The sequence below is a fragment of the Mesorhizobium sp. CA15 genome, assembly GCF_020165215.1.
Classification (GTDB): domain Bacteria; phylum Pseudomonadota; class Alphaproteobacteria; order Rhizobiales; family Rhizobiaceae; genus Mesorhizobium.
Genome location: NZ_JAIUHQ010000014.1, coordinates 111,043 through 155,874, shown reverse-complemented (window position 1 = coordinate 155,874; position 44,832 = coordinate 111,043). Strand labels below are relative to the sequence as shown.

50 protein-coding genes are annotated in these 44,832 nt (G+C 64.5%); 28 read left to right on the top strand and 22 right to left on the bottom strand.

What is annotated here, in order from left to right; genetic code table 11:
- Positions 1–517: 517 nt before the first annotated feature.
- The 3 genes from LB515_RS21445 to LB515_RS21435 are packed head-to-tail and all read left to right on the top strand — an operon-like array spanning position 518 to position 3,997.
- Positions 518–1,216 carry a response regulator transcription factor gene (locus tag LB515_RS21445; protein WP_224708886.1) on the top strand — a complete coding sequence of 233 codons (699 nt, stop codon included), beginning with the start codon at positions 518–520 and terminating at the stop codon, positions 1,214–1,216.
- Positions 1,217–1,275: 59 nt separating this feature from the next.
- A complete protein-coding gene (locus LB515_RS21440) occupies positions 1,276–2,778 on the top strand; it encodes an ATP-binding protein (protein ID WP_411969163.1) in 1,503 nt (500 codons plus the stop codon).
- 52 nt (positions 2,779–2,830) lie between these two features.
- Positions 2,831–3,997 (top strand): NAD(P)/FAD-dependent oxidoreductase, encoded by a 1,167-nt coding sequence (locus LB515_RS21435; RefSeq protein ID WP_224708884.1) that lies wholly within the window; start codon positions 2,831–2,833, stop codon positions 3,995–3,997.
- A 212-nt stretch (positions 3,998–4,209) separates the two neighbouring features.
- Here the strand turns inward: LB515_RS21435 and LB515_RS21430 are convergent, their stop codons facing one another.
- From LB515_RS21430 to LB515_RS21415, 4 genes are all read right to left on the bottom strand, one after another.
- Complete coding sequence (locus LB515_RS21430) at positions 4,210–4,710, bottom strand: SRPBCC domain-containing protein (RefSeq protein WP_224708883.1); 501 nt, start codon at positions 4,708–4,710, stop codon at positions 4,210–4,212.
- A 44-nt stretch (positions 4,711–4,754) separates the two neighbouring features.
- The gene (locus tag LB515_RS21425) at positions 4,755–5,204 is read right to left on the bottom strand and encodes an SRPBCC family protein (protein WP_224708882.1); all 450 of its coding nucleotides are present in this window, start codon (positions 5,202–5,204) and stop codon (positions 4,755–4,757) included.
- On the bottom strand, positions 5,201–5,521 hold the full coding sequence (locus tag LB515_RS21420; RefSeq protein WP_224517921.1) for an ArsR/SmtB family transcription factor: 321 nt from the start codon (positions 5,519–5,521) through the stop codon (positions 5,201–5,203). The genes LB515_RS21425 and LB515_RS21420 overlap by 4 nt, the downstream gene beginning before the upstream one ends.
- A 337-nt stretch (positions 5,522–5,858) precedes the next feature.
- On the bottom strand, positions 5,859–6,284 hold the full coding sequence (locus tag LB515_RS21415; protein ID WP_224708881.1) for a GNAT family N-acetyltransferase: 426 nt from the start codon (positions 6,282–6,284) through the stop codon (positions 5,859–5,861).
- A gap of 189 nt (positions 6,285–6,473) precedes the next feature.
- On the opposite strand from LB515_RS21415, the gene leuD reads away from it, so the two are divergent.
- From leuD to LB515_RS21380, 7 genes are all read left to right on the top strand, one after another.
- The gene (gene leuD, locus LB515_RS21410) at positions 6,474–7,079 is read left to right on the top strand and encodes a 3-isopropylmalate dehydratase small subunit (protein WP_041000473.1); all 606 of its coding nucleotides are present in this window, start codon (positions 6,474–6,476) and stop codon (positions 7,077–7,079) included.
- Between the two features lie 66 nt (positions 7,080–7,145).
- Positions 7,146–8,075, top strand: a complete 930-nt coding sequence (locus LB515_RS21405; protein WP_224708880.1) for a hypothetical protein — start codon at positions 7,146–7,148, stop codon at positions 8,073–8,075.
- 242 nt (positions 8,076–8,317) lie between these two features.
- The gene (locus LB515_RS21400; RefSeq protein ID WP_224545238.1) at positions 8,318–9,244 is read left to right on the top strand and encodes an IS110 family transposase; all 927 of its coding nucleotides are present in this window, start codon (positions 8,318–8,320) and stop codon (positions 9,242–9,244) included.
- Between the two features lie 266 nt (positions 9,245–9,510).
- A complete protein-coding gene (locus LB515_RS21395) occupies positions 9,511–9,894 on the top strand; it encodes a RidA family protein (protein ID WP_095770033.1) in 384 nt (127 codons plus the stop codon).
- A 43-nt stretch (positions 9,895–9,937) separates the two neighbouring features.
- Positions 9,938–10,288: a VOC family protein gene (locus LB515_RS21390; protein WP_224708893.1), complete on the top strand. Its 351-nt coding sequence runs from the start codon at positions 9,938–9,940 to the stop codon at positions 10,286–10,288.
- Positions 10,289–10,523: 235 nt separating this feature from the next.
- On the top strand, positions 10,524–11,627 hold the full coding sequence (gene leuB / locus LB515_RS21385; RefSeq protein ID WP_224708879.1) for a 3-isopropylmalate dehydrogenase: 1,104 nt from the start codon (positions 10,524–10,526) through the stop codon (positions 11,625–11,627).
- A gap of 4 nt (positions 11,628–11,631) precedes the next feature.
- A complete protein-coding gene (locus LB515_RS21380) occupies positions 11,632–12,117 on the top strand; it encodes a GNAT family N-acetyltransferase (RefSeq protein WP_224708878.1) in 486 nt (161 codons plus the stop codon).
- Between the two features lie 377 nt (positions 12,118–12,494).
- On the opposite strand, the gene LB515_RS21375 is transcribed toward LB515_RS21380, so the two are convergent.
- Positions 12,495–14,387, bottom strand: a complete 1,893-nt coding sequence (locus LB515_RS21375) for a DEAD/DEAH box helicase (RefSeq protein WP_224708877.1) — start codon at positions 14,385–14,387, stop codon at positions 12,495–12,497.
- Positions 14,388–14,969: 582 nt separating this feature from the next.
- Here LB515_RS21375 and LB515_RS21370 point away from each other — a divergent pair.
- From LB515_RS21370 to LB515_RS21360, 3 genes are all read left to right on the top strand, one after another.
- Complete coding sequence (locus tag LB515_RS21370; RefSeq protein ID WP_095770019.1) at positions 14,970–16,004, top strand: aspartate-semialdehyde dehydrogenase; 1,035 nt, start codon at positions 14,970–14,972, stop codon at positions 16,002–16,004.
- 396 nt (positions 16,005–16,400) lie between these two features.
- Positions 16,401–16,577, top strand: coding sequence for a hypothetical protein (locus LB515_RS21365; protein ID WP_224708876.1), 177 nt, complete (start codon positions 16,401–16,403; stop codon positions 16,575–16,577).
- Entirely contained in the window at positions 16,574–16,858 is a 285-nt protein-coding gene (locus LB515_RS21360; protein WP_224708875.1) for a GNAT family N-acetyltransferase, read from the top strand. Before LB515_RS21365 ends, LB515_RS21360 begins: the two co-directional genes overlap by 4 nt.
- Here the strand turns inward: LB515_RS21360 and LB515_RS21355 are convergent.
- Positions 16,840–17,268, bottom strand: coding sequence for an ACT domain-containing protein (locus LB515_RS21355; RefSeq protein WP_224708874.1), 429 nt, complete (start codon positions 17,266–17,268; stop codon positions 16,840–16,842). The two genes, LB515_RS21360 and LB515_RS21355, sit on opposite strands and share 19 nt — an antisense overlap.
- A 163-nt stretch (positions 17,269–17,431) precedes the next feature.
- Positions 17,432–17,881, bottom strand: a complete 450-nt coding sequence (locus tag LB515_RS21350; protein WP_224708873.1) for a cupin domain-containing protein — start codon at positions 17,879–17,881, stop codon at positions 17,432–17,434.
- Between the two features lie 168 nt (positions 17,882–18,049).
- On the opposite strand from LB515_RS21350, the gene LB515_RS21345 reads away from it, so the two are divergent.
- From LB515_RS21345 to LB515_RS21330, 4 genes are all read left to right on the top strand, one after another.
- Positions 18,050–19,192, top strand: a complete 1,143-nt coding sequence (locus tag LB515_RS21345) for a helix-turn-helix transcriptional regulator (protein ID WP_224708872.1) — start codon at positions 18,050–18,052, stop codon at positions 19,190–19,192.
- A 69-nt stretch (positions 19,193–19,261) separates the two neighbouring features.
- Complete coding sequence (locus LB515_RS21340) at positions 19,262–19,672, top strand: DoxX family protein (RefSeq protein WP_224708871.1); 411 nt, start codon at positions 19,262–19,264, stop codon at positions 19,670–19,672.
- A gap of 13 nt (positions 19,673–19,685) precedes the next feature.
- Positions 19,686–20,213 (top strand): SRPBCC family protein, encoded by a 528-nt coding sequence (locus tag LB515_RS21335; protein ID WP_095770015.1) that lies wholly within the window; start codon positions 19,686–19,688, stop codon positions 20,211–20,213.
- A 147-nt stretch (positions 20,214–20,360) separates the two neighbouring features.
- Positions 20,361–20,624, top strand: coding sequence for a YMGG-like glycine zipper-containing protein (locus LB515_RS21330; protein WP_095770014.1), 264 nt, complete (start codon positions 20,361–20,363; stop codon positions 20,622–20,624).
- A 77-nt stretch (positions 20,625–20,701) separates the two neighbouring features.
- Here the strand turns inward: LB515_RS21330 and rpsP are convergent, their stop codons facing one another.
- From rpsP to LB515_RS21305, 5 genes are all read right to left on the bottom strand, one after another.
- Positions 20,702–21,103: a 30S ribosomal protein S16 gene (rpsP, locus tag LB515_RS21325; RefSeq protein WP_095770013.1), complete on the bottom strand. Its 402-nt coding sequence runs from the start codon at positions 21,101–21,103 to the stop codon at positions 20,702–20,704.
- A 50-nt stretch (positions 21,104–21,153) separates the two neighbouring features.
- Positions 21,154–21,480 carry a chorismate mutase gene (locus LB515_RS21320; protein WP_095770012.1) on the bottom strand — a complete coding sequence of 109 codons (327 nt, stop codon included), beginning with the start codon at positions 21,478–21,480 and terminating at the stop codon, positions 21,154–21,156.
- Between the two features lie 7 nt (positions 21,481–21,487).
- On the bottom strand, positions 21,488–23,068 hold the full coding sequence (ffh, locus tag LB515_RS21315) for a signal recognition particle protein (RefSeq protein WP_140634947.1): 1,581 nt from the start codon (positions 23,066–23,068) through the stop codon (positions 21,488–21,490).
- Between the two features lie 340 nt (positions 23,069–23,408).
- Complete coding sequence (locus LB515_RS21310) at positions 23,409–24,359, bottom strand: CPBP family intramembrane glutamic endopeptidase (protein ID WP_224708870.1); 951 nt, start codon at positions 24,357–24,359, stop codon at positions 23,409–23,411.
- Positions 24,360–24,844: 485 nt separating this feature from the next.
- Complete coding sequence (locus LB515_RS21305) at positions 24,845–25,450, bottom strand: DUF1236 domain-containing protein (RefSeq protein WP_095770009.1); 606 nt, start codon at positions 25,448–25,450, stop codon at positions 24,845–24,847.
- A gap of 350 nt (positions 25,451–25,800) precedes the next feature.
- Between LB515_RS21305 and LB515_RS21300 the strand changes: the two genes are divergently transcribed.
- The gene (locus LB515_RS21300; protein ID WP_224708869.1) at positions 25,801–26,604 is read left to right on the top strand and encodes a lytic transglycosylase domain-containing protein; all 804 of its coding nucleotides are present in this window, start codon (positions 25,801–25,803) and stop codon (positions 26,602–26,604) included.
- 259 nt (positions 26,605–26,863) lie between these two features.
- A complete protein-coding gene (locus tag LB515_RS21295) occupies positions 26,864–27,151 on the top strand; it encodes a GIY-YIG nuclease family protein (protein ID WP_224708868.1) in 288 nt (95 codons plus the stop codon).
- A 163-nt stretch (positions 27,152–27,314) separates the two neighbouring features.
- Here LB515_RS21295 and LB515_RS21290 read toward each other — a convergent pair whose 3' ends face one another.
- The gene (locus LB515_RS21290) at positions 27,315–28,535 is read right to left on the bottom strand and encodes an argininosuccinate synthase (protein ID WP_224708867.1); all 1,221 of its coding nucleotides are present in this window, start codon (positions 28,533–28,535) and stop codon (positions 27,315–27,317) included.
- Between the two features lie 160 nt (positions 28,536–28,695).
- On the opposite strand from LB515_RS21290, the gene LB515_RS21285 reads away from it, so the two are divergent.
- Both LB515_RS21285 and LB515_RS21280 read left to right on the top strand, forming a co-directional pair.
- Positions 28,696–29,337 (top strand): LysE family translocator, encoded by a 642-nt coding sequence (locus LB515_RS21285; protein WP_224708892.1) that lies wholly within the window; start codon positions 28,696–28,698, stop codon positions 29,335–29,337.
- A 118-nt stretch (positions 29,338–29,455) separates the two neighbouring features.
- Positions 29,456–30,109, top strand: coding sequence for an outer membrane protein (locus LB515_RS21280; protein ID WP_224708866.1), 654 nt, complete (start codon positions 29,456–29,458; stop codon positions 30,107–30,109).
- Here the strand turns inward: LB515_RS21280 and LB515_RS21275 are convergent.
- The 3 genes from LB515_RS21275 to rlmN form a co-directional block, all read right to left on the bottom strand.
- The gene (locus LB515_RS21275) at positions 30,106–30,729 is read right to left on the bottom strand and encodes a GNAT family N-acetyltransferase (RefSeq protein ID WP_224708865.1); all 624 of its coding nucleotides are present in this window, start codon (positions 30,727–30,729) and stop codon (positions 30,106–30,108) included. The two genes, LB515_RS21280 and LB515_RS21275, sit on opposite strands and share 4 nt — an antisense overlap.
- Before the next feature lie 128 nt (positions 30,730–30,857).
- Positions 30,858–31,325: a hypothetical protein gene (locus tag LB515_RS21270; RefSeq protein ID WP_224708864.1), complete on the bottom strand. Its 468-nt coding sequence runs from the start codon at positions 31,323–31,325 to the stop codon at positions 30,858–30,860.
- Positions 31,322–32,554 carry a 23S rRNA (adenine(2503)-C(2))-methyltransferase RlmN gene (gene rlmN / locus LB515_RS21265; RefSeq protein WP_224532681.1) on the bottom strand — a complete coding sequence of 411 codons (1,233 nt, stop codon included), beginning with the start codon at positions 32,552–32,554 and terminating at the stop codon, positions 31,322–31,324. Before rlmN ends, LB515_RS21270 begins: the two co-directional genes overlap by 4 nt.
- A 366-nt stretch (positions 32,555–32,920) precedes the next feature.
- Between rlmN and LB515_RS21260 the strand changes: the two genes are divergently transcribed.
- On the top strand, positions 32,921–33,220 hold the full coding sequence (locus tag LB515_RS21260; RefSeq protein ID WP_140546497.1) for a hypothetical protein: 300 nt from the start codon (positions 32,921–32,923) through the stop codon (positions 33,218–33,220).
- Between the two features lie 179 nt (positions 33,221–33,399).
- Positions 33,400–34,749 carry a chloride channel protein gene (locus LB515_RS21255; protein WP_224708863.1) on the top strand — a complete coding sequence of 450 codons (1,350 nt, stop codon included), beginning with the start codon at positions 33,400–33,402 and terminating at the stop codon, positions 34,747–34,749.
- Positions 34,750–34,816: 67 nt separating this feature from the next.
- Here the strand turns inward: LB515_RS21255 and LB515_RS21250 are convergent, their stop codons facing one another.
- From LB515_RS21250 to LB515_RS21240, 3 genes are all read right to left on the bottom strand, one after another.
- Positions 34,817–35,320, bottom strand: coding sequence for an invasion associated locus B family protein (locus LB515_RS21250; protein ID WP_224638171.1), 504 nt, complete (start codon positions 35,318–35,320; stop codon positions 34,817–34,819).
- Positions 35,321–35,577: 257 nt separating this feature from the next.
- Positions 35,578–35,940, bottom strand: coding sequence for a YkvA family protein (locus LB515_RS21245; protein WP_224638170.1), 363 nt, complete (start codon positions 35,938–35,940; stop codon positions 35,578–35,580).
- A 612-nt stretch (positions 35,941–36,552) separates the two neighbouring features.
- Complete coding sequence (locus tag LB515_RS21240) at positions 36,553–36,846, bottom strand: 4a-hydroxytetrahydrobiopterin dehydratase (protein WP_224638169.1); 294 nt, start codon at positions 36,844–36,846, stop codon at positions 36,553–36,555.
- Between the two features lie 49 nt (positions 36,847–36,895).
- Here LB515_RS21240 and LB515_RS21235 point away from each other — a divergent pair, with 49 nt between their 5' ends.
- Positions 36,896–37,411 carry a low molecular weight protein-tyrosine-phosphatase gene (locus LB515_RS21235; RefSeq protein WP_224549610.1) on the top strand — a complete coding sequence of 172 codons (516 nt, stop codon included), beginning with the start codon at positions 36,896–36,898 and terminating at the stop codon, positions 37,409–37,411.
- On the opposite strand, the gene thpR is transcribed toward LB515_RS21235, so the two are convergent.
- Positions 37,318–37,911 (bottom strand): RNA 2',3'-cyclic phosphodiesterase, encoded by a 594-nt coding sequence (gene thpR, locus LB515_RS21230; protein WP_095769997.1) that lies wholly within the window; start codon positions 37,909–37,911, stop codon positions 37,318–37,320. The genes LB515_RS21235 and thpR overlap by 94 nt on opposite strands.
- Before the next feature lie 118 nt (positions 37,912–38,029).
- Complete coding sequence (locus tag LB515_RS21225; RefSeq protein WP_224638168.1) at positions 38,030–38,674, bottom strand: arylesterase; 645 nt, start codon at positions 38,672–38,674, stop codon at positions 38,030–38,032.
- A gap of 82 nt (positions 38,675–38,756) precedes the next feature.
- Here LB515_RS21225 and LB515_RS21220 point away from each other — a divergent pair, with 82 nt between their 5' ends.
- From LB515_RS21220 to LB515_RS21205, 4 genes are all read left to right on the top strand, one after another.
- Entirely contained in the window at positions 38,757–39,452 is a 696-nt protein-coding gene (locus LB515_RS21220) for an ABC transporter ATP-binding protein (protein WP_224708862.1), read from the top strand.
- Between the two features lie 4 nt (positions 39,453–39,456).
- Positions 39,457–42,012 carry an ABC transporter permease gene (locus LB515_RS21215; RefSeq protein ID WP_224708861.1) on the top strand — a complete coding sequence of 852 codons (2,556 nt, stop codon included), beginning with the start codon at positions 39,457–39,459 and terminating at the stop codon, positions 42,010–42,012.
- A gap of 247 nt (positions 42,013–42,259) precedes the next feature.
- Entirely contained in the window at positions 42,260–43,000 is a 741-nt protein-coding gene (locus tag LB515_RS21210; RefSeq protein WP_095769993.1) for a Bax inhibitor-1/YccA family protein, read from the top strand.
- Positions 43,001–43,118: 118 nt separating this feature from the next.
- On the top strand, positions 43,119–43,700 hold the full coding sequence (locus tag LB515_RS21205; RefSeq protein ID WP_224708860.1) for a GNAT family N-acetyltransferase: 582 nt from the start codon (positions 43,119–43,121) through the stop codon (positions 43,698–43,700).
- Between the two features lie 98 nt (positions 43,701–43,798).
- On the opposite strand, the gene LB515_RS21200 is transcribed toward LB515_RS21205, so the two are convergent.
- Positions 43,799–44,182 (bottom strand): DUF2794 domain-containing protein, encoded by a 384-nt coding sequence (locus tag LB515_RS21200; protein ID WP_224708859.1) that lies wholly within the window; start codon positions 44,180–44,182, stop codon positions 43,799–43,801.
- Positions 44,183–44,832: the final 650 nt, after the last annotated feature.

Here is a 44,832-nt window from a genome sequence, read left to right as displayed (position 1 = left end):
CGCATATGGCGGCGCCAGCCCCCGCTCCGTCTCGGCGCTGCGCGCCGAGCCACCTCTCCCCCACTTTGTGGGGACGAGGAAACGCTAATCGCCGAGGGCGCGCGACCTTCGCAGGCCTGGGTTCCTCGCCCCCGCCAGAGGCGGGGAGAGGTGGCTCGGCGAAGCCGAGACGGAGAGGGGGAGCGCCCTACGCGATTATCCCGCCGAAAAGGCGACCTGCCTGCACTAAATCTGCAAATCCTTACTGAAAAGCTCCGGGATTCCGCCGCGCACTTACCGCACCGGCCGGCGAAACCGGCGTCATGCGAACACGTCACACATCCCGCTGGTCGCTACCGCGCCGGCTCCGCAATGACGGCTGGTGGCTCGTCGAGCCGCAAAGACCATGCCATGGGGCGGGTATCCTGCTTTTCGCCCCGAGGCCGCTCCACTCCCGACCGAAAACAATTTCGCACTTTTCCCTGGAATTGCTCTAATCCTGCCGTCATCCAACCTTACGCGCCGGGCCGCTGATTTCATGCCGCACAACATTCTCGTCGCTGACGACGACCCGCATATCCGCGAGATCATCTGCTTCGCGCTGGAAAAGGCCGGCATGAAGACGGCCGCCGTCGCCGACGGCGCAGCGGCGCTGCAAGCGGTCGAGCGCCGCGCGCCCGATCTCATCGTGCTCGATATCGGCATGCCGGAGATGGACGGGCTGGAGGTCTGCCGCAGGTTGCGGCAAAAGTACGACGTGCCGGTGCTGTTTTTGTCCGCGCGCGACGAGGAGATCGACCGGGTGCTCGGGCTGGAGATGGGCGGCGATGATTATGTGACCAAACCGTTCAGCCCGCGCGAGCTGGTCGCCCGCGTCAACGTCATCCTGCGGCGCGCGCGTCCGGCGCCGGTCGAAGAAGAAGCCGACGACCGTCAATTCGTGCATGGCAAGCTCATGCTCGTCCCGGCAAGCCATGAAGCCAGCTTCGACGGCAAGCCGCTCACCTTGACGGCGATCGAGTTCGCTATTTTGAAGGGCTTCCTCGCCCGCCCGCTTCATGTGCTTGGCCGCGAGGCGGTGATGGCCAATGCCTATGCCTCCAACATCCATGTCTCGGAACGCACGGTCGACAGCCATATCCGCAACGTGAGGGCCAAGCTGGCGGCGGTCGGCTGTCTCGACGCGATCGCGACGGTGCATGGCGTCGGCTTCCGGCTCGGCCGATGCGGTGGTTGAGCAAGGAGAAGTGGCGGCCCAGGCTTGCCACCGTCGTCGTCGTCATCCTCATCCTGGTGATGGCGCTGCCGCTGGTCGGACTGTTCTTCTTCCGGCTCTACGAGAACCAGCTCATCCGCCAGACCGAAGGCGAGCTCATCGCGCAAGGCGCGGTCGCCGCCGCCGTCTATGCCCAGGAGGTGCGCGCTGCCGGCATTCCCCAGGAAAAACTCGGGTCGCCGATCTCGGCCGATCCGGCAAGGGACAACAACTATCCCTATGATCCGATCGAGCCGCGCCTCGACCTTGCCTCGGACGATGTCATGCCGACGCGCCCGGCGGCGCTTCCCGCCACCGCCGATCCGGCCTTCGCGGCAATAGGCGCGCGGCTCGACGGCATCCTCGACGAGACGCAGAAAACGACGCTTGCCGGCTTCCGGCTGCTCGATCCGCGCGGCGTGGTGATCGCCGGCGGCGACGAGGTCGGCCGGTCGCTCGGCGAAATCGAAGAGGTGCGGACCGCGCTTTCAGGCGCCTATGCCAGCGCGCTCAGGTTGCGCATTCCCGACCAGCCACCGCCGCCGCTCTACTCGGTGAGCCGCGGCACCAGGGTGCGCGTCTTCGTCGCCCTGCCGGTCGAGCTCGACGGCCGGGTCGCGGGCGTGGTCTATCTGTCGCGGACGCCGAACAACATCGTCAAGCACCTCTATGGCGAGCGCGGCAAGGTGACGTTGGCGGCGATCGCCATCCTGGGCGGCACGCTGCTGATCGCGTTGGTGTTCATCCGCACCGTCAGCCGGCCGATCTACGCGCTGATCGACCGTACAAAACGCATCGCCGCCGGCGACCGCGAAGCAATCAGGCCGCTCGCCCATCACGGCACGCGCGAGATGGCCGCGCTGTCGGCGGCGTTCCTCGACATGGCGCAAAAACTGCAGGCGCGCTCCGACAGCATCCAGACCTTCGCCACCCATGTCTCGCATGAGCTGAAATCGCCGCTGACGGCGATCCAGGGCGCGGCGGAGCTGCTTCGCGATTCCGGCGGCGCGATGGACGAGGCCGAGCGCAAGCGTTTCTCCAACAACATCGTCACCGACGCCGGGCGGCTCAATCTCCTGGTGCGCCGACTGCTCGACCTGGCGCGCGCTGAAAATCTGGAACCGAGCGGCGAAAGCACGACGCTTCATGCGGCGTTGGCATCCTTGCCGGTCGACACAAGGCTGGAAACACGGCTTGAAGGCGGCGGCGATATCAGGCTCGGCATCTCGGCCGAGAATCTCGGCATCGTGCTCGCCAATCTCATCGACAATTCGGCACGGCATGGCGCCCGAGAGGTGGCGATCCATGCTTCAGCCGATGGCGAGCGCGCGTCGGTCCGGATTGGCGACGACGGCGACGGCATCTCGGCCGCCAACCGTGCCAGGATCTTCGAGCCGTTCTTCACCACGCGGCGCGAGACCGGCGGCACCGGCATGGGGCTCGGCATCGTGCTGGCCCTCCTGAAAGCGCATGATGGCACGATCAGGCTGGTTGACTCCGAGCGCGGCACGCGCTTCGAGATCGATCTTCCTGCATTGATTTGAGCGTGCGAACCCGAGCGTCGGGATCATGCTCTGAAGTCGGAGAACCAAAAGCGTGCGCTACGACATCGTCATCATCGGCGGGGCCATCGTCGGGTCCTCGGTCGCCTATTATTTGCGCGAGGAGGGCTTTACCGGTTCGATCGCGCTGATCGACCGCGATCCACAGTTCTCGCATGCGGCGACGACCTTGTCCTGCGCCTCGATCCGCCAGCAATTCTCGATCCCTGAAAACATCCGCCTGTCGCAGTTCACGCTGAAACTGTTCCGGCGGCTGAAGGAAACCTTCGGCGCCGATGCCGATATCGGCTTTCGCGAGGGCGGCTATCTCATCCTCGCCGGCGAGGCCGGGCTGCCGATCCTCAAGGCCAATCACGAGACGCAAGTCGCCGAGGGCGCCGACATCGTGCTGGAGGATGCCGGCCAGCTGACGCAGCGTTTCTCCTGGCTATCGGCCGAAGGCATTTCCGCCGGCGCCTATGGCCGCACCGGCGAAGGCTGGTTCGACGCGCATGCCATGCTGATGCTGTTCCGCAAGGCGCTGCGCGACAAGAAGATCGATCTCATCACCGCCTCCGTCACCGGCATCGCGCGGGACGGCAAGCGCATCACCAGCGTAAGCCTCGACAATGGCGAGACGCTCAAAGCCGGCATTGTCGTCAACGCGGCCGGGCCGAATGCCGGCAAGGTCGCTGCCTTGGCTGGGCTGGCGCTGCCGGTCGAGCCGCGCAAGCGCAACGTCTTCGTCTTCGAAGCGCGCGACAAATTCGCCGACATGCCGCTGCTGGTGGATCCGTCCGGCATCTATGTGCGGCCCGAGGGCTCGGTCTACATCACCGGCGGCGCCGAGCCGGAGGAAGGCGATCATGCGCCCGATCCGACGGATTTCGAAGTCGAGTGGCCGCTGTTCGAAGAGGTGATCTGGCCAGTTCTAGCCACCCGCATCCCGGCCTTCGAGGCGATCAAGCCGACGCGCGCCTGGGTCGGGCATTACGACTACAACACGCTCGACCAGAACGCGGTGATCGGCCCGCATCCGGAGGTGGAGAATTTCCTGTTCGCCAACGGCTTCTCCGGCCATGGCCTGCAGCAGGCGCCGGCGGTGGGGAAGTCGATCGCCGAGCTCATCGTGCATGGCGGCTACCGCACAATCGACTGTACGGCATTTGGATATGAGCGTGTGGCGGAAGGACGGGCGTTCCGGGAGCTGAATGTGATTTGAGGGCTCCCCCTTCCCCCCTTGTGGGGGAAGGTGTCGCCGAAGGCGACGGATGAGGGGTGTTCCTGGGAAAGCCAACGTCTCACTCCGCTGGAACACCCCTCATCCGTCTCGGCGCTGCGCGCCGATCCACCACCCGGCCCTTCGCAGGCTCAGGGCGTTCGAAGCTCGACAAGCCAAGCAATTGGCTTTTCGTCCGCTGCGCGGACCGCTTCTCACCCCACAAGGGGAGAAGGGAAGGCCGCGCCGCCGAAATATCCCTGCAGCCATCCAAGCACCCGCGCCCAGCCTTCGGCATGTTCCGCCGCGGCGTCCCGGAAACCTGCGAAGCCGCCATGGCAGATGGTGAGCCGCGTGCCGCCGGCGATCGGCTCCAGCAGATAGGCGAGGGTCGTTTCGCGCCGGCCGAGCGCCGGATGGTCCCAGTCGTAGCGCTGCGTCTGCACGATCCGGCGCGGCATTTCGATTTCGAGAAACTCTCCGCCGGCGGGCAGGCGCCTGCCGTCGGCGGTTCGCACCGTGACACGCCAGCTTCCGCCGACGCGCAGATCGGCGTTCCAGCCGGTCATGCGGTAAGTTTCGGGCGAACCCCACCAACGCTCGACCTCGCTGGTTATCAGCGCCGCGCCAACTTCGTCCGGCGAGGCGGGAAGCTCGGCCGAGGCCATGACCGTATCCGCATTCGCCATGGCTTGCGGCAAGGATAATTGAAGCATCGAATCCACCTCTGCCGGCAATTGTCTCGTGTCCGAAACGAACTTTACTCTTTTGACGGCGGGCGCTCGAAACCCTTGCCGGTTTCGAGCAGGCTCTTGAGGCTGGCGAGCACCAGCGGCCAGCCTTTGGAGACGTTCGGGATCAGCCTGTGGGGGCCGTCGGCCTCATGGGTGACGGCGAGCTTCATCAATTCGCCGTCGGGCTCGATGGTGAAGGTGCAGCGGGTGTAGCCGTCCTCCTTCACCTCGGGCATCCATTCGTTGCGCCATTTGATCACCAGACGCCGCGGCGGGTCGATCTCGAGGATCTCGCCGGAATCGGCGATGCGGCCGTCGGGGAAGACCAGCTTCCAGCTCGAGCCGACCTTCCAGTCGCTCTCCTGATGGGAGCAGAGGAAGAACTGCCGGTTGAATTCCGGATCCGTCAGCGCTTGCCAAAGTTTTTCAGGCGTCGTGCGGATATAGGTGACATAGACAAAGCTGTTCTCGCTCACGGCTCTTCCCTTTCAAGACGTTGCTTCAGGTCACTGAGGGCAGCAAGCCGCCCCCGCTCGAACTTGCCGATCCAGCGCTCGGCGATCTCGTTGATCGGAACGGGGTTGAGGTAGTGCTCCTTCTCGCGACCCCGGCGCATGGTGGTGACGAGGTTCGCCTCCTCGAGGATCGCCAGGTGCTTGGTCACCGCCTGGCGCGTCATCTCCATGTTCTCGCAGAGCGCGTTCAGCGTCTGCCCGTTCCGGGCATGGAGGCTGTCCAGCAATTGCCGGCGGGTCGGGTCGGCCAAGGCGCGAAAGACGGCATCCATGCTCATGGCTTCAATATGCAACCATTTGGTTGCATGTCAAGTGCTGGCAAAGAAATTCTGCCGCCTGATGACTGTTTATCTAAGTTTTCTTGCTTGCCGGATTGTGCCTGTCGTGAGGTGGCTTCGCTTTTGAGCAGCGCCTTCCCCCACTCCGTCGCTGCTTCGCAGCGCCACCTCTCCCCCCTCCGGAGGGAGAGGAAGGGAGCCAGGGTCGGCGAACTCGCACGATTCCTCTCCCCCGTCGATCGGGGGAGAGGTGTCGAGCGAAGCTCGACGGAGTGGGGGTCGATCTGACTTGCCGGTTCCAGGCAGGAGTCAGCTCCGATATCGGTGGCGGTTCAGATCAGCGCTTGCGGGAGAACCAGAAGGCGTCGGTCATGCGCGTCATGCCGATGCGCTCGTAGAAGCCGACGGCATTGGGCATCGAGATCAGGCTGATGGCGACCGAAGGGCCAAGGTGGCGCTGTGCTTCGTCCATCAGGCCCTTGCCGACGCCGAGCCCTTGCGCCGTCTTGGAGACGGCGAGCTCGGAGATGTAGCAGACCCAGGAGAAATCGGTGATGCCGCGCGCGACGCCGATCAGCGGCTTGCCCTCGATGTCGAGCCGCGCTGTCAGCACCAGATTGGCATTGCCGAGCATTGTCTTCAGGCGCGCTTCATCGTCGACGGGCCGTGTTTCACCGAGGCCGGATTCGACCAGCACACGGCGGAATTCGTCGACGTCGAGAGCGGGCTCGCTGGCGTAAAGGACTTTTGAAGGATCGGCCATGGCCGCAGATTGCACCAGCCGGCCAGGATTTCGAAGCCGTTTTTTGAGGTGTTCCAGCTCCGGCACGCATGCCATGCTCGACATTGGCCCAAGGCCCGCGCACGAACAGTTGCCTTTCATTTGCCGCCAGCTTTGTGTAAACCGTCCGGCAAAATTCCCCGCAAGCCACGAAGAAGACGGGCAAGGACCATGGATAAATTCACCAAGCTCACCGGCGTCGCCGCGCCCATGCCGATCGTCAATGTCGACACCGACATGATCATCCCCAAGGATTATCTCAAGACGATCAAGCGCACCGGGCTCGGCACCGGGCTTTTCGCCGAGATGCGCTACAATGAGGACGGCTCGGAGAATCCGGATTTCGTGCTCAACAAGCCGGCCTACCGCAAGGCGCAGATCCTGGTCGCCGGCGACAATTTCGGCTGCGGCTCGAGCCGCGAGCACGCGCCCTGGGCGCTGCTCGATTTCGGCATCCGTTGCGTGATCTCGACCTCGTTCGCCGACATCTTCTACAACAACTGCTTCAAGAACGGCATCCTGCCGATCACGGTCAGCCCGGAAGACCTCGACAAGCTGATGGACGACGCTTCGCGCGGCTCCAACGCGACGCTGTCGATCGACCTCGAGGCGAAGGAAATCCGCGGGCCGGATGGCGGCGTGGTCAAATTCGACCTCGACGACTTCAAGCGCCACTGCCTTTTGAACGGCCTCGACGACATCGGGCTGACCATGGAGAAGGCCGGCGCCATCGCGTCCTTCGAGAAGAAGAATGCCGAGTTGCGCCCCTGGGCCTGACATTCTGAACGTAGTGGCCCGGCCGTTCTCAGCCGGGTTCGTGACGACTGAATGGAGGGGACAGTCATGACACGCTCGCTTCTGGCTGCTTTGGCGGCAATCCTTCTCGCCATGATCGGCGCCAATGCGCAAACCACCGCGCCGGCCACGCAGCCGGCGCCCGCCGCGTCCGACCAGCCGGCTGCCGATCAAGGCGCGGCCGACCAGGGCAACGACCAGGCCGCGTCGGATGACGACAAGCAGGCGCCGATCCCGTTCGAGGGCGGGCAGCTCACCATCACGCAGCCGGAGCAGGACAGCGAAAGGGTGCTTGCCTATGACGGCAAGCAGTTGGCCAGCAATTACGACGTCTTCTTCGACAGGATCGTCAAGATCGGCGACGTCAACGTGGCGCTGGTCGATGTCGGCGACGGCGGCAACCAATGCGGGCCGGCCAAGGTCATCGTCTGGAAGCCGAAGGACGGCGAGATCCAGACCACCACGGTCGAGCAGGACGAATGCGGCGCGCCGGCAGCAGCAGTCTCCGACAGCGCCATCTATTTCGTGCCCTATCTGCTGCCGGGCGAGTCCAAGCCGGCGCTGCAATGGTCGCCCAGGGAAGGGCTGACGACCTCCGGCAACCTGACCTACACGCCCGAACCCGGAACCGGCTGGAAGGATGTCGACCCGTCGAAATTGGACAACATCATTGACGCCTTCCACAACGAGGCTGTCTACAAGGCCGGACAGGCGCTGCTGGGCAACGACATGCCCGACATGGCGACCAGCCTTCTGGTCGGCGGCGGCACCGAAAAGACGGCGTCCGGCGCCTTCTACGCCACCGGCTGCGTGCCGCATGACTGCGGCGGCAATGACGGCTTCATGGCGGTCGACCCGGCCAAACAGAAAGTCTATTTCGCCCGCCGCGGCGACAATGGCGAGCGGCAGGCCTGGCCGCCGATGAAGGACTGGCCGGACGACATCAAGAAGGCCTATGACGACGCGCAAGGGAACTAGGGCGACCATCCGTGCCTTCGTCATTCTAGGGCGGAGCGACGCGTAGCGGAGCGCAGACCCCTAGAATCCTGTGTGTTGGTTCTGGTGTATGGTTGAAGTGGGAAGGAGACCGAATGAATCCTGGTCGTCCTTTCGGACAGGCCGTGGCATGGCTCGGTCCCTTCCCACCGGTGAACCATCAACCTGAACAGTTGCACGGGGCTGTTCCAAGCAGACCCCGCACCACAGGAAGAGGCGTGGACATGATAATGCAGAACTATGTCGGCTGCGACATCTCAAAACAGTGGCTCGACTTTTTCGATGAGACAAGCGGCCGTCTTCGGCGCATCGACAACCAGGCCGACGCGATCGCGGCCTGTGTGGCGGACCTTGATCCCAGCCGCGACTTCGTTGTCATGGAGGCGACAGGCGTCCATGACCGGCTGTTGCGCCACGCGCTGGCCAAGGCCGGCGTGCCGTTCTCGCGGCATAACCCGGCGCACACCCACCACTATGCCAAGTCGACCAGACGGCGCGCCAAGACCGATCCTCTCGATGCCAGGATGCTGAGCGACTACGGCCGTCGCTATCAGCCTGAAGCCGAGCCGGCGCCGCGCGAAGAAGTCGAGCAGCTTCAATCGCTTGCCCGCTACCGCGATCAACTGGTCGAGATGCGGGCAACGGCGAAGAAGCACCTCGCCGAGGCCTTCAATGAGATCGTCATTGCCGATCTGGAAGAAACGATCGCCTACCTCGACACGCGCATCAAGGCGCTCGAAAGCCAGATCGCCGACGTCATTCGTCAAAACCAGGACGCCGCTCGCGACCAGGCGCTGATGGTCTCTGTGCCCGGTGTCTCCAAGGTCGGCGCATTCTCGCTGCTGGCGCTCCTGCCCGAGCTCGGCAAGCGCTCACCCAAGGCAATCGCTGCACTGGTCGGCCTTGCCCCGTTCGACAACAAGAGCGGCAAGCTCAACCGCAGGAGCCAGATTCAGGGCGGGCGATCACGTGTGCGCCGCGCCCTCTACATGGCAGCCCTCACTGCCATCCGAACCTGTGAGCGCTTCAAGACCTTCTACACCGCACTTGCTGCCCGCTCGGGCTCCAAGAAGCTCGCTATCATCGCCGTCGCAAGGAAGCTCCTGGTCGTCCTCAACGCTATCATTCGCGACAAAACCGCATTCGCGTGAACACAGTTGCCATGCCGTGACGGTTGCCGTAGGGTGCAAACGGTGCAGAATTCTGAAACGCTGCGGCGCTTCGACGTCACGGCATGGATTCCAGGGTCTGCGCGCGTCGCTTCGCTCCTTGCTCCGCCCAGGAATGACGACCGGAGGGAGGCTTCGGCCAATCACCCATGTCGCGCTTACCTTTCCTGACAACGGTCCGCCCGGCTTGGCCCACGACCAGCCCCGTCTTCCCCTGCTAGAGGGGGCGCAACCAACGCGAGGCTCCCATGCGCAAGCTCATCTCCACCGGTTCGCCCTTCGAGAAAACCGCCGGCTATTCGCGCGCGGTGGTGCAGGGCGACTGGTGCTTCGTGTCGGGAACCACCGGCTATGATTATGCCACCATGACCATGCCCGACACGGTCGAGGCGCAGACGCGCAATTGCCTTGCCACCATCGCCAAGGCGCTCGCCGAGGGCGGCTTCGACATGGCCGACGTGGTGCGTGCGCATTACTACATCACCGACCAGACCTATGTTGACGTGGTCTTCCCGATCCTCGGCGAGGCGTTCGGCGACATCCGCCCGGCGGCGACGATGATCGTGTGCCAGCTCAACAAGCCGGAGATGAAGATCGAGATCGAGGTGACGGCGCTGAGGCGCACGGCATAGGCTGCCGGCACTGGGAAGCGCGCAAAGCAGGGGTCAGCCTATGGTGAAAGTCGAGCGCATCGTCGCCAACATCGCCACATCCGACATTGCCGCGGCCGAGCGCTTTTACCAGGACGTGCTCGGGCTTGATCTGCTCATGGATATGGGTTGGATCGCCACCTACGGGTCCGAGGAACGGATGCAGGTGCAGGTGAGCTTCATGGCGCAAGGCGGATCCGGAACGCCCGTGCCGGACCTGTCGATCCAGGTCGATGACGTGGACGCGGCGCTTGCCGGGATGCAGGAGGCCGGCTTCGCCGTCGAATACGGCCCGGCCGACGAGCCCTGGGGCGTGCGGCGCTTCTATGTGCGCGATCCGTTCGGGCGGCTGGTGAATATCCTGTCGCATCGGTAGGGCTCTTCCAGCTTGGGTTCCTCGCCCCCACGAAGTGGGGGAGAGGTGGCTCGGCGAAGCCGAGACGGAGAGGGGGAGTGCCCTACGAAGGCCCCCTCTCCGTCTGCTTCGTGGACACCTCTCCCCCACCTCCGGCGGGGGCGAGGAACCGAGCTTCGAGACATCCTCTTGCGCCCGGCCCGCTTGGCGTTTAGCAAGGCCGCGGTTTCTCCAGATACTATTGGGACGGTTCTCCATGGCTTCGAAAAATCTCTTCCTGCTCGCCGGCGACGGCATCGGCCCAGAGGCCATGGCCGAGGTGAAGAAGCTGATCAAAGCGATGAACGACAGGCTGGGCAGCGGCTTTGCCACTGACGAGGGGCTGGTCGGCGGCTGCGCTTACGACGCGCATGGCGCGGCGATCTCCGACGCCGACATGGCCAAGGCGATGGCGGCGGATGCCGTGCTGTTCGGCGCCGTCGGCGGGCCGAAATGGGATGCCGTGCCTTACGAGGTGCGCCCCGAGGCCGGGCTCTTGCGCCTGCGCAAGGACATGGAGCTGTTCGCCAACCTCCGGCCGGCGATCTGCTACCCGGCTCTCGCCGCTTCCTCCTCGCTCAAGCAGGAGGTGGTCGAGGGCCTCGACATATTGATCGTGCGCGAGCTCACCGGCGGCGTCTATTTCGGCGAGCCAAAGCAGATCATCGATCTCGGCAACGGCCAGAAGCGCGGCATCGACACCCAGGTCTACGACACGTTCGAGATCGAGCGCATCTCGGGCGTCGCCTTCGAGCTCGCGCGGACGCGTCGGAACCACGTCACCTCGATGGAAAAGCGCAACGTCATGAAGTCGGGCGTTTTGTGGAACGAGGTCGTCTCGCAGACCCACAAGGCGCGCTATTCCGACGTCAAGCTCGACCATATGCTGGCCGATGCCGGCGGCATGCAGCTGGTGCGCTGGCCAAAACAGTTCGACGTCATCGTCACCGACAATCTGTTCGGCGACATGCTCTCCGACATCGCCGCCATGCTCACCGGCTCGATCGGCATGCTGCCTTCGGCCTCGCTCGGCGCGCCGGATGCCAAGACCAAGAAGCGCAAGGCGCTCTACGAGCCGGTGCACGGCTCGGCGCCCGACATCGCCGGCAAGGGCATCGCAAACCCGATCGCCATGATCGCCTCCTTCGCCATGTGCCTGCGCTATTCCTTCGGCATGGTGGCCGAGGCCGACAGGCTGGAAGCGTCGATCGCCGCCGTGCTCGACGACGGCCTGCGTACCAAGGACATTCTTTCCCCGGGCATGAAGGAAGTTGGCACCACCGAGATGGGCGACGCCATCATCGCCAAGTTCCTGGGATGATCGTATGACCGTCGACATTCGCTGGGCGAGGGTCGACGACGCCGAAGCGCTCGCCACCGTGCTTTGCGCGATGGCGGCGCATTACCGGCAGGCGCCGCTCGATCACGGGCGCGCCGCGGCCACGGTGCGGCAATGGCTCGAGGACGAAAGTCCGGCCTATCCGCATTTTGCTTTGGCCTTTGCGGATGGCGAGGTGGCCGGCCTCGCCTCGGTGGCCATTGCGCACCCAGGCATTGATCTCGAACGGCTGATGTTTTTGAAGGATCTGTTCGTGCGCGACAGCGCCCGTGACAAGGGCGTCGGCCGTGCGCTGGTCGGCTTTCTCGCCGGCCATTGCGTCGGCAAAGGCATCGGCCGCATCGATCTGACCACGGAAGGCTGGAACGAAGGCGCGCTGCGTTTCTACGACCGGCTCGGCGCAGAACGCCACGGCCAGAAGGTTTTTCTCAGGGTGTCGGGCGACGCGCTGAACAGAGTCGCTAGAACCTGACGCCGGCCTGTGTCGGCGCCAAAGCGGGGGGTGGCAAAAGCAAGGCAAGACAGCCGGTCGGCTGACGTCGCGGGTACGGCAGCCATCACGCCCTCGTCATTCTATGGCGGAGCAAGGAGCGAAGCGACGCAGCGCAGACCATAGAATCCATTCCGTGACCTGTGAGCGTCGCAGCGGTTCAGAACGGCTCCCTGTTCTGCGTCGTCCCTATTCTTCGCGCGAGGTCACGGCATGGATCCTCGGGTCTGCGCGTCCGCTTCGCTCCCGCTCCGCCCGTGGATGACGAAGTTCGGACGCTTCGGCCAATCTCGAAGGTTGCGATTTGCCACCGAAAGAGAACGCCGGCGCTCGCCGCGGGTCGACCTTCCGTCGCGACCCTATGCTGGCCGCTTCTTCGGCTTCTTGCGCTTTGCCGGCTGGTCGGATTTCGGCCCGTCGAACTTTGGCTTGTCGAATTTCGCCTTGCCGGGTTTCTTCGCCCAGGGCTTTGTGTTCAGCGCCCCGGCGGGCGGACGCTCGCCTAGCGCCCCCTTCTCGAATCCGGGCGCGCCCTGGTCGAAAGACCGCTTGCCGCGATGCGGCTTTTTCTCCGGCCTCGGCGGCTGGTAGCCGGCGCGCGACAGGTCCGGCGTGCCGTCGATCCGCCTGACCGCGATGTTGCCCTGCAGCTTGCGGTCGGGACCGATCGCGGCGACGAACCGGTCGGCCCAGTCGGCGGCGATCTGCACGAAGGTCTCTTCCGGCTGCATCTTAATGGCGCCGATCTCGCGCTTGGACATGCCGGCGGTGCGGCACAGCATCGGGATCAGCCAGCGCGGCTCGGCATTCTGCCGGCGGCCGACCGAGAGCGAGAACCAGACGCTGTCGCCGAAATCGTCGCGGCGGCCCGATGTTTCTGCCCCGCGGCCCGATGTTCCTTCGCGGCGCGCGAACTTCTCCTTCGAGGGCGCGAAGGGCGCGACATCGATCAGGTCCTCAGGCGCCGAGCGGCTAGCACGGCAAAGCCGCACGAAAGCGGCGGCCACCAGCTCGGCGCCGTGCCGTTCGAGAAGCGCCGCGGCGAAGTCGCGCTCCTCGTCCTTCACCGGCTCGCCGAAGGAAGGATCGGCCAGGATGCGCTCGTCGTCGCGCCGCAGCACCTCGTCGGCTGAGGGAGGGCTCGCCCAGGCCGCGGTCAGGCCGGCATTGGCGAGCAGCCGCTCGGTGCGCCGGCGCGCATTGCCCGGCACGATCAGCGCGCTGACGCCCTTGCGGCCGGCGCGTCCGGTGCGGCCGCTGCGATGCAGCAGCGTCTCCGGATTGCTCGGCAGGTCGGCGTGGATGACGAGATCGAGATTGGGCAGGTCGATGCCGCGCGCGGCGACGTCCGTGGCGATGCAGACCTTGGCGCGGCCGTCGCGCATTGCCTGCAGGGCGTGGCTGCGCTCGTTCTGGCTGAGCTCGCCGGAGAGCGCCACCACCGCAAAATTGCGGTTGTTGAAACGCGCTGTGAGATGGTTGACGGCGGCGCGGGTATTGCAGAACACCATCGCATTGCCCGCCTCGTAATAGCGCAGCACGTTGATGATGGCGTTCTCGCGATCGGCGGGCGCGACCGAAAGCGCCCGGTACTCGATATCGAGATGCTGCTTTTCCCCGCCGCCGGCCGAGATGCGCACGGCGTCGCGCTGGTAGCTCTTCGCCAGCGTGGCGATGGAGCGCGGCACGGTGGCGGAAAACATCAGCGTGCGGCGCCCGGCGGGCGCCGCATCGAGGATGAATTCGAGATCCTCGCGGAAGCCGAGGTCGAGCATCTCGTCGGCCTCGTCGAGCACCACCGCTTTCAGCGCCGACATGCCGAGCGCGCCGCGCGTGATGTGGTCGCGCAGCCGGCCCGGCGTGCCGACGACAATATGAGCGCCGCGTTCCAGCGCGCGGCGCTCGGTGCGCATATCCATGCCGCCGACGCAGGAGGCGATCTCAGCGCCGGTCAGCTCGTAAAGCCATTCCAGCTCGCGCCGCACCTGCAGCGCCAGCTCGCGCGTCGGCGCCACGACCAGGCCGAGCGGCGCGCCGGCGTCGCCGAAGCGCTCGGCGCCACTGAGCAGGGTCGGCGCCACGGCAAGACCGAAGGCGACGGTCTTGCCGGAGCCGGTCTGCGCCGACACCAGCGCGTCGGCCTCGCCGAGCTCAGGCCCAAGCACCGCCTTCTGCACCGGCGTCAGCGCGACATAGCCGCGTTTTTCCAGCGCTTGCGCCAGCGCAGGAACAATCGTTTCGAAACTGGACATTTTCTTCTTTCGGAATTCGGGGTTCTGCGCTCGTCATGGAGCACAAGGCCGGCACTGCGCCAGCCAAACGAAATTTGAGCCGTTCGTACTTCCTGCAGCCGCCATTGTACAGAGCAGGCGGCACCGCCTTTCCCTTCTCCCCTTGTGGGAGAAGGTGGCCGCGAAGCGGCCGGATGAGGGTGTTCCAGGGAAAGCCAACGCCTCACTCCGCTGGAACACCCCTCATCCATCTCGGCGCTGCGCGCCGATCCACCTTCTCACAAAGGAGAAGGAGAGGCGCTACGCCAATTGACTCTTCTGCCAAACTGCGTAAAAGCCCGCGTCGAACGGGATGGTTTTCCGATGCGCGGCCTTTCGATGGCTCTTCTTGCATTCGACTCCCCCAGCCACAATGTAACGCATTGGGCTGGGCGCTTAGACGCGTCCATCCGTTCCAGCAAAACTACGGCCAAAACCACCACCAAAACGGTGTGATTCCCTTGGCCTAACCACCCTCTCCCGGGTACGGCCCGGGGGGCGAAACCCGCATGAGGCCGGCGGGTTTTCTCCAACAACCAAGCGGAGAGGGACAGGAGATACCAGATGAGTTTCAAGGTTGCGGTAGTCGGCGCCACGGGCAATGTGGGCCGCGAAATGCTCAACATTCTGGACGAGCGCGGCTTCCCGGTGAGCGAGGTGGTGGCGCTGGCGTCGCGGCGCAGCCAGGGCACCGAAGTGTCCTTCGGCGACCGCACGCTGAAGGTCAAGGCGCTCGACCAGTACGATTTTTCCGACACCGACATCTGCGTGATGTCGGCGGGCGGCAATGTATCGAAGGAATGGTCGCCGAAGATCGGCAAGCAGGGCTGCGTCGTCATCGATAATTCGTCGGCCTTCCGCTACGATCAGGACGTGCCGCTGATCGTGCCGGAAGTGAACCCGGACGCGATTTCGCTGTTCACGCGCAAGAACATCATTGCCAACCCGAACTGCTCGACCGCGCAGCTGGTCGTGGCGCTGAAGCCGCTGCATGACGTCGCCACCATCAAGCGGGTCGTCGTCGCCACCTACCAGTCGGTGTCCGGCGCCGGCAAGGAAGGCATGGACGAGCTGTTCACGCAGACCCGCGCGGTGTTCGTCGCCGACCAGGTCGACGTCAAGAAGTTCACCAAGCGCATCGCCTTCAACGTCATCCCGCATATCGATGTCTTCCTCGACGATGGTTTCACCAAGGAAGAGTGGAAGATGGTGGCCGAGACCAAGAAGATGCTCGACCCCAAGATCAAGCTGACGGCGACCTGCGTGCGCGTGCCGGTGTTCATCGGCCATTCGGAAGCGGTCAACATCGAGTTCGAGAAGCCGATCACGGCGGATGAGGCGCGCGAGATCCTGCGCGAGGCGCCCGGATGCCAGGTGCTCGATAAGCGCGAGAACGGCGGCTATATCACGCCGCTCGAATCGGCCGGCGAGGACGCCACCTTCATCTCGCGCATCCGCGAGGATTCGACCGTCGACAACGGCCTGTCGATGTGGGTGGTCTCCGACAATCTGCGCAAGGGCGCGGCGCTCAATGCCGTGCAGATCGCCGAGCTCCTGGTCGAGCGCGGCCTGATCCAGCCGAAGAAGAAGGCGGCCTGACGGCAGTTTGTTTTCGCTCACGGGCCGCACCGCCGCTGCCGCGGCTGGCCCTGCGCGGGCGCGCCGGACGACCGGCGGCCTGTGGTCGCAGGCTCGGCCTTCGGGCGTTTGTTTTCGCTCACGGGCCGCACCGCCGCTGTCGCGGCTGGCCCTGCGCGGGCGCGCCGGAAAGCCGGCGGCCCGCAGTCGCGGGCTCGGCCTTCGGCCGTGGCGCCTCTTCCTTCTCCCCTTGTGGGAGAAGGTGTCGCCGAAGGCGACGGATGAGGAGTGTTCCAGGGAACGCTGACGTCTCACTCCGCTGGAACACCCCTCATCCGTCTCGGCGCTGTCGCGCCGATCCACCTTCTCCCACAAGGGGAGAAGGGAACGCTCGCACTTTTCGGGTCAGCTGAGCTCATGATCGGTCCAGAGCCCTCAGATATCCTCCTGCGTCCGGCCTTCGCTTCCGACGCCCCCGCCATCGCGCAGATGATGCGCGCGTCGCTCGACGCCTTCGACTGGATGCCGGTGTTGCACACGCCGGAGGAGGACCTGTTCTTCATCTGCGATATCCTGCTGCCGAGCAGCAAGTGACGGCCGCCGAGACCGCCGAATGCATCGTCGGCTTCATCGCCGCCCAGGACGAATGGGTCGAGCAGCTCTATCTCGATCCGGCCTGGACTGGACAAGGCATCGGTAGCCGGCTGCTTGCCCAAGCCACCGCCGGCATGTCTCTGGTCAAGCTCCATTGCTTCCAGGCCAATACCGGCGCGCGCCGCTTCTACGAACGCCACGGTTTTCGCGCCGAGGCCTTCGGCGACGGCTCGACCAATGAGGAAGGCTTGCCCGATATTCTTTACGTGCGCGGTCGCTGAGCCAAGCCGCCGCTTTCCACCGCCAATTCCAGCAATATCGCCAACGCTTCCTCCGCCCGCTCCGCCGGCACGAACAGATGGTCGTGATAGAAGGCCGAGACCGGATTGACGCCCATGCCTGCCGCCGCCAACCGCGTCGTGATGGCGGCGAGGAAGCCGATGGCTTCCAGCGAGGAGTGGATGTCGAGCGTGATCATCCGGCTGCGGAACGTGCCGGCAAGGCCGGCTGCCTTCGCCTGGCTTTCAGCCAGGATCAGCGTCGCGCCCTCGCGCTCGATGAAGCGCATGACCGGCTCCAAGCCCTCCGGCAAGGCTGCGCCGGGCGGCAAGGTCGCGAAGACATAGACTTCCGGGTAAAGCTGCGGCGTCATCGATGCCAGCAGCTTTTGCAGGTTCGTCTCGCCGCTCATGGTTTCCTTCCCCGGAATGAGCGTGGCGCTGTTCTCCTGTCTTGACGCAATTCCGGACGCGTGGCTACGGCGAAGGCGCCGAGCCAACCGCTTACACTTTTCCTGGAAATTGCTTTCGGGGAGGACGTCCCGGAACATGTTCCGCGCCCTTAGGCTGGGTCGCCTAGCGTTCCGGATATCCTAAGGGTGGCCCGGTAATCTCCATGTCGAACTGGGTGGCGATCGCCTTGATTGCGGCCACGTCTCGCGGAATCTCCAGTCCCTGCGCGGCGACCGCCGGGAAAAAGCCTTCGAGACCCCCCGGGGACAGGATGGCGATCCATCGCGCAGGCTCGACGACGACGAACGCGTGCTCAATGCCAGCGGGAATGTGGAATATTTCTCCGGCGCTGCGTTCGGAAGTTTCCCCGGCGCGCCAGAAGCGCAGCCGCCCTTGGAGAATGACGAAGACTTCGTCGGATTTGGGATGGCGATGGCGCGGCGGTCCGTCGCCCGGGCCAGCATCGGATGCAAATGCCCCGAGCTTGCCGCCGGTCTCGCGCGCCGTCAGCAGCGTTTCGTAGTGCGTACCGTTCCAATCGGTCTGAGTGCCAGGTGCTGCCCGCGTTTGCATCTTCGCCACATGGGGTTGGAGTGAAGCTTAATGGCGATAGCTACACGCTGACCTCGGGCGGTCGCCTCGTATGAACATATGAGATGCGGCGGGGAACGGTTGTCAGCAAAGCCGGCTTCCGGCAAACTGCAGACCCCTTCAGGTGAGGGAGCGGTGAATCCGGCACGCATGCACGACTTCGACGGCATGGTCGGGCAGATCTACGATGCGGCGGTCGAACCCGGCCGCTGGCCGCAGGTTCTCGAGACGCTGTCGGATTTCCTCGAAGGCGCCGCCACCAAGCTGACGTTCCAGAACGCAAGGACGTTGCGCAGCGAAGCGAGTTCGGTGCGCATGCCGCCCGAGGCGGACCTCACCTACGCGCAGTATTACTACAAGACCAATGTGTTCCTGCCACGCATCGCCAGGCTGCGCGCCGGCGCGTTGATTCCGGTGTGGGACCTCCTGCCGCGCGAAGTCTACCAGCGCTCCGAGTTCTATAACGACTTCTGCCGGCCCGGCGACATGTGCCACCCGATCGGGGTCGTGCTGGCCAACGAACCGGACATGCGCGTCGTGTTCACCTGCGGACGCGCGAGGACAGCCGGCGAGTTTGAGCCCGAGCATCTCGACCGGCTGCGCCGCGTCGGGCCGCATCTGGTTCGCGCTGCGAGCGTGGGATTGCGCCTCTCGCGTTCGGAGATCGCCAGGAGTGCCAATGTCGAGGCGCTCGACCACGTCGCCCAGGGCGTGCTGATCGTGGCGGCGAATGGCGAGATCCTGTTCGCCAACCGGGCGGCCGAAGCGCTGCTCACCGAAGCCGACGGAATCAGGATCGAGAAATCGGCGCTGCGCGCAAATAAGCCAGCGGATGCCGCGAAATTTCGCCGGTTGATTGCCACGGCCGCAGAGCAGTCGGACACCGCAGGCGGCGTGATGGCGCTCGCACGGCCGGCGCCGCGTCGACCGCTGAGCGTGCTGGTGGCGCCGCTGAAGATCGAGTCGACGTGGTTCGTGACCGGCCGCCCCGCCGCAATCGTGTTCGTGGCCGATCCGGAGAGCGCGCCGCGGACCATGCAGCGCCAGTTGCGCAATCTCTACCGACTGACCCCAGCCGAGGCGGCCGTGGCCATTGCGATCGCCCGCGGCGAAGGACTGCAGGCGGTCGCAGACGAGCTCGGCATCAGCCTGACCACGGCGCGCACCCACCTGCAGCACGTTTTCGAAAAGACGGAGACGCGGCGGCAGGCGGAGCTGGTGCGCCTCATTGCGGCGAGTGGCGTTTACGACCGGTTGGCGGAACCTGCGTCGAAAGGACTCCGGACCCTGTAGGATCGCGGCCCCATAGCGCGTCCTTGGTTCGACCTCGGCAGAGGGATCGAACCATCAGGAGGAACACCCATGAGCATTTCCGAAGCCGTGCCTATCTCGAACGGCGCCTTGTGGACTGGGCGCGCGCTCAGCGCCGCCGTCGTCCTGTTCATGATCTTCGACGGCGTCATCAAGCTGCCGCCGCTGGATGTCGTCACCCGGACGATGGCCGAACTCGGCTGGCCGGCCGACGCCAATGTCGCGCGGCTGATCGGGGTCATCGGGCTGATCTCGACCGCGCTCTACGCATGGCCACGTACATCGGTGCTCGGCGCCATCCTGCTCACCGCCTATATGGGCGGCGCGATTTCGACCCATGTGCGGATCGGCAACCCGCTCTTCTCGCACACCTTGTTCGGCGTCTATCTCGGCATGATCCTGTGGGGCGGGCTCTACCTGCGCGACCAAAGGGTGCGCGCGCTGATCCCGTTCTCGCGATAGAGGAGCAAAAGAAATGTTTGCCACCATCCTCATCATCCTGGTCGTCATCGTCGCCGCGGTGCTGACCTATGCCGCGACCCGGCCGAACGATTTCGTCGTCACGCGTTCGGCCAGCATCAAGGCGCCGGCCGAGACGATCTTCCCGCTGATCAACGATTTCCGGCGCTGGCCCGAATGGTCGCCCTTCGAAAAACTCGACCCCGGCATGAGGCGCACGCTGTCCGGCGCCGAAAGCGGCAAGGGCGCGGCCTATGCCTGGGAAGGCAACTCCAAGGCCGGCAAGGGCCGCATGGAGATCACGAATTCGGTGCCGTCATCGCTGGTGTCGCTCAAGCTCGACTTCGAAAAGCCGTTCAGGGCCAACAACAGTGTCGACTTCACGCTTTCGCCGTCCGGCGAAGGCACGACCGTCACCTGGGCGATGCGCGGGGCAAGGCCCTTCATCGCCAAGCTGATGGGCCTGTTCATGAATTTCGACACGCTGATCGGCAAGGATTTCGAGGCCGGGCTCGGCAATCTGAAGCGCCTCGCGGAGCGCTGAAAACCATGAAGTTTTAACGAGTTGGCGTTCAGTGCTGCAGATCCGGCCGGGGCCTAGCCGGCCAATCTTCATCATTGCCGGGATCAATTTAGCTGTTTGTGAGTTTAGGGCATGGCGGCGAGGACGGCGCTTGAGAGAGGAACAGCAATGAAGAAAGCAATTACCATCCTGGTGCTGACGGTGGCCCTTGGCGCCTGCTCGCAAACGGAAAAGGGCGCTGCGATCGGTGGCCTGGGCGGTGCGGCGGTCGGTGCCGCAGTGGCGGGCGACCCTGTGCAGGGCGCGGTCGTGGGCGGCGCGGTCGGCGCAGTGGCCGGCGCGCTGATCGGCCATGCCAGCGAAGCCGGCCAGTGCCGCTATCGCGACCGTTACGGGCGTGTCTATGTGGCGCGCTGCCCGTCCGGCTATTGAGGTATCGGACCGAAAATCGAACAAAGAAAAACGGCGGGCCGATACCCGCCGTTTTCATAAGCGACGAAGAACCGTGATTACTCGGCGCTGGCCGCTTCAACCTCGGCCGGTGCGGCGCTCGCCGCGGCAGCCGCCGCAGCGGCGTCTTCCTGGGCCTTCTTCAGCAAGGCAGCGCGTTCCTGCGCCTTCTTGCCGGGCAGAGCCTTGTTCGGGTTCGAGCGGGCCTCGCGCTTGGCAATACCGGCCTCGTCGAGGAAGCGCAGCACGCGGTCGGTCGGCTGGGCGCCATGCGACAGCCAGTGCTTGACGCGGTCGGCGTCGACCTTGACGCGCTCGCCGTCCTTCGGCAGCAGCGGGTTCCACGAGCCGAGCGACTCGATGAAACGGCCATCGCGCGGCGAACGGGCGTCGGCGACGACGACGTGGTAGTAAGGACGCTTCTTCGAGCCCGCACGGGCCAGTCTGATCTTCAGTGCCATTTCTTTGTCTCCTAAAAGCTCTGATTTCGTTGATGAGTTTTCAGCTGGGTTCAGCCGGTTTTCGTCACGCCGTTGGCAGCGGCGATCTGTTCGTGGTGCCGGATCACTTCGCGGACGACGAAGTTGAGGAATTTCTCCGCGAAATCCGGGTCGAGATGCGCATCCTTCGCCAGCTGGCGAAGACGGGCGATCTGCTGCTGCTCGCGCGCCGGGTCGGCGGGCGGCAGGCCATGCTCGGCCTTCAGAACGCCGACCGCCTTGGTGCAGCGGAAGCGTTCGGCCAGCATATGGATGAGGGCGGCGTCGATATTGTCGATCGAAGCGCGGTAGCCGGCCAGGATGGCGCGTGCATCGGCCATGTCTTTCTCCTCGTTCATCGCCCCTTCACTTCTTCTTGCCCAAACCGGGCAGCCCGCCGCCGCCCAGGCCGGGGAGACCCGGAAGCTTCATGCCGCCGGGCAGGCCCGGCAGTCCGCCGCCACCGGGAAGCCCGCCGGGGAGGCCCTTGCCGAGGCCGGCGGCCTGCGCCTGCTTCTGCAGGGCCTCGAGCTGCTTGGGATCCATCTTAGACAGGTCGGGCATGCCGCCGCCGGGCATCATGCCGCCCAGCCCCATTTTCGAGGCGAGGCCGCCCATCATGCCGCGCATGAGGCCGCCGCCTTTGCCCTTGCCGCCCATCGCCTTCATCATGTCGGCCATGCCGCGATGCATCTTCAAGAGCTTGTTGATCTCGGCCGCGTCGGTGCCGGAGCCGGCGGCGATGCGCTTCTTGCGCGAGTGCTTGAGGATATCGGGGTTGGCGCGCTCGGCCTTGGTCATCGAGGAGATGATGGCGAGCTGGCGGCCGAACATCTTGTCGTCGAGGCCGGCGGCGGCCAGCTGGTCCTTCATCTTGCCCATGCCGGGCATCATGCCCATGATGCCGCCCATGCCGCCCATTTTCGACATCTGCTGAAGCTGCTGGGCGAGATCGTTCAGGTCGAACTTGCCCGACTGCATCTTTTTCGCCATCGCCGCCGCCTGCTCGGCGTCGATGGTCTCGGCGGCCTTCTCGACGAGCGAGACGATGTCGCCCATGCCGAGGATGCGGTCGGCGATGCGCTTGGGGTGGAATTCCTCCAGCCCGTCCATCTTTTCGCCGGTGCCGATGAGCTTGATCGGCTTGCCGGTGACGGCGCGCATCGACAGCGCCGCGCCGCCGCGGCCGTCGCCGTCCATGCGGGTCAGCACCAGGCCGGTGATGCCGACGCGTTCGTCGAAGCTTTTCGCCAGATTGACGGCGTCCTGACCGGTGAGCGAGTCGGCGACAAGCAGAATCTCGTGCGGGCTCGACACCTTCTTGATGTCGGCCATCTCGACCATCAGCGGCTCGTCGATATGGGTGCGGCCGGCGGTGTCGAGAATGACGACGTCATGGCCGCCGAGCCTGGCGGCCTGCACGGCGCGCTTGGCGATATCGACCGGGCTCTGGCCGGCGATGATCGGCAGCGTCGCGACCTTGGTCTGCTCGCCGAGCTGGCGCAGCTGCTCCTGCGCGGCGGGCCGCCGCGTGTCGAGCGAGGCCATCAGGACCTTCTTGTTCTGCCGCTCGGTCAGCCGCTTGGCGATCTTGGCCGAGGTCGTCGTCTTGCCGGAACCCTGCAGGCCGACCATCATGACGACCACGGGCGCCGGCGCGTTGAGGTCGACGGCTACGCCCTCGGCGCCGAGCATCTCGACCAGCTCGTCATGGACGATCTTGACGACCATCTGTCCGGGCTTGATCGATTTCAGCACCGCGGCGCCGACCGCCTTCTCGCGCACCTTGTCGGTGAAGGAGCGAACCACTTCCAGCGCGACATCGGCCTCGAGCAGCGCACGGCGCACCTCGCGCAAAGCCGCCGAGACATCCGCCTCGGACAGCGCGCCGCGGCCAGTCAGGCCGTTCAGGATGGAGCCAAGACGCTCCTGGAGGGATTCAAACATCTGCGGTCCTTGATCTCGGTGGGTTCGACCGAGAGGTAGTGCGTTCGCGCCGGGTCGCCAAGCAAAAGCGCAAAGCCAAAAAGCACCCGGGGGCGCATCGCGCTGCCGGGTGTTGGCCTCCAGGATCTCTTTACAGCACCCGCCTCAAAGAGGTTTCGGCGTCCTGGTCGGCTTTCGCGAAAGAAAACTCGTCGCGGAATTCAGCGGCTCTAGACAGGAAATCGGCCGCGGAGTCAAGGCCAACGCATGTCGCGCAAAAGTGCGCAGCGGTTTTGCGGCAACGACATGCGTCAAGAAACTATGCTGGAATCCCGGCCAAAACGCCGCCATTTGGGGCGTCTCATAGCGGACTTTGCCGGGTCGCCCCGACTCTAAGCGGCGAGCGCCGGTGCAAAAGCAGCAGCATCGTCACAAGCGTGCTGACGACGCCGATCGCGGCGATGAGAACGGCGTCCAGATTGGTCCAGCCGGGGCCTTCGAGAGGCTTGGCATTGAGCAGCGCGAAGGAATTGTAGGTCTCCTGGTGCGAGATCAGCAGGAAGCCGGTCAAGTTGTTGCCGAGATGGGCGCCGAAGCCGGCGCCGAAATTGCCGGTGACATAGACCAGGAGCGTGAGCAGCAGGGCGAATGTGCCGATCGAGATGAAGACACTGGCATTGATGGCCAGCGTCGAGGCCGTATTCCAGTGCAGCGACGTGAACAGCAGGCCCGGCAGCACCGCCCAGACCAGAGGACTCCTGTAGCGACGAGCGAGGGCGCGCAGCAGATAGCCGCGAAACAGCATTTCCTCCGACGAGGTCTGCAGGAATGCGAGCAGCGCGATCGGCGCCAGGAAGAGCAGCCAAGACGAGAGGGCGATCGGTCCGCGCGCGATCTCCGGCTGCAGCCAATAGAGCAGCACCTCGGAGAATAGCGAGGTGATCAGCACCGCGACCATGCCCTTGAGAAAATCGCCGCCAGCGATGCGGCGGGTAACGCCAAAGAGAGCCGACAGCGGCTCGCCATGCAGCAAGCGCATCGCCACCCACAGGCCGATCCAGATGCCGGCAAAGGAGCTCAGCGCGCTGAGGATGCCGACGGGCGATGCCAGGAAGTCCTGCATATACTGCCCGGTCGAGGGGCCGGGCAGGCGCCAGACGATGTAGACATAGGTGCCGGCAAACAGCACGATGGCCGTCGCCGCCATCCAGAAGGCAATGACGATTGCCGTGCCGAAGAACAGCCGCAGCAAATTGGTCTTTTCGTTCGGCGAGCGGCGATAGCGCTCGAAGGCGGCATTTTCGATCGTCACGCGGCTCCCCTGCCGAAGGCTTTCGGCTGTATTGTGTAGGAGGTCGGTGGTTACCGCGCGATTACCTTGCTTTAGCCGGGACTGACTGGATCGCGTTGAGGGCACGAACATCAAATTCGTACCACGGAACACTAACGCGCGATCACGACGGTAGGAGATTAGCTGGAACGCCCATCTCGTCGTCATCCACGGGCGGAGCAAGGAGCGAAGCGACGCGGCAGACCCGAGGATCCATTCCGTTACTTCCGAGCGTTGCCACAGTGCAGAATTCTGCCCCGCTGCGCTCTTCGGCCGGGGTCACGGAATGGATCCTCGGGTCTACGCGTCCGCTTCGCTTCCGCTCCGCCCGTGGATGACGAAGTTCGGACGCTTCGGCCAATCCCAAACGTGTGCATTGAACGCAGGCAAGCCGGCTGAGCCGTCAGCACGGAAAAGAAACGGCCGCCATCGCCGGCGGCCGCTCGTCTGACGACGATCAAGCCCGATCAGCGCATCACATAGACGATGCGCCGCGTGCCGGGGTCGACCAGCGCCGGCTGGTTGTTCACATAGACATAGCGATACCGGTAATCGGGGATCTCGCGCAGCTCGACCGTGTCGGGCAGCGTGGCTCCGGTCACCACCTCGCCCTCGAGATAGACCGGGTCGACCCGGTGCGTGGTGACATAGGTGCCGACCTCGGCCGGCGGTCTGCCGATCGACTCGATGGCATCGTCGCCGGGAACGATGGCGCCGGTGTAGCTGTCCGTGGTGTAGATGTTATCGGTCGGCGGCGACACGACGGCGATGCCGGCATTGGCCGGCCGGCGTGTCAGCACGACGCGGCTGCCGCCGAAATCGCCCGTCACATAGTCGGAATAGACCCAGCCATTGCCGCCCGCTTCGGCGATCGTGCACCATTTGCTGTTCGCGATACAGCCGGTGAGCGTTGCCGACTGGCCGGCGGCCAGCACGCCAATCACGGGATATTGCGGGCCGGGGCCGGCGCGCACATTGAGATCGGCCACCGCCGAGACGGCAGTGTCGGCCAAGGCCGTGCCCGACATGGCGAACAGCGCGCCGGCAAGCGCCGGAAACAGTACGCGTTTCATGTTTTCACTCCGTTTTTCCACGCTCCCTCGCGGTCGGAAACGAAACCAAGGCTTATGCGTTCCGGTTAAAGCGCCTTTCGGCCGCTCACGAATTGTTCCATGATTTCTCGGGTTTCCGGTCAAAAGGGCGTGAGCTCTTTAGCCGCGGCACGTCCCGCCGGACCGGCGCCAATGATCACGACATCAACGGCTTTCATGAGGCAGGCCCCACACCTGATGGCCGATCGCAGGCTATTGCCCTTCTTTCGCCAGTGTCGGGTGTCATGTCCCCCTGCGAGGACGGTGACAACCGGGCGTTTCGCTGCCAAATTCGCAGCCGGGACGTGATTCAAGGCAACCAGGAGAAGGACATGGCATTTTTTGCCAAAAGAAGAATTTTCGCGGCCGCCGCGGCGGTGGTGACAATGCTGGGGCTGGCGACAGGCGCCGAAGCCGCGGCCAGCTGCGGCAAGAACGGCGCCGGATTCGACGCCTGGAAGCAGGACTTTGCCGCCGAGGCCAAGGCCAACGGCGTCGGCCAAAGGGGGCTTTCGGCGCTGGAGGGGGCGACCTACGCGACAAGGACGATTTCGGCCGATCGCGCCATCCACAAGGCTTTCAGCGGCTCGGTGGAGGCTTTCATGAAACGCCGCGGGGCGTCCGCGATCATCTCGAGAGGCCGCGCGCTGAAGAAGGCCAACGCGGCGATGTTCGCCGATATCGAGCGGACCTATGGCGTGCCGCCGGGCGTGCTGCTCGCCATCTGGGGCATGGAAACCGGCTTCGGCGCCTCGATGGGCAACCAGAACACGGTGTCGGCCATCCTGACGCTCGCCTATGACTGCCGCCGCCCGGACTATTTCACCCCGCACGCCATCGCGGCGCTGAAGCTGGTCGATCGCGGCGCGCTGAGCGCCTCGTCGGTTGGCGCCATGCATGGCGAGATCGGCCACACCCAGTTCCTGCCCGGAAACGTGCTGAAATATGGCGTCGGCAGCGGCAACCTGCGCGACCGCAATACGGCGCTGGCTTCCACCGCCAACTATCTCAAGGCGCATGGCTGGCAGGCCGGCGCGAGCTACGAGGCCAATATGGGCGCGATCGCGGGCTGGAACTCGGCCAGCGTCTACCAGCAAGCCATCGCTCGTATCGCCGAGGCGATTGACGCGGATTGATCGAGGTCGTCATTCCACGGAAAAGCTCGGCCAAGAGCCGGGCTTTTTTGTTTGTGGAGATTGGCGAAAGCCGGGAAAATGGGGATCACTTCCCTCGGGGCGCCTTGGGGCCTCGCGGAGCGACCTGTGCTTCGTCATTCTAGGGCGGAGCAAGGAGCGGAGCGACGCGCGCAGACCCTAGAATCCATGCCGTGGCATTGGCCCTAGAATGCTGCGGTCCAGAATAGGCGCCGATGGCTGCGCCAGCTAGGATCGCCAGATGACCGGCTATGTCTACATGACTGCTAGCCAGAAAGGGGGCACGATCTATATCGGTGTCACCAACGACCTTGCTCGCCGGATGCCTGAGCATAAGTCCGGCCAAGGCTCCGGCTTTACCAGCCGCTACGGCGTGCAGCGTCTGGTCTGGTACGAAGAATATTTCGACATCACCGATGCCATTCAGCGTGAGACGTCACTGAAGCGGTGGCCACGGCAATGGAAGATTGAACTGATCGAGAAGACCAATCCGGAATGGTTCGAGCTGTTTCGCGGGGTTGGCTGGTGAGCGTTCTGAGCCGTGGTAGCTCTCAACCGTCACGGCATGGATTCTAGGGTCTTCGCGCGTCGCTTCGCTCCTTGCTCCGCCCTAGAATGACGAAGGACAGGTTGGCGGGACAGCACCCCCTCTGCCCCACAGGACATCTCACCCGTAGGGGAGATCCGCAATTTCAGCGACGGTTCCTTGCCGCGAGCGTCCTGAGGCGCAGCCCGTTCAGCCGGATAAAACCCTCGGCATCCTTCTGGTCGTAGGCGCCGCGGTCGTCCTCGAAGGTGACCAGCGCATCCGAGTAGAGTGTCTTCTTCGACTTGCGGCCGGTGACGATGACATTGCCCTTGTAGAGCTTCAGCCGCACCGTGCCTTCGACGTCTTCCTGGCTCTTGTCGATCATCGCCTGCAGCATGACGCGCTCAGGCGAGAACCAGAAGCCGTTGTAGATGAGCTCGGCATAGCGTGGCATGAGCTCGTCCTTGAGGTGAGCGGCGCCCCGGTCGAGCGTGATCGATTCGATCGCGCGGTGGGCGGCGATCAGGATGGTGCCGCCGGGCGTCTCGTAGACGCCGCGCGACTTCATGCCCACAAAACGGTTCTCGACCAGATCGAGCCGGCCGATGCCGTTGTCGCGGCCGAGGTCGTTGAGCGCCGCCAGCATGGTGGCCGGCGACAGCTTCTTGCCGTTGAGCGCGACAGGATCGCCCTTGAGGAACTCGATCTCGATCTCGGTGACGACATCGGGCGCATCCATCGGCGAGACGGTGCGCTGATGCACGAATTCCGGCGGCTCGCTCCACGGATCCTCCAGCACCTTGCCCTCGGATGAGGAGTGCAGGAGGTTGGCGTCGACCGAGAACGGGGCGTCGCCGCGCTTGTCCTTCGGCACCGGGATCTGATGCTGCTCGGCGAAGTTGAGAAGGTCGGTGCGCGACTTGAACGACCAGTCGCGCCACGGCGCGATGACCTTGATGTCGGGGTTCAGAGCATAGGCCGAAAGCTCGAAGCGGACCTGGTCGTTGCCCTTGCCGGTGGCGCCATGGGCAATGGCGTCGGCGCCGGTTTCCCTGGCGATCTCGATCAGATGCTTGGAGATCAGCGGCCGAGCGATCGAGGTGCCGAGCAGGTAGGTGCCTTCATAGACGGTGTTGGCGCGGAACATCGGGAAGACGAAGTCGGCGACGAATTCTTCGCGCACGTCGACGATGCGGATGTCCTTGATGCCCATCATCTCGGCCTTGCGGCGCGCCGGCTCGAGTTCTTCACCCTGGCCGAGATCGGCGGTGAAGGTAATGACCTCGGCGCCGAGCTCGGTCTGCAACCATTTCAGGATGATGGAGGTGTCGAGGCCCCCGGAATAGGAGAGCACGACTTTCTTGACGTTCTTGAACTTGGACATTTTGGCGGTTCCGCGGGAAAATAGCTTCGCGGGCGAGGTATCACGGCCTTTCCGGGCGGCGCAAGAGACGAAGGTGAGCAGGAGAACCCCATCGCCGCGGCTGGCGCGACTGGGGCAGCCGCGTTATAAACTCGCAAACCATCACGACACCGGGCCTTCCATGTCCTTCATTCCCGACACTTCGACGCTCATCCAGTTCGCCATCGCCACCGTCATCCTGGCGATCACGCCTGGGCCGGACATGACGCTGTTCGTGTCGCGCACGCTGAGCCAGGGCCGCGCCACCGGCTTCGCCTCCATGGCCGGCGCGCTCTGCGGCACGCTGATCCACACCACGCTGGTGGTGGTCGGCATCTCGGCGCTGATCGTCGCCTCGCCGATGGCCTTCTTCGTCTTGAAGATTTTTGGCGCCGGCTATCTGGTGTTCCTGGCTTTTCAAGCGGTGACGAAAGGCTCGGCCTTCTCGCCGGAGAAGAGGACGGGACCGCAGGTTTCGCTGTTCCGCAGCTGGGCGGCCGGGCTCGGGGTCAACCTGCTCAACCCCAAGATCATCCTGTTCTTCATGACCTTCCTGCCGCAATTCGTGTCCGCGCACGATCCGAACGCGTCCGGAAAACTGCTCTTCCTCGGCGTGATGTTCATCGTGCTGTCGATCCCGGTGACGGCGCCGATGGTGCTGGCGGCGGAGAAATTTTCGGCGGCGATGAAGGCAAGCCCGCGGGTGACGCGCGTGGTCGACTATCTGTTCGGCGGCGTGTTCTCGGCCTTCGCGCTCAAGATCCTGACCGCGCAGGCGAAGTAGGGCGTTAGCCATCGCGTAAAATTCGCCGGCGCTGTTGCATTGCTGCCCTTGCCCCCAGGATTCTGCCCACCTAGAAGATTCGCTAGGGCATATTGGGGGACTAATGAAGAGCTTACTCTTGGCATCCGTTGCCGTGATCGGGCTGGTCTGCGAGGCCAGCGCGCAGGAGGCGACCTATAACTGGTCGGGATCTTATGTCGGCGTGGAGGGCGGCTATGCCCACTCCTCCGTCGATTTCGATGCCGACACGACAAACTTCGACGGCAGCCATCAAAAGGATGGTTATCTCGGCGGCATCTATGCCGGGCACGATTGGCAGAGCGGGGACTTCGTTTACGGCGTCGCCGGCGATTTCGATTTCGTCGGCATGCACGACACAAAATTCGGCCACCTAGACCTTCTCGGCAAGGGCGAAGCCTATACTTACGACGTCGACTGGGTCGCGACGGCGAGGCTGAGAGCCGGTTACACGCCGACCGACCAACTCCTTGCCTATGTCACCGGCGGCGTGGCTGCCGGGCATTTTCAGGCAACTTCCTATGACCGTTCCATTTTTGCGCCAGTCGGGTCAACTGCGGATTTTTCAGGCGTGAAGGTGGGCGGCGTGATCGGCTTGGGCGCGGAGTATGCACTCGCGCCGAACTGGTCCTTGAAAGGGGAATACCTCCACTACGCATTCGACAAGATCGAACCTGGGCCGGGTGGCACGGCTGGCGCGAGCTTCCGACCGTCCCTCGATACAGTAAAATTCGGCGTAGCGTACCGTTTTTAGGGCAGTTTTTGGGTCGGGAGACCTGGGCCGGCGAAGGGTCGAACCATGCCGGCCGCCTCCAAGGCGCGAACGCGTTCGTCATATTCTTCCAATGTCAGCGCGTAGAGCATCTGGTCGAGGCGCTTGCCGGTCCGGCCATCTATGCGATGAGCCCGCAACGTGCCTTCCAGCCGCAATCCGAAACGTTCGCACACGGCGATAGCCGCGGCGTTACGCGCCAGCGGCTGAAAGGTCACCTTCTCGAGCTTTCGCTCGCGAAAGAAATGCCTGAGCAGAACGGCAGATGCCTCAAAGGCAACATTCCTACCCCGGTTCTCCGGATCGCCGATAATCAAGTGCAACGAGCCGAGCCGGTGCCGGAGATCGACCTCCATGACGGCCAGGCCGAGCGGCTGGCCGTCTGGCAGACCGAGGATCGTCATGAGATTGCGCTTCAGATTATCGAAGCTGGCGACATAGGCCCGGAAGGCATCGAGGCCCATCGCTTTTTGCGGCGCGTTCAATCCTTCCATGACGGCGGGATCGGCTAGCCAAGCTGCGATCTCGGGTGTCACATCCGCCGGCCTGAGCGTGCGGATTCGGATCTTGTCGCTCCAGCGGTCGACAAAGACGGGTCTCAATCCCTGTGCTGCAAGGGGCGTGACGAGGGGCTTGGCGCCCGGTTGCGGCATCTTCGGCATGGTCCAGTGATGCGGGAGCATCGAACCGGGGTCAAGCCGGAGTTTGGCTCAGTTGATCCGGGAGCAGCCTACCGCTCCAGGTCGAGCAGCGCCTCACGGCGCCAGCTTCCGGCCCAGCGGCCGGCGGAGAGCCAATAGAAGATGCCGCCGACCATGCCGGCGCCGATCACCGCCAATCTGGCATTGGTTTCGGTGACATCGAAATCGGCGTCGCCCCCATTGTGCACGAAGCCGAGGAAAACGAGTGCGATGACGGCGCCGCCCAGCGCGTAGAACAGCCAGTCGCGCCGGCCGAGCACTTCGGCGGTCAAAATGACGACCGCCGCCGGCATGAAGGCGAAATAGGCGACGAACAGCGCCACGAAAGGCACCGAGAAATAGAGCGAGGCGGTCGCCGTCGGCTCCGGATCGGCCGGGGTGTAGCCCAGATGCGCCAGGACCAGGATGTTGAGGAAGGCGCTCGCCGCCAGCGAGCCGACGACATAGCCGATCAGGATGACGGCGAAGCGAATGAGGTAGGCGATGATGCGCCTCACGCCTCGCCGTGTCCCGCGATCATCATGGCTTCGAGCGCCAGCCGGTCAACCTTGCGCATGCGCTCGGACTCCGACTTCAGCTGGCCGCAGGCGGCGAGGATATCGCGGCCGCGCGGGGTGCGGATCGGCGAAGCATAGCCGGCATTGTTTATATAGTCGGCAAACTTTTCGATCGTTTCCCAGTCCGAGCACTGGTAGTTGGTGCCCGGCCACGGGTTGAACGGGATCAGGTTGATCTTGGCCGGAATGCCTTTGAGCAGCTTGACCAGCGCCTTGGCGTCGTCGAGGGAATCGTTGACATCCTTCAGCATCACATATTCGAAGGTGATGCGCTTGGCATTGGAGAGGCCGGGATAAGCCTTGCAGGCGGCGATCAGTTCCTTCAGCGGGAACTTCTTGTTGATCGGCACCAGCAGGTCGCGCAGGTCGTCATTGGTGGCGTGCAGCGAGATCGCCAACATCACGCCGATCTCCTCGCCAGTGCGGAAGATTTCCGGCACCACGCCGGAGGTCGAAAGCGTGATCCGCCGCTTCGACAGCGACAGCCCGTCGCCGTCGGAGGCGATCAGCAGCGCCTTCTTCACCGCCTCGAAATTATAGAGCGGCTCGCCCATGCCCATCATGACGATGTTGGATACCTTGCGGCCCTCGGCCGGCACGATGGCGCCGTCCGGCGTGTCGCGGTCGGGGAAGTCGCCGAGGCGGTCGCGCGCGGTGAGCAGCTGGGCAAGGATCTCCTCGGCTGTGAGGTTGCGCACCAGCTTCTGCGTGCCGGTGTGGCAGAAGGAGCAGGTCAGGGTGCAGCCGACCTGGGAGGAGATGCAGAGCGTGCCGCGGCCTTCCTCGGGAATGTAGACGGTCTCGATCTCAACGGGCCGGCCGGCGCCGCGCGGCGGAAAGCGGAACAGCCATTTGCGCGTGCCGTCGGCAGAGATCTGCTCCTCGACGATTTCGGGCCGGGCGACGGTGAAATGCTTGTCGAGCTCGGCGCGCAGGTCCTTGGAGATGTTGAACATATGGGCGAAGTCGGAAACGCCGCGCACATACATCCAGTGCCAGAGCTGCTGCGCGCGCATTTTTGCCTGGCGCTCGGGCACGATGCCGGCGCCGACAAGCGCCTCGCCGAGCTCGGCACGGGTCAGGCCGATCAGCGACGGCTTCTCGGCCGGCGCTGCGCGGCGCAAGGCATCACGTGCGCCTTCGGCGGTAAGATCAAGCGAAATGGTCATGGTGGCGCCAATATAAGCGATTTGCGGCCGATTTCAGCATCGGCCGCCAGGAAGCGCGGCGCATAGCACAGCCCGGCGCCGGAGTCATGCGCCCCGCTTTCCTTCTCCCATTGTGGGAGAAGGTGGCCGAGCGAAGCTCGGTCGGATGAGGGGTGCTCCAGCGGAGTGAGGCGTTGGTGTTCACTGGAACACCCCTCATCCGTCTCGGCGCTGCGCGCCGATCCACCTTCTCCCACAGGGGGAGAAGGCCGCGACTGGCGATGGCCCTTGAAAACAGATCACATCTTCGTGTTGGCGTAACCAATCGAAGCGCATCCGCGAACCTGAAAGGGGCGACCATGCCCCTCAACAATGGGAGTTGTTCAAATGCACTCGATCAAGTTCGCACTCATTGCCGGCCTCGCCGGTCTTTGCGCCTCGCAGGCCCTTGCCGAGGATACGATGGGCGCCATGACGATGATGAAGGGCGGACAGGTCACCGCGATCATGCCGGACGGCCACATGGGCACCATGATGCCGGACGCCAAGATGAGCGCCGAGATGATGAAGATGGCCAAGCCGATCAAGCATTGCATGATGATGATCACCGACGCCAAGGGCAAGGCCTACATGGTCGACACGTCGACCAAGAAGGCCCAGGCCGAATGTGAAAAAATGGCGATGTGACATCGCCGATCCTGCGTGCCGACCTCCCCGCCGGCCGGTGTGCCGGCGGGGTATCCGCCATCCGGCAACGTCCCCTTGAGCACTGCTCCTCGACCTGACTGACATGGCGTCGGGCTCGCCCTCGCGGGTTGATCGACCCGGCGAGTGTGCTAGGGCGGGTAACCATCACGAGGACGGTCATGGCCGGCATATCCCGAAAATACCGCATGCTGCGGCGTTCCCACGCCATGTGGATGTCGCGGCGCGTCTGGCAGCCGCGCCTCGTCTTCTGGGCCGGCGCCATCTCGATCGGCCTGATCAGCGTCCTGTTCGCCCTGCTCGCCGACCGGGCGCAGGCCCTGTTCCATCTCATGACGGGCAATGACGGCGGCTGGCGCTTCTATCTGCCGCTCGTCGTGGCGCCGCTCGGTTTCGTCCTTTGCGCCTGGCTCGCGCATTCCTTCTTTCCGGGCTCGCAAGGCAGCGGCATTCCGCAGGCGATCGCGGCGCGGCATCTGCGCGACGAGGAAGACCGCAGCCGGATCCTGTCGCTGAGGCTGGTGGTGGGCAAGATCGCGCTCACCATCGTCGGCCTCGCCTGCGGCGCCTCGATCGGGCGCGAAGGCCCGACAGTGCAGGTCGGTGCTTCGCTGATGCTGCAGGCGGCGCGCTGGGGCGGGATGGCGCAGGCGCGCGGCCTGATCCTGGCAGGCTCCGCCGCCGGCATCGCCGCTGCCTTCAACACGCCGCTTGCCGGCATCGTCTTCGCCATCGAGGAAATGGGCCGGGCCTACGAGGCGCGCACCAACGGGCTGGTGCTGACGGCGGTGATCCTGGCTGGCCTCGCCTCGCTCGGGCTGCTCGGCAACTACACCTATTTCGGCGTCGCCAGGGACACGGTCGCCTTCGCCACGGACTGGCCGCTGGTGCTCGCCTGCGGAATCATCGGCGGCGGTGTCGGCGCGCTGTTCTCGCTCTCGGCGCTGAAAGTCATGCGCCGCATCCGGCGCTGGAACGCGCTGCAGCCGCTGCCGCGCACGCTGGTCGTGGCGGCTGTCTGCGGCCTGGTCGTCGCCGCGATCGGCATCGCCTCCGGAGGATCGACCTTCGGCACCGGTTATGTGCAGGCGCGCGGCGCGATCGAAGGCACGCCGCTGCCGGCCTTCTTCTTCGTCGAGAAGTTCGCAGCCGGCCTCTTGTCGATGGTGTCGGGCATTCCCGGCGGCCTCTTCGCGCCGTCGCTGGCGGTGGGCGCGGGGCTGGGCAGCACGCTCGGCCTGGTCTTCGGCACGGCCACCGGCACGGCGGCGCTGCTCGGCATGGCCGGCTATTTCGCTGGCGTCGTGCAGGCGCCGATGACGGCCTTCGTCATCATTCTCGAGATGACCGGCAACCACGACAATGTGATCGCGCTGATGTGCGCGTCGATGCTGGGCTACGGCACGGCGCGGCTGATCTCCAACGAGCCGCTCTACCATGCGCTGTCGCGCGTCTTCATCGCCGAGGCGATCCGGCGGCGCAGGGCGCAGCCAGAGCCGGCGCAGGGCTGAGCGCCAGCCCAAGCAAAAGGCCGGGCATGATGTCCGGCCTTGCGTCAGGTTCGAATGCGGTTCCCGCCTATTTGCACTTGGCGATCGAGGCCAGCGCGGCCGAGATGCCTTTCAGCGAGAAGACGTAGGAAGTTGGATTGCCGCGGCCGGACTTGGCCTGCACCTTCATGTCGGAACCGGTCTTCATGGCGGCGATCAGCACCGGCTCTTCCGCCGCGTTCTCGACCCAGGCCGACTTGCCGCGGGTGAACATCGAGAAGCTCTTCTTGTCGATGGTGACGGTGGCCTTCGAGCCTTCCTGGAAGTTGTAGCCCGCGATGAACTGCGGCTCGTAGGAGACTTGCTGTCCGGGACGCTGGCTGACGAAGAAGAACATGTCGCCATGGTCGAGCGACGGCGGCTGCTTGTCGGTGGGCACGGTCAGCACATAGCAGACCTTGCCGGCGGCCGACTGATAGCTGTAGGTGCCCCAGGCATTGTGCTGGCCGATCTTGGTCGCCTGCTGCGCCAACGCCGGCGCCGCCGAGGCCGCCAGGACCAGGCAGGAAACTATAGCAATCAATCCGCGCATCGTTCTTCCCGTATTCCAAATGGAGCGGAGGCGGGCCGCGTGGCGTCCTGCCGTCGCTTCATTTTGATTTAATCAGGGTTACCAAACGGTGAATTGTCCTTGAAGAAAAGGAACCCACCCCAGGAAACCGCCACCATCCGAGCCGCCATCGTGGATTGATGCCGGCGCGACGTCCCGGCGCGGAGTTGGATGCCACGAAAACGGCAAGAGTTTGTCTTTTCGTCCGCGCCGATTTGCGGGCCTGAAGCGAGCCGGGATCAGCTCTTGTCCGCCAGCGCGGCTTTGGCGGCCTGTCTGTGGGCAGGCGTGATATGCGCGCTGACGGCGGTGATCGCCGCGGTCAGCACGGCAAGGTCGTCGGTGAAGCCGAGGCCGACGACGAAATCGGGAATGAAATCGAACGGCAGGACGAAATAGCCGAGCGCGCCGAGCAGGGTGGCCTTGGCGCGCAACGGCGTGTCCCTGTCCATGGCGCAATAATAGGCGGCGACAACCTCGTCCATGAACGGAATCTGCCGCGCCGCCTTCTTGGCGGTGCGCCAGAATTTTTCGCGGACCTCGCCTTCGCCGGCGAGCTTGTCGCCGAAGCCGAAGAAATCGAAACCGGTACCTTGCGCCATCAATCGCTCCTTGGCGGTCGCGTGCATCGTTGCGGGCGGCTCGCCGCGGGAAAATGTGGTGAAAGCGGGAGGCGGCTACAAGAGTTTAGGAGGCGCGCCGACCTGAAAATCGAACTCGCAACAATAACCAGCGTGGCAATCGCCTCAGTGTGGTGGTTGGCCAAGGCATCCCTCCGATCGTCATCCACGGGCGGAGCAAGGAGCGAAGCGACGCGCGCAGACCCGAGGATCCATTCCGTGACATACGAGCGCCGCTCACGGTGCAGAATTCTGCTCCGCTGCAATTCTCGGCAAAGGTCACGGAATGTCGCTTCGCTCCTTGCTCCGCCCTGGAATGACGAAGCCAGGCTGCTTACGGTGCAGAATCCTGCTTCGCTGCATTCCTCGGCCAAGATCACGGAATGGCCAAGGTCACGGAATGGATCCTCGGGTCTGCGCTCCGCTTCGCGTCGCTTCGCCCGTGGATGACGAGGTTGAGAGGCTTTGGCCAATCGCGAACGTTCGCCATGATCTGCACCGCCGCGACGCTCGTAGGTCACGGAATGGATTCCAGGGTCTACGCGCGTCGCTTCGCTCCTTGCTCCGCCCTGGAGTGACGAAGTCCGCTCGCTCTCAGCCGAAATACACGTTCATCCGCTTGGCGAGCTCGATATCGAGCGCCGTGACGCCGCCCGCGTCATGCGTGTTCAGCGTCACGTCGACGGTCTTGTAGACATTCGACCAGTCCGGGTGATGGTCCATCTTTTCGGCCGCCAGCGCCACGCGCGTCATGAAGGCAAAGGCCTCGGAGAAATTCTTGAAGACGAAGCTGCGCTTGATGGAGGCGCCGTCGGCGGCGAGCGACCAGCCCTTAAGCTCCGCAAGCGCGGCGACGATCGCTTCCTTATTGAGTTTTTCCCTGTTCATGTCCGGTCCCTGTGCTATTCGCAGATGATCCAACCATAGCGCCGGATCGATGAGCGCAAAGCCCATAAAATCCATTCTGTTCGTCTGCCTTGGCAACATCTGCCGCTCGCCGCTGGCCGAGGGCGTGTTCCGCGCCGTCCTGACCGAGCAAGGCAAAGACCAGGGTCTGGTGATCGATTCGGCCGGGACGGGCGGCTGGCATGCCGGCCAGGAGCCGGACCGGCGCTCGATCGCTGTGGCGGCAAGGCACGGCGTCGACATTTCAGGGCAGCGGGCGCGCAAGGTGCTGCCGGAGGATTTTTCGCGGTACGACCTGATTCTCGGCATGGACCGGGCGAATGTGCGCGACCTCAAGGCGCTGGCGCCGCAGGCCGCGCACGACCGCATCCATCTCTATCTGGATTTTGCCACGGGAAAGGCCGTGGACGTTCCCGATCCCTATTACGACGGCGCCGAGGCCTTCGCCTCGGTCTACCGCATGATCCGCGAGGCGTCGGATGCGCTGGCGAAGCGGCTTGGGGCCAGCGCTTCGCCGACCAGCGGCCAGGCTTCCTCGACGATGTAGGGGCCGCCGCCGACCGAATCGCGCGACGACATCAGGACGAAGCGGCCGACGCGGAAGGGCAATGCCGCGAAATTGCCGCGCGCCGAAAGATATTGCGCGACATCGAGCGGGCTCCCATTGCGCAGCCGCGCCAGCGTCACATGCGGCGAAAACTTGCGTGGGTCGGCCGGCAGGCCGAGCCGCTGGCAGATGCGGTCGATCTCGCCCTGCAGCGCCGTCAGGTCGGGCGAGGCCGACACGCCGGCCCACACCGCATGCGGCTTCTTGCCGCCGAAGGCGCCGACCCCGGAGAGCGTCATCTGGAAAGAGGGGCGGTCGACCCTGTCGAGGGCGTTGGCGATTTCGTCGGCGACATGGCCCTCGACATCACCGATGAAGCGCAGCGTCAGGTGGTAGTTTTCGACATCGATCCAGCGCGCTCCGGGCAGCCCGCCGCGGAGCAGGGACAAAGAGAGTGCGGCATCACGCGGAATTTCGAGGGCGGTGAAAAGACGTGGCATGTAAAGCCTCCTGTCCTCGAATCGAAACTCTCGTTCCTAGCGAATCATCGATATTGGCGCGGGGCAAGCGGTTTGTTGTCCACAAAGTTTCCCCAGCGGAAAGCGTGGCATTACGGACTCATGATGGCCCCCCATTGTCGGCGATCGCCTTTTCCACAACAGGCATGATGCGCTCAACCATGACATCGACCCCCTTGGGATTGGGGTGCAGGCCGTCTTCGAGCTGGCGGTCGGGATGGCCGGCGACGCCGTCGAGAAAGAACGGATAGAGCGGAACGCGGTATTTTTCGGCAAGCCGCGGATAGATGGCATCGAAGGCTTTCTGGTAATCGGCGCCGAGATTGGGCGCGGCGCGCATGCCGGCGAGAAGCGCCGGGATGTTGCGCTGCTTCAGCTTGCCCAGCATCGCGTCGAGGTTCTTTTCGGCGATCTCAGGCGAGACGCCGCGCAGCATGTCGTTGGCGCCGAGCTCGAGGATCACCAGCCTTGTGCCGTCCGGCACCGACCAGTCGAGCCGCGCCAGCCCGCCGCTCGATGTGTCGCCCGACACGCCGGCATTGGCGACGGCGACGTCGAGGCCCTTTGCCTTCAGAGCCGCTTGCAGCCTGTCGGTGAAACCCTGGCCGGGGCCAAGGCTAAAGCCAGCCATCAGGCTGTCGCCGAAGCCGACGATGGTGAAGGTGGCGGCGCGCGCCGGCGAAATGGCGCCGCAAAGGGCGAGGAAAAGGATGAGGGCTGCGGCAGAACGGTGTTTGAATGCCATGCGGCGAGCCCCATATGACCGAAACAACCCAACGAAGGAGACACAGACCGTCTCCTTTTTTCACATATAGGGCACTTTCATTGTGACAGAAGCCGTCATCGCGCTGAGGGACGTATCGCTGACGCTCGGCGAGGGCGCGTCCTCCGTCCATGTGCTGAAGGGTGTGAGCCTCGACGTGGCGGCCGGCGAAGCCACCGGCATTGTCGGTCCGTCGGGCTCCGGCAAGTCCACGCTGCTGATGGTCCTTGCCGGGCTGGAAAGAGTCGATTCGGGCACCGTCCGGATCGCCGGCGAGCTGATCAATAACAAAAGCGAGGATCAGATTGCTTCGTTTCGGGGGCGAAACATCGGCATCGTGTTCCAATCCTTCCATCTCATCCCCAACATGACGGCGCTGGAAAATGTCGCCGTGCCGCTGGAGCTCGCCGGCCATACTGATCCGTTCGGGGTGGCCGCGCGGGAGCTCGCGGCGGTCGGCCTGAGCGACCGCGTGACGCATTATCCGGGAGAGCTTTCCGGCGGCGAGCAGCAGCGCGTGGCGATCGCGCGGGCGCTGGCGCCGTCGCCGCGCATCCTCATCGCCGACGAGCCGACCGGCAACCTCGACCAGGTGACGGGAAAGCAGATCGCCGATCTCCTGTTCGCCAAGGCGGCGGAGCGCGGCATGACGCTGGTGCTGGTGACGCATGATCCGGCGCTGGCCGGGCGTTGTGCGCGCCAGGTCTCGATGCGTTCGGGGCGGATCGAGGATGCGCCTTTGCTCAAAGTGACGGCATAGAGGCATGGCGGCCGCCCGGCTTCGAACCCTGAAGCTTGCCATCCGCTTCTCGCTGCGCGAGATGCGCGGCGGACTGTCCGGCTTCATGATCTTCCTCGGCTGCATCGCGCTGGGCGTCGCGGCGATCGGCGGCGTCAATTCGGTGGCGCAGGCGATCTCGGCCGGCGTCGCCAATCAGGGCCAGACGCTGCTTGGCGGCGATTTGCGCTTCCAGGTCAACCAGCGCAGCGCTTCCGATGCGGAGCTCGGCTTCATCAAGGGCCTCGGCACTGTCTCGCTCAATTCCGGCATGCGCTCGATGGCGCGGCTGGAGGACGGCTCGGACCAGGCGCTGGTCGAGGCAAAGGCCGTCGACGACGCCTATCCGCTCTTCGGCGCTCTGGAAACTGATCCGGCGCTGCCGAAGGACCAATTGTTCGGCGAACGGTCCGACGTGTTCGGCGCCGCCGCGCCCGACCTGTTGTTCGACCGGCTCAATCTTCACATCGGCGACAAGTTGAAACTCGGCAGCGCCACTTTCGAGTTGCGGGCGAGGCTGGTCAGCGAGCCGGATGCGGTGTCGGACGGTTTCGGTTTCGCGCCGCGGCTGATGATTTCGCGCCAGGGCCTTGCCGCATCCGGCCTGGTGCAACCCGGCAGCCTGGTCGAGAACGCCTATAAGGTGCGCCTGCCCGACGGCACGTCCGAGGCGCGGATCAAGGACATCCAGGCTCAAGCCGCGAAGGATTTCCCGCAGGCCGGCTGGTCGATCCGCACGCGCAGCAACGCCGCCCCCGCGCTCTCCGCCAATATCGAGCGCTTCTCGCAATTCCTGACGCTCGTCGGGCTGACGGCGCTGGTGGTCGGCGGCGTCGGCGTGGCGAACGCCGTGCGCGCCTATCTCGACGGCAAACGCGGCGTCATCGCCACCTTCAAGAGCCTCGGCGCCTCGGGCGGCTTCGTCTTCACCGTCTATCTGGTGCAGATCCTGTTGATTGCGGGCCTCGGCATCGTGCTCGGGCTTATCGTCGGCGCCGCGATGCCGTTCGTGGCGAGCGCGCTTCTGCAGTCGGTCATCCCCGTGCCGGCGCAAGGCGGCTTCTATCCCGGCGCGCTGGCCCTTGCCGCGCTGTTCGGCCTGCTGGTGACGCTGGCCTTCGCGCTTTTGCCGCTCGGCCGCGCCCGCGACGTGCCGGCAACCGCGCTGTTCCGCGAAATGGGCTTTGAAAGCCGGGGCCTGCCGCGCCTGCCCTATACGGGCGCGGCGCTCGCGATCGTGCTGGCGCTGGCGGCGTTGGCGATCCTTTCGGCCAACGACTACCGCATCGCCTCGATCTTCGTCGGCGCCACGGTCTTCGCCTTCCTGGTGCTGCGGCTGGTGGCCGCGCTGGTGCAGTGGGCGGCAAAAAAGAGCCCGCGTGTACGCTCCGTCTCGCTGCGGCTGGCGCTCGGCAACATCCACCGTCCCGGCGCGCTGACGCCCTCGGTAGTGCTGTCGCTCGGCCTCGGGCTGACGCTTCTCGTCACCCTGGCGCTGATCGATGGGAATCTCAGGCGGCAGATCTCCGGCAGCCTGCCGGAGCGGGCGCCGAACTTCTTCTTCGTCGACATCCAGAGCAGCGACGTCGATGCCTTCGCCGGCCTTGTCGGCAAGGAGTCGCCGCGGGGAACGCTGGTCAAGGTGCCGATGCTGCGCGGGCGCATCATGGCGCTCAACGGCGTCGACGTCGACAAGCTGAAGATCCCGGCCGACGGCGCCTGGGTGCTGCGCGGCGACCGCGGCCTGACCTATGACGCGAAGCAGCCGGAAAATGCGACGCTGACCGAAGGCGCGTGGTGGCCGCAGGACTATTCCGGCGAGCCGCTGGTGTCGTTCTCGGCCGAGGAGGGCAAGGCGATCGGGCTGAAGCTCGGCGACACCGTCACCGTCAATGTGCTTGGACGCAACGTCACCGCGAGGATCGCGAATTTCCGCCAGGTCGAGTGGGAGACGATGGGCATCAACTTCGTCATGGTGTTTTCGCCCAACACCTTTGCCGGGGCGCCGCATGGCTGGCTGGCGACACTGACCGACAAACAAGCCACCGCGGCCGACGATGCAAGGCTGCTCAACGCCGTCACCCGCGCCTTTCCGGCTGTGACGACGGTGCGCGTCAAGGATGCGCTCGACATCGTCAACCGGCTGGTCGCGCAATTGGGTGCGGCGATCCGCGCAGCCGCCGGCGTGGCGCTGATCGCCTCAGTGCTGGTGCTCTCCGGCGCTTTGGCCGCCGGCAACCGGGCGCGCATCCACGACGCTGTGGTGCTGAAGACGCTCGGCGCGACGCGACGAACGCTGATTGCGGCTTTCTCGCTGGAATATGTGCTGATCGGCCTTGCGACCGCGCTGTTCGCGCTTGCCGCCGGCGGCATCGCCGCCTGGTTCGTGGTCGCGCATATCATGACGCTGCCGTCGCATTTTATGCCACAGGTCGCGGTGGCGACGATCCTGGTTTCGCTGGCTGTCACCGTCGGCATCGGCCTTGCCGGCACATGGCGGGTGCTCGGCCACAAGGCGGCGCCGGTGCTGCGCAACCTTTGACGGAGGGGGCCGAGAGCCACCCGCCCGCTTAAACCTGTGTAAGCCCGGTTAAATTTTTGTAAGAAGGACGCCCGGAAGACCCGAAAACCGGCCTTTTCCTTTCTCACGAAGCGTTGCGCCTCGTTACCGTCTTGTTCTTGACGTCGAGAACGCTCATATTTTGCGCAGGCATGCTGGAGCCCCGCCAGCGGCGCCTGGTCTCGAATGACCTGTCACCGGACGGGGCAGAAGCAACAGAGGATTTCCAATGGCTGATCCCATTCGCAACTACCAGACGTCCGCCGCCCCCGGCGTGCGCGTCGATATCGATCAGGGCCTGCGCGCCTACATGATCAAAGTCTACAACCTCATGGGGCTTGGCCTGCTCATTACCGGCCTTGCCGCCTGGGGCGCCTTCCAGCTCGCCATCACCGGCGACGGCCAGCTGACCGCTTTCGGCCAGCTGATCTATGCAAGCGCGTTCCGCTGGGTCGTCATCCTGGCGCCGCTCGCCGCCGTAATGTTCCTGTCGTTCCGCATCCAGTCGATGAGCGTGGGCGCGGCTCAGGCCACGTTCTGGGTCTATGCCGGCCTTGTCGGCCTGTCGCTGTCGACGATCTTCCTCGTCTATACCGGCACCAGCATTACCCAGACCTTCTTCGCCACGGCCGCGGCCTTTGGCGGCCTGTCGCTCTACGGCTACACGACCAGGCGCGACCTGTCGGCGTTCGGCTCGTTCCTGATCATGGGCGTGATCGGCTTGCTGATCGCGATGCTGATCAACATCTTCCTGCAGTCGTCGGCGCTCGCTTTCGCCATCTCGGCGATTGGCGTGCTGGTCTTCGCCGGCCTGACCGCCTACGACACGCAGAAGATCAAGGAGATGTATTTCGAAGGTGACGTCGCCGACGTCGCCGGCCGCAAGGCGATCATGGGCGCGCTGCGCCTCTATCTCGACTTCATCAACCTGTTCATGTTCCTGCTGCAGTTCATGGGCGACCGCCGCTAAGGGCGGTTACCCTGGTTTCAGTGGACCATAGATTTTGCGAAGGGCGGCCCAACGGCCGCCCTTCCTTTTAATGCAGTCATCTGCTGTTATCGAGGCAGGAGAGATAGCTGCACAAATTATGAGCAATACTGCGATCAGGGCCGCTACTGCGGCCGACCTCGACCGAATCACGGAAATCTATGCCGATGCGGTCGCGCACGGCACAGCAAGCTACGAGCTGGAACCGCCGAGCCGCGCCGAAATGGGCAACCGATTCGACGCTCTAGCAGCGGGCGGCTTTCCTTATCTCGTGGCGGAGAAGGACGGCATCGTGCTCGGCTATGCCTATGCCGGACCGTTCCGACCGCGTCCCGCCTACCGATTCGTCATCGAGGATTCAGTCTATGTCGCGCCGGAGGCCAAGGGGCAGGGCGTGGGCTTGCTGCTGATGCGGGCGCTGATCGAGACGGCGCGCGCGGCGGGCTTCCGCCAGATCATCGCGGTGATCGGCGACGGCCATGCAGACAGCGCCTCGGTGCGGCTGCACGAGAAGCTCGGCTTCCGCCATTCCGGGCGCCTCGAGGGCTCCGGCTACAAGCACGGACGCTGGCTGGACACGGTGTTCATGCAGCTTTCGCTGAATGGCGGCGCGGAATTGCCGCCCGATCCGGATTCGCTGCCCGAGCGAAGGTTTCGGATTCAAAAGGAATTGAAGAACTGAAGAATTGAGGAACTGAAGAAAACGACTGCCGCACCGGCCGCCAAGCGCCCTTTTTCCTCAGTTCTTCAATTCTTCAGTTCATCAATTCCCCTTTCCCTTCACGCCTCGACGACCTTCAGCTTGGCATCGAAGACACCAAGCACGCGGCCGAGCTCCTGGCCGCGCTTGAGGATGCGGCCGCCGGCGGCGATGACGGCGAAAGCGCCTTGCCGGCGCGCCAGCCTGGGGTCTTTGACGATCTGGAACAGCGGCACTTCACTGGCCCGGCGGAAGACGGAAAAGACAGCGCGATCAGTGAGATGATCGATCGCGTAGTCGCGCCATTCATTGGCCGCAACCATGCGTCCGTAAAGCCTCAGGATCTGGTCGAGCTCGCGCCGGTCGAATCGCACCGGCTGGTCTAGGCGTGCGTTGCGCGCCTCGTGCAACGGGATCAATATTCCGGATGCTTCCCCATCCTCCCCGCCGCTGTGATCGGTCATGCCTCGATCCTTCGATTGAATCATGCGCCGGCCAAGGTTCGCGCTTTCATAAGGGAATTGCAAGGGCACGATGGAAATGCAGGGCCGGCCGAACACGCGCGGGTCGCGCGGTTTCCCAAACGTCCAGTCACGTTTGCGAAACACATGTTGGAATTGGTGATGCTCCGCCACATTCTCGCCACAAATAATCCGCGCTCATGCCCCAATGTCCGACGAATTTACGGTCGTTGCCTGAGACGGTTCGGTCCGGCACCGGCTCGTAAACCCCAAGCCCCCCGCCCACGGGTCAGCGTCGGATCGAACCAACCTCGGTTTTTCCTTGGAAAAATCAGGTGCGACGATCCCAAAACCTGAATGACCGGCGTCAGAAGCAAGCTGACGCCGGTTTTTTATTTTCCAGCTCTCCTTGTCTACCGCATGCACACATTTCCAAGCGGGCTGGTCTTTGGCGATAGTGTGCATTGCAGCTTGGCGCATGCATTGCCTAATCCAATATAGCGCTGGTCGACCCCCCACTCCGTCTCGGCTTCGCCGAGCCACCTCTCCCCCCGATCGACGGGGGAGAGGAAAGGCGCCAAGCTTTTTGCCGTCGACGCTCGTCCGCAAGGCTCCCTTCCTTTCCCTCCGGAGGGGGGAAAGGTGGCGCTGCG

Coding starts and splice junctions, on each gene's coding strand:
- LB515_RS21445 (WP_224708886.1), top strand. CDS start 518: ATGCCGCACAACATTCTCGTCGCTGACGACGACCCGCATATCCGCGAG.
- LB515_RS21440 (WP_411969163.1), top strand. CDS start 1,276: ATGGCGCTGCCGCTGGTCGGACTGTTCTTCTTCCGGCTCTACGAGAAC.
- LB515_RS21430 (WP_224708883.1), bottom strand. CDS start 4,710: ATGCTTCAATTATCCTTGCCGCAAGCCATGGCGAATGCGGATACGGTC.
- LB515_RS21420 (WP_224517921.1), bottom strand. CDS start 5,521: ATGAGCATGGATGCCGTCTTTCGCGCCTTGGCCGACCCGACCCGCCGG.
- LB515_RS21415 (WP_224708881.1), bottom strand. CDS start 6,284: ATGGCCGATCCTTCAAAAGTCCTTTACGCCAGCGAGCCCGCTCTCGAC.
- leuD (WP_041000473.1), top strand. CDS start 6,474: ATGGATAAATTCACCAAGCTCACCGGCGTCGCCGCGCCCATGCCGATC.
- LB515_RS21405 (WP_224708880.1), top strand. CDS start 7,146: ATGACACGCTCGCTTCTGGCTGCTTTGGCGGCAATCCTTCTCGCCATG.
- LB515_RS21400 (WP_224545238.1), top strand. CDS start 8,318: ATGATAATGCAGAACTATGTCGGCTGCGACATCTCAAAACAGTGGCTC.
- LB515_RS21395 (WP_095770033.1), top strand. CDS start 9,511: ATGCGCAAGCTCATCTCCACCGGTTCGCCCTTCGAGAAAACCGCCGGC.
- leuB (WP_224708879.1), top strand. CDS start 10,524: ATGGCTTCGAAAAATCTCTTCCTGCTCGCCGGCGACGGCATCGGCCCA.
- LB515_RS21380 (WP_224708878.1), top strand. CDS start 11,632: ATGACCGTCGACATTCGCTGGGCGAGGGTCGACGACGCCGAAGCGCTC.
- LB515_RS21375 (WP_224708877.1), bottom strand. CDS start 14,387: ATGTCCAGTTTCGAAACGATTGTTCCTGCGCTGGCGCAAGCGCTGGAA.
- LB515_RS21370 (WP_095770019.1), top strand. CDS start 14,970: ATGAGTTTCAAGGTTGCGGTAGTCGGCGCCACGGGCAATGTGGGCCGC.
- LB515_RS21365 (WP_224708876.1), top strand. CDS start 16,401: ATGATCGGTCCAGAGCCCTCAGATATCCTCCTGCGTCCGGCCTTCGCT.
- LB515_RS21355 (WP_224708874.1), bottom strand. CDS start 17,268: ATGAGCGGCGAGACGAACCTGCAAAAGCTGCTGGCATCGATGACGCCG.
- LB515_RS21350 (WP_224708873.1), bottom strand. CDS start 17,881: ATGCAAACGCGGGCAGCACCTGGCACTCAGACCGATTGGAACGGTACG.
- LB515_RS21345 (WP_224708872.1), top strand. CDS start 18,050: ATGCACGACTTCGACGGCATGGTCGGGCAGATCTACGATGCGGCGGTC.
- LB515_RS21340 (WP_224708871.1), top strand. CDS start 19,262: ATGAGCATTTCCGAAGCCGTGCCTATCTCGAACGGCGCCTTGTGGACT.
- LB515_RS21335 (WP_095770015.1), top strand. CDS start 19,686: ATGTTTGCCACCATCCTCATCATCCTGGTCGTCATCGTCGCCGCGGTG.
- LB515_RS21330 (WP_095770014.1), top strand. CDS start 20,361: ATGAAGAAAGCAATTACCATCCTGGTGCTGACGGTGGCCCTTGGCGCC.
- rpsP (WP_095770013.1), bottom strand. CDS start 21,103: ATGGCACTGAAGATCAGACTGGCCCGTGCGGGCTCGAAGAAGCGTCCT.
- LB515_RS21320 (WP_095770012.1), bottom strand. CDS start 21,480: ATGAACGAGGAGAAAGACATGGCCGATGCACGCGCCATCCTGGCCGGC.
- ffh (WP_140634947.1), bottom strand. CDS start 23,068: ATGTTTGAATCCCTCCAGGAGCGTCTTGGCTCCATCCTGAACGGCCTG.
- LB515_RS21305 (WP_095770009.1), bottom strand. CDS start 25,450: ATGAAACGCGTACTGTTTCCGGCGCTTGCCGGCGCGCTGTTCGCCATG.
- LB515_RS21300 (WP_224708869.1), top strand. CDS start 25,801: ATGGCATTTTTTGCCAAAAGAAGAATTTTCGCGGCCGCCGCGGCGGTG.
- LB515_RS21295 (WP_224708868.1), top strand. CDS start 26,864: ATGACCGGCTATGTCTACATGACTGCTAGCCAGAAAGGGGGCACGATC.
- LB515_RS21290 (WP_224708867.1), bottom strand. CDS start 28,535: ATGTCCAAGTTCAAGAACGTCAAGAAAGTCGTGCTCTCCTATTCCGGG.
- LB515_RS21285 (WP_224708892.1), top strand. CDS start 28,696: ATGTCCTTCATTCCCGACACTTCGACGCTCATCCAGTTCGCCATCGCC.
- rlmN (WP_224532681.1), bottom strand. CDS start 32,554: ATGACCATTTCGCTTGATCTTACCGCCGAAGGCGCACGTGATGCCTTG.
- LB515_RS21260 (WP_140546497.1), top strand. CDS start 32,921: ATGCACTCGATCAAGTTCGCACTCATTGCCGGCCTCGCCGGTCTTTGC.
- LB515_RS21255 (WP_224708863.1), top strand. CDS start 33,400: ATGGCCGGCATATCCCGAAAATACCGCATGCTGCGGCGTTCCCACGCC.
- LB515_RS21250 (WP_224638171.1), bottom strand. CDS start 35,320: ATGCGCGGATTGATTGCTATAGTTTCCTGCCTGGTCCTGGCGGCCTCG.
- LB515_RS21245 (WP_224638170.1), bottom strand. CDS start 35,940: ATGGCGCAAGGTACCGGTTTCGATTTCTTCGGCTTCGGCGACAAGCTC.
- LB515_RS21240 (WP_224638169.1), bottom strand. CDS start 36,846: ATGAACAGGGAAAAACTCAATAAGGAAGCGATCGTCGCCGCGCTTGCG.
- LB515_RS21235 (WP_224549610.1), top strand. CDS start 36,896: ATGAGCGCAAAGCCCATAAAATCCATTCTGTTCGTCTGCCTTGGCAAC.
- thpR (WP_095769997.1), bottom strand. CDS start 37,911: ATGCCACGTCTTTTCACCGCCCTCGAAATTCCGCGTGATGCCGCACTC.
- LB515_RS21225 (WP_224638168.1), bottom strand. CDS start 38,674: ATGGCATTCAAACACCGTTCTGCCGCAGCCCTCATCCTTTTCCTCGCC.
- LB515_RS21215 (WP_224708861.1), top strand. CDS start 39,457: ATGGCGGCCGCCCGGCTTCGAACCCTGAAGCTTGCCATCCGCTTCTCG.
- LB515_RS21210 (WP_095769993.1), top strand. CDS start 42,260: ATGGCTGATCCCATTCGCAACTACCAGACGTCCGCCGCCCCCGGCGTG.
- LB515_RS21205 (WP_224708860.1), top strand. CDS start 43,119: ATGAGCAATACTGCGATCAGGGCCGCTACTGCGGCCGACCTCGACCGA.
- LB515_RS21200 (WP_224708859.1), bottom strand. CDS start 44,182: ATGACCGATCACAGCGGCGGGGAGGATGGGGAAGCATCCGGAATATTG.